Annotated in this window: 50 protein-coding genes and 1 pseudogene; 18 read left to right on the top strand and 33 right to left on the bottom strand. The window is 72.6% G+C overall.

Translation table 11 applies throughout. The annotated features are described in order from the left end of the window. A pseudogene (locus HWD93_RS10110) lies at window positions 1-207 on the top strand (ATP-dependent helicase); the annotation flags it as partial. 122 nt (window positions 208-329) lie between these two features. Continuing rightward, a complete protein-coding gene (locus HWD93_RS10105) occupies window positions 330-533 on the top strand; it encodes a CsbD family protein (protein ID WP_070417647.1) in 204 nt (67 codons plus the stop codon). An 80-nt stretch (window positions 534-613) separates the two neighbouring features. Here HWD93_RS10105 and HWD93_RS10100 read toward each other — a convergent pair whose 3' ends face one another. Next, a complete protein-coding gene (locus HWD93_RS10100) occupies window positions 614-1,156 on the bottom strand; it encodes an NUDIX hydrolase family protein (protein WP_070417646.1) in 543 nt (180 codons plus the stop codon). An 85-nt stretch (window positions 1,157-1,241) separates the two neighbouring features. Here HWD93_RS10100 and HWD93_RS10095 point away from each other — a divergent pair, with 85 nt between their 5' ends. Then, the gene (locus HWD93_RS10095) at window positions 1,242-1,859 is read left to right on the top strand and encodes an alpha/beta hydrolase (protein ID WP_261646747.1); all 618 of its coding nucleotides are present in this window, start codon (window positions 1,242-1,244) and stop codon (window positions 1,857-1,859) included. Window positions 1,860-2,003: 144 nt separating this feature from the next. Here HWD93_RS10095 and HWD93_RS10090 read toward each other — a convergent pair whose 3' ends face one another. Continuing rightward, window positions 2,004-2,642, bottom strand: a complete 639-nt coding sequence (locus HWD93_RS10090) for a PadR family transcriptional regulator (protein ID WP_374115157.1) — start codon at window positions 2,640-2,642, stop codon at window positions 2,004-2,006. A 170-nt stretch (window positions 2,643-2,812) separates the two neighbouring features. Between HWD93_RS10090 and HWD93_RS10085 the strand changes: the two genes are divergently transcribed. Together HWD93_RS10085 and HWD93_RS10080 are read left to right on the top strand one after the other, a co-directional pair. Beyond that, a complete protein-coding gene (locus tag HWD93_RS10085; RefSeq protein ID WP_261646745.1) occupies window positions 2,813-7,597 on the top strand; it encodes a DEAD/DEAH box helicase in 4,785 nt (1,594 codons plus the stop codon). A 20-nt stretch (window positions 7,598-7,617) separates the two neighbouring features. Beyond that, the gene (locus HWD93_RS10080) at window positions 7,618-8,421 is read left to right on the top strand and encodes a DNA-formamidopyrimidine glycosylase family protein (protein WP_261646744.1); all 804 of its coding nucleotides are present in this window, start codon (window positions 7,618-7,620) and stop codon (window positions 8,419-8,421) included. A gap of 117 nt (window positions 8,422-8,538) precedes the next feature. Here HWD93_RS10080 and HWD93_RS10075 read toward each other — a convergent pair whose 3' ends face one another. The 4 genes from HWD93_RS10075 to HWD93_RS10060 all read right to left on the bottom strand — a co-directional run bounded on the left by HWD93_RS10075 (window position 8,539) and on the right by HWD93_RS10060 (window position 14,538). Next, window positions 8,539-10,656 carry a glycosyl hydrolase gene (locus tag HWD93_RS10075; protein ID WP_261646743.1) on the bottom strand — a complete coding sequence of 706 codons (2,118 nt, stop codon included), beginning with the start codon at window positions 10,654-10,656 and terminating at the stop codon, window positions 8,539-8,541. A gap of 4 nt (window positions 10,657-10,660) precedes the next feature. After that, on the bottom strand, window positions 10,661-11,401 hold the full coding sequence (locus tag HWD93_RS10070) for an HlyD family efflux transporter periplasmic adaptor subunit (RefSeq protein WP_070417640.1): 741 nt from the start codon (window positions 11,399-11,401) through the stop codon (window positions 10,661-10,663). Next, window positions 11,398-13,158, bottom strand: a complete 1,761-nt coding sequence (locus HWD93_RS10065; RefSeq protein WP_261646742.1) for a cellulose synthase catalytic subunit — start codon at window positions 13,156-13,158, stop codon at window positions 11,398-11,400. Before HWD93_RS10065 ends, HWD93_RS10070 begins: the two co-directional genes overlap by 4 nt. A 345-nt stretch (window positions 13,159-13,503) precedes the next feature. Then, the gene (locus HWD93_RS10060) at window positions 13,504-14,538 is read right to left on the bottom strand and encodes an aldo/keto reductase (RefSeq protein WP_261646741.1); all 1,035 of its coding nucleotides are present in this window, start codon (window positions 14,536-14,538) and stop codon (window positions 13,504-13,506) included. A gap of 116 nt (window positions 14,539-14,654) precedes the next feature. On the opposite strand from HWD93_RS10060, the gene HWD93_RS10055 reads away from it, so the two are divergent. Then, window positions 14,655-15,200, top strand: coding sequence for a TetR/AcrR family transcriptional regulator (locus HWD93_RS10055; RefSeq protein ID WP_083295158.1), 546 nt, complete (start codon window positions 14,655-14,657; stop codon window positions 15,198-15,200). On the opposite strand, the gene HWD93_RS10050 is transcribed toward HWD93_RS10055, so the two are convergent. Next, a complete protein-coding gene (locus tag HWD93_RS10050) occupies window positions 15,182-16,105 on the bottom strand; it encodes a LysR family transcriptional regulator ArgP (protein ID WP_261646740.1) in 924 nt (307 codons plus the stop codon). The genes HWD93_RS10055 and HWD93_RS10050 overlap by 19 nt on opposite strands. A 69-nt stretch (window positions 16,106-16,174) precedes the next feature. On the opposite strand from HWD93_RS10050, the gene HWD93_RS10045 reads away from it, so the two are divergent. Further along, on the top strand, window positions 16,175-16,909 hold the full coding sequence (locus tag HWD93_RS10045; RefSeq protein WP_261646739.1) for a LysE family transporter: 735 nt from the start codon (window positions 16,175-16,177) through the stop codon (window positions 16,907-16,909). Window positions 16,910-17,036: 127 nt separating this feature from the next. On the opposite strand, the gene HWD93_RS10040 is transcribed toward HWD93_RS10045, so the two are convergent. From HWD93_RS10040 to HWD93_RS10020, 5 genes are all read right to left on the bottom strand, one after another. After that, window positions 17,037-18,512 (bottom strand): amino acid permease, encoded by a 1,476-nt coding sequence (locus HWD93_RS10040; protein WP_261646738.1) that lies wholly within the window; start codon window positions 18,510-18,512, stop codon window positions 17,037-17,039. Between the two features lie 144 nt (window positions 18,513-18,656). Further along, the gene (locus tag HWD93_RS10035) at window positions 18,657-19,538 is read right to left on the bottom strand and encodes a hypothetical protein (protein WP_374115156.1); all 882 of its coding nucleotides are present in this window, start codon (window positions 19,536-19,538) and stop codon (window positions 18,657-18,659) included. A 17-nt stretch (window positions 19,539-19,555) separates the two neighbouring features. Then, window positions 19,556-20,374, bottom strand: coding sequence for an alpha/beta fold hydrolase (locus tag HWD93_RS10030; RefSeq protein WP_261646736.1), 819 nt, complete (start codon window positions 20,372-20,374; stop codon window positions 19,556-19,558). Between the two features lie 159 nt (window positions 20,375-20,533). Next, window positions 20,534-21,046 carry a methylated-DNA--[protein]-cysteine S-methyltransferase gene (locus tag HWD93_RS10025; protein ID WP_070417632.1) on the bottom strand — a complete coding sequence of 171 codons (513 nt, stop codon included), beginning with the start codon at window positions 21,044-21,046 and terminating at the stop codon, window positions 20,534-20,536. Then, window positions 21,043-22,602 (bottom strand): AlkA N-terminal domain-containing protein, encoded by a 1,560-nt coding sequence (locus HWD93_RS10020; RefSeq protein WP_261646735.1) that lies wholly within the window; start codon window positions 22,600-22,602, stop codon window positions 21,043-21,045. Before HWD93_RS10020 ends, HWD93_RS10025 begins: the two co-directional genes overlap by 4 nt. Window positions 22,603-22,712: 110 nt before the next feature. Between HWD93_RS10020 and HWD93_RS10015 the strand changes: the two genes are divergently transcribed. Then, complete coding sequence (locus HWD93_RS10015) at window positions 22,713-23,282, top strand: molybdenum cofactor biosysynthesis protein (RefSeq protein ID WP_261646734.1); 570 nt, start codon at window positions 22,713-22,715, stop codon at window positions 23,280-23,282. Between the two features lie 19 nt (window positions 23,283-23,301). Here the strand turns inward: HWD93_RS10015 and HWD93_RS10010 are convergent, their stop codons facing one another. The 5 genes from HWD93_RS10010 to folE all read right to left on the bottom strand — a co-directional run bounded on the left by HWD93_RS10010 (window position 23,302) and on the right by folE (window position 26,973). Beyond that, window positions 23,302-23,844, bottom strand: a complete 543-nt coding sequence (locus HWD93_RS10010; RefSeq protein WP_261646733.1) for a type 1 glutamine amidotransferase domain-containing protein — start codon at window positions 23,842-23,844, stop codon at window positions 23,302-23,304. 100 nt (window positions 23,845-23,944) lie between these two features. Further along, window positions 23,945-24,598: an HAD-IA family hydrolase gene (locus HWD93_RS10005; RefSeq protein ID WP_261646732.1), complete on the bottom strand. Its 654-nt coding sequence runs from the start codon at window positions 24,596-24,598 to the stop codon at window positions 23,945-23,947. Between the two features lie 58 nt (window positions 24,599-24,656). Further along, the gene (locus HWD93_RS10000; RefSeq protein ID WP_261646731.1) at window positions 24,657-25,424 is read right to left on the bottom strand and encodes a pyrimidine reductase family protein; all 768 of its coding nucleotides are present in this window, start codon (window positions 25,422-25,424) and stop codon (window positions 24,657-24,659) included. Next, window positions 25,421-26,359 carry a dihydropteroate synthase gene (folP, locus tag HWD93_RS09995; RefSeq protein ID WP_261646730.1) on the bottom strand — a complete coding sequence of 313 codons (939 nt, stop codon included), beginning with the start codon at window positions 26,357-26,359 and terminating at the stop codon, window positions 25,421-25,423. Before folP ends, HWD93_RS10000 begins: the two co-directional genes overlap by 4 nt. Beyond that, entirely contained in the window at window positions 26,356-26,973 is a 618-nt protein-coding gene (gene folE, locus HWD93_RS09990) for a GTP cyclohydrolase I (protein ID WP_229085577.1), read from the bottom strand. The genes folP and folE overlap by 4 nt, the downstream gene beginning before the upstream one ends. A 145-nt stretch (window positions 26,974-27,118) precedes the next feature. On the opposite strand from folE, the gene HWD93_RS09985 reads away from it, so the two are divergent. After that, window positions 27,119-28,591 (top strand): NCS2 family permease, encoded by a 1,473-nt coding sequence (locus HWD93_RS09985; RefSeq protein WP_071295179.1) that lies wholly within the window; start codon window positions 27,119-27,121, stop codon window positions 28,589-28,591. Window positions 28,592-28,724: 133 nt separating this feature from the next. Here the strand turns inward: HWD93_RS09985 and HWD93_RS09980 are convergent, their stop codons facing one another. Further along, window positions 28,725-29,192, bottom strand: a complete 468-nt coding sequence (locus HWD93_RS09980; protein WP_261646729.1) for a hypothetical protein — start codon at window positions 29,190-29,192, stop codon at window positions 28,725-28,727. Between the two features lie 75 nt (window positions 29,193-29,267). On the opposite strand from HWD93_RS09980, the gene HWD93_RS09975 reads away from it, so the two are divergent. Further along, on the top strand, window positions 29,268-29,783 hold the full coding sequence (locus HWD93_RS09975) for a DUF1697 domain-containing protein (RefSeq protein ID WP_261646728.1): 516 nt from the start codon (window positions 29,268-29,270) through the stop codon (window positions 29,781-29,783). Continuing rightward, the gene (locus HWD93_RS09970; RefSeq protein WP_261646727.1) at window positions 29,780-30,166 is read left to right on the top strand and encodes a VOC family protein; all 387 of its coding nucleotides are present in this window, start codon (window positions 29,780-29,782) and stop codon (window positions 30,164-30,166) included. Before HWD93_RS09975 ends, HWD93_RS09970 begins: the two co-directional genes overlap by 4 nt. 30 nt (window positions 30,167-30,196) lie before the next feature. Here HWD93_RS09970 and HWD93_RS09965 read toward each other — a convergent pair whose 3' ends face one another. The 7 genes from HWD93_RS09965 to hxlB form a co-directional block, all read right to left on the bottom strand. Further along, window positions 30,197-30,964, bottom strand: coding sequence for an SDR family NAD(P)-dependent oxidoreductase (locus tag HWD93_RS09965; protein ID WP_070417621.1), 768 nt, complete (start codon window positions 30,962-30,964; stop codon window positions 30,197-30,199). A 105-nt stretch (window positions 30,965-31,069) separates the two neighbouring features. Then, a complete protein-coding gene (locus tag HWD93_RS09960; protein ID WP_070417620.1) occupies window positions 31,070-33,580 on the bottom strand; it encodes a glycoside hydrolase family 65 protein in 2,511 nt (836 codons plus the stop codon). 78 nt (window positions 33,581-33,658) lie between these two features. Further along, window positions 33,659-34,426, bottom strand: a complete 768-nt coding sequence (locus HWD93_RS09955) for an HAD family phosphatase (RefSeq protein ID WP_261646726.1) — start codon at window positions 34,424-34,426, stop codon at window positions 33,659-33,661. 130 nt (window positions 34,427-34,556) lie between these two features. Continuing rightward, window positions 34,557-35,297, bottom strand: coding sequence for an alpha/beta hydrolase (locus HWD93_RS09950; RefSeq protein ID WP_261646725.1), 741 nt, complete (start codon window positions 35,295-35,297; stop codon window positions 34,557-34,559). After that, window positions 35,294-36,382, bottom strand: coding sequence for a bifunctional GNAT family N-acetyltransferase/class I SAM-dependent methyltransferase (locus HWD93_RS09945; RefSeq protein WP_261646724.1), 1,089 nt, complete (start codon window positions 36,380-36,382; stop codon window positions 35,294-35,296). The genes HWD93_RS09950 and HWD93_RS09945 overlap by 4 nt, the downstream gene beginning before the upstream one ends. A gap of 67 nt (window positions 36,383-36,449) precedes the next feature. Continuing rightward, complete coding sequence (gene hxlA, locus HWD93_RS09940; RefSeq protein ID WP_070417617.1) at window positions 36,450-37,088, bottom strand: 3-hexulose-6-phosphate synthase; 639 nt, start codon at window positions 37,086-37,088, stop codon at window positions 36,450-36,452. Window positions 37,089-37,099: 11 nt separating this feature from the next. Further along, a complete protein-coding gene (gene hxlB, locus HWD93_RS09935; protein ID WP_070417616.1) occupies window positions 37,100-37,660 on the bottom strand; it encodes a 6-phospho-3-hexuloisomerase in 561 nt (186 codons plus the stop codon). Window positions 37,661-37,770: 110 nt separating this feature from the next. Between hxlB and HWD93_RS19480 the strand changes: the two genes are divergently transcribed. Next, window positions 37,771-38,643 (top strand): LuxR C-terminal-related transcriptional regulator, encoded by an 873-nt coding sequence (locus HWD93_RS19480; RefSeq protein ID WP_261646723.1) that lies wholly within the window; start codon window positions 37,771-37,773, stop codon window positions 38,641-38,643. On the opposite strand, the gene HWD93_RS09925 is transcribed toward HWD93_RS19480, so the two are convergent. The 7 genes from HWD93_RS09925 to HWD93_RS09895 form a co-directional block, all read right to left on the bottom strand. After that, window positions 38,627-39,334, bottom strand: a complete 708-nt coding sequence (locus tag HWD93_RS09925; RefSeq protein ID WP_092385376.1) for a response regulator — start codon at window positions 39,332-39,334, stop codon at window positions 38,627-38,629. The genes HWD93_RS19480 and HWD93_RS09925 overlap by 17 nt on opposite strands. 13 nt (window positions 39,335-39,347) lie before the next feature. Continuing rightward, complete coding sequence (locus HWD93_RS09920; protein ID WP_071295171.1) at window positions 39,348-41,840, bottom strand: ATP-binding protein; 2,493 nt, start codon at window positions 41,838-41,840, stop codon at window positions 39,348-39,350. Between the two features lie 121 nt (window positions 41,841-41,961). Continuing rightward, window positions 41,962-42,570, bottom strand: coding sequence for a potassium-transporting ATPase subunit KdpC (gene kdpC / locus HWD93_RS09915; RefSeq protein ID WP_071295170.1), 609 nt, complete (start codon window positions 42,568-42,570; stop codon window positions 41,962-41,964). After that, window positions 42,567-44,681, bottom strand: a complete 2,115-nt coding sequence (kdpB, locus tag HWD93_RS09910; RefSeq protein ID WP_139201897.1) for a potassium-transporting ATPase subunit KdpB — start codon at window positions 44,679-44,681, stop codon at window positions 42,567-42,569. The genes kdpC and kdpB overlap by 4 nt, the downstream gene beginning before the upstream one ends. Window positions 44,682-44,692: 11 nt before the next feature. Further along, window positions 44,693-46,378, bottom strand: coding sequence for a potassium-transporting ATPase subunit KdpA (kdpA, locus tag HWD93_RS09905; protein ID WP_261646722.1), 1,686 nt, complete (start codon window positions 46,376-46,378; stop codon window positions 44,693-44,695). Further along, window positions 46,378-46,467 carry a K(+)-transporting ATPase subunit F gene (kdpF, locus tag HWD93_RS19475; protein ID WP_070417610.1) on the bottom strand — a complete coding sequence of 30 codons (90 nt, stop codon included), beginning with the start codon at window positions 46,465-46,467 and terminating at the stop codon, window positions 46,378-46,380. The genes kdpA and kdpF overlap by 1 nt, the downstream gene beginning before the upstream one ends. 227 nt (window positions 46,468-46,694) lie before the next feature. Beyond that, window positions 46,695-47,639, bottom strand: a complete 945-nt coding sequence (locus tag HWD93_RS09895; RefSeq protein ID WP_261646721.1) for a YafY family protein — start codon at window positions 47,637-47,639, stop codon at window positions 46,695-46,697. A gap of 61 nt (window positions 47,640-47,700) precedes the next feature. Here HWD93_RS09895 and HWD93_RS09890 point away from each other — a divergent pair, with 61 nt between their 5' ends. Together HWD93_RS09890 and HWD93_RS09885 are read left to right on the top strand one after the other, a co-directional pair. Further along, a complete protein-coding gene (locus HWD93_RS09890) occupies window positions 47,701-48,108 on the top strand; it encodes a VOC family protein (protein ID WP_092385390.1) in 408 nt (135 codons plus the stop codon). 50 nt (window positions 48,109-48,158) lie between these two features. After that, window positions 48,159-48,662, top strand: coding sequence for a hypothetical protein (locus HWD93_RS09885; protein ID WP_261646720.1), 504 nt, complete (start codon window positions 48,159-48,161; stop codon window positions 48,660-48,662). Window positions 48,663-48,669: 7 nt separating this feature from the next. Here the strand turns inward: HWD93_RS09885 and HWD93_RS09880 are convergent, their stop codons facing one another. After that, window positions 48,670-49,479, bottom strand: coding sequence for a putative RNA methyltransferase (locus tag HWD93_RS09880; protein WP_261646719.1), 810 nt, complete (start codon window positions 49,477-49,479; stop codon window positions 48,670-48,672). A 35-nt stretch (window positions 49,480-49,514) separates the two neighbouring features. On the opposite strand from HWD93_RS09880, the gene HWD93_RS09875 reads away from it, so the two are divergent. The 4 genes from HWD93_RS09875 to HWD93_RS09860 all read left to right on the top strand — a co-directional run bounded on the left by HWD93_RS09875 (window position 49,515) and on the right by HWD93_RS09860 (window position 52,519). Continuing rightward, window positions 49,515-50,270, top strand: coding sequence for an SDR family NAD(P)-dependent oxidoreductase (locus HWD93_RS09875; protein WP_261646718.1), 756 nt, complete (start codon window positions 49,515-49,517; stop codon window positions 50,268-50,270). Window positions 50,271-50,288: 18 nt separating this feature from the next. Continuing rightward, window positions 50,289-50,900, top strand: a complete 612-nt coding sequence (locus HWD93_RS09870) for a hypothetical protein (RefSeq protein ID WP_261646717.1) — start codon at window positions 50,289-50,291, stop codon at window positions 50,898-50,900. 126 nt (window positions 50,901-51,026) lie between these two features. Further along, complete coding sequence (locus tag HWD93_RS09865; protein ID WP_261646716.1) at window positions 51,027-51,965, top strand: aldo/keto reductase; 939 nt, start codon at window positions 51,027-51,029, stop codon at window positions 51,963-51,965. A 23-nt stretch (window positions 51,966-51,988) separates the two neighbouring features. After that, window positions 51,989-52,519: a GNAT family N-acetyltransferase gene (locus HWD93_RS09860; protein ID WP_261646715.1), complete on the top strand. Its 531-nt coding sequence runs from the start codon at window positions 51,989-51,991 to the stop codon at window positions 52,517-52,519. The last annotated feature ends 116 nt before the right edge of the window (window positions 52,520-52,635 follow it).

The raw sequence follows: 52,635 nt of genomic DNA, 5'->3' as shown, positions 1-52,635 counted from the left end.
GGTGGGCAGCGCTCGGGTGCCGCGTCCGGCGGTCGCCGCAGTGGTGGCAGCCGTCGCGCGTCGAGCGACACCGTCCGCGGCGGGTCCGCTCCGGTCTGGTCCTCGGAGGGCGGCTACGCCGCCGGTCGTGGGTCCGGCACCGAGTCGGGCGGCAACCGTCGTGGTGGCTCGCGCCGCGCCTCCCGTCCCGCCGGATCCGCGCGCTGATCCTTCAGGGGACAACCTCCACGCCGCCTGAGCACGGACGCACTCCACGGGCGTAGGTTCTCCTTCACCGGATGCCGCGCGAGCGGCTGACGGGGAACTGTCCGCTGTCGGAAGGAGAGCCTATGGCTGGGATCGAAGACGTCAAGAACGCCGCTGCGAAGGCAGCTGGCAAGGCCAAGGAAGCCGTCGGGAACGTGACGGACAACGACCGCCTCAAGGCTGAAGGCAAGACCGATCAGGTCAAGGCCGACACCAAGCAGGCAGGTACGAACGTCAAGGACGCCGCTTCAGGCGTGGCCGACAGCCTCAAGAACGACAACAAGTAAGCCGGTCCAGTACCGCGCTGCGAAGCCCCCGGGTCCGATTCGGATCCGGGGGCTTCGTCGTGTGCGGGTGGCGGCGGCTGCTACATGAGGGCGCCGACCGATGCGAGTCCGGCGCGGAGGAGCGCTCCGCGACCGCCCTCCATCTCGTCGGCGACGGCGTCGGAAGCTGCCTCCATCGGGCTCATCCAGGTCAGCTCGAGGGCGTCCTGCCGGGGCTCGCACGTGCCGGTCACGGGGACGACGTACGCGAGGGAGATCGCGTGCTGCCGTTCGTCCGTGTAGACGGACGCGCCGGGCAGCGGGAAGTACTCGGCCACGGTGAACGGGGTGGGGCTCGACGGCAGCTGCGGGAACGCCATCGGCCCGAGGTCCTTCTCGAGGTGCCGGAACAATGCGGTCCGGATCGACTCGCCGAACATCACGCGCCCGGACACGAGCGTGCGGGCGATGGAACCGCTCGGGGCGACGCGCAGCAGCACGCCCACCTCGGTGACGACGCCGAGGCCGTCGGTGCGGACGGGCACCGCCTCGACGTAGCAGATCGGCAGTCGACGGCGGACGTTCGCGAGCTCCTCGTCGGACAGCCAGCCGGAGTCGGGGTCGGGGGTGCGCAGCGAGGCCATGCACCGTGTCTACCAGTCACCGCGGCGAGTTCGGCGGAAGGCGCGGGGGTTGGGGATGGTTGATGCGTCAACTACTGTCGTCCGCATGATCGATCGCGATGCCGTGCAGTGGACCCGGAGCCCCTCCGAGCGTGCGGGGACCCCGCTGCTCGTGACGATGCACGGGGTGGGGTCGAACGAACGCGACCTGCTCGGACTCGCCCCGGCGCTGCCGTCGTCGTGGACCATGGCGTCGCTGCGTGCGCCGATGCCGTTCGGGCAGGGGTACAGCTGGTACCCGCTCGGGACGCCGGGCTCCCCGGCACTCGGGCCCGTCGACGAGTCCGTCGCCGGAGTCCTCGAGTGGATCGACTCGGTCGCGGCCGAGCACCCGCGGATCGGGCTGCTCGGGTTCTCGCAGGGTGGATCGATGGCGCTGCAACTGCTCCGGGCACGGCCCGCTGCGTTCGCGTTCGCGGTGTCGCTGTCCGGCTTCGTCGTGCCGGGCGTGACGGACTCCCGTGACGAGGCCGTCGCCGCCGTCCGGCCCCGGGTGTTCCTCGGGCACGGCGACCTCGACCCGGTGATCCCCGGCGAGGCCACCGCCCGGACGCAGGCGTGGGCGGCGACGAACACCACCGTGACGGATCGCACGTACGAGGGCCTGCCCCACGCGGTGTCCGCAGCGGAGCTGGCGGACGTGGCCGCGTTCATCGGCGCGTAGGCGCGCTCGGCGGGCTCGCCCCGCGGCGCGCTTGGTGAGCAGAAATGGTCGGGTCCGACGTGCGGACTCGACCATTGCTGCTCACGATGCGGACGGGAGGCGCGGTGCCAGCTGGCACCGCGCCTCCCGTCACGGGTTCCGACGTCAGTCGGCGAGGATCTGCAGGAGGTCCTTGCGGAGCTGGTCGATCTTGGCGGTCGCCGCCTTCGCCTGCTCCTCCGTCGCGCTGGTGCGGTACATGTGCAGGACGCCCATGGTCTTCCGGAGCGCCTCGATGAACTCGCGGGACGAGTCCGGGAGGCCCGGCGCGTCGAAGGCCGCGGCGATCTCGTCCGCCTTCGCCTCTGCCTCGGCCTTGCCGGCGCCGGTGAGCTCGAAGAGCGTCTTCCGGCCGTCACCCGTGGAGACGACGAGGTCCTCGTCCACGAGCTGCTGGAGCGTCGGGTAGACCGAACCGGGGCTCGGCTTCCAGGCGCCGCCGGTGCGTTCGGCGATGGTCTTGATGACGGCGTAGCCGTTCTGCGGGCCCTCGGCCAGCAGGCCGAGGATCGCGAGGCGGACGTCGCCGCGGCGACGGCGTTCGCGGCCGAAGCCGGGACCGCCGAACCCCGGACCGCCGAAGCCGGGTCCGAAGCCGCGACCGAAGCCGGGGCCGAAACCGCCGCGTCCGCCGTGGTCGTGGTCACCGCGGTCGCGGCCGGGGAAGCCGGCGCCGTGGTGCTGCCGCGCGCCGCCGAAGCGGGGGCCGCGCGCGTGCTGGGTGGTGTCGAAGTCGTTGTGCATGGGTCGCATGATGCGTCCTTCCGTCGTGCTGAGTCGGCTCGCGAACGGTCTGACCGGAATCGTCTTCGTCGTATCGCGATGTGTTAACGATAGATCGGTAACTATCGCTCTGTCAAGGGGTACGTCCGCACGGGCCGCTGTCGGTGGTGGCGGGCAGGATGGGACGGACCATGACGGACGTCCTCGAGCGCTTCTCCCCCGCCACCGCGGAGTGGTTCCGCGGCGCCTTCGCCGCACCGACCCCGGCGCAGGCCGGTGCGTGGGACGCCGTCTCCACCGGGAAGCACGCGCTCGTGATCGCCCCGACGGGGTCCGGCAAGACGCTGGCATCGTTCCTGTGGTCGATCGACCGACTCATCAGCTCGACCGACCGTCCGCCCGCGAAGCAGCGCACCCGGGTGCTCTACGTGTCCCCGCTGAAGGCCCTCGGCGTCGACGTCGAACGGAACCTGCGCAGCCCGCTCGTCGGCATCACCCAGACCGCACGGCGCCTCGGGCTCGAACCACCCGACGTCACGGTCGGGGTCCGCAGCGGTGACACCCCGTCGTCCGATCGGCAGAAGCTGCTGCGGCAGCCGCCGGACATCCTCATCACGACGCCGGAGTCGCTGTACCTCATGCTCACCTCGCAGGCGCGCGAGACCCTGGTGAACGTCGACACCGTCATCGTGGACGAGGTGCACGCCGTCGCGTCCACCAAGCGCGGCGCCCACCTGGCGGTCTCGCTCGAACGGCTCGACGACCTGCTCGAGAAGCCCGTGCAGCGGATCGGGCTGTCGGCGACGGTGCGCCCCCCGGAAGAGGTGGCGCGGTTCCTCGGCGGACGCGCACCGGTGTCGATCATCGCCCCGCCGGCGCAGAAGACGTTCGACCTGCGGGTCGTCGTGCCGGTCGACGACATGGCCGAGCTCGGTGCACCGCCCGTCGGTGCGGACGCGACCGAGTCACCGACGAACGGGTCGATCTGGCCCCACGTCGAGGAACGCGTGGTCGACCTGGTCGAGGAACACCGGTCGACCATCGTGTTCGCGAACTCCCGCCGCCTGGCCGAGCGGTTGACGGCACGGCTGAACGAGATCCACGAAGAACGCGTGCTCGCGGCGGCGGGCTCGGTCGGTGACGGGGCGCTGGTTCCGGCCGGTGCCTCCCCCGCCGACGACGGCCTGCCGGTCGCGCGCGGGCGTCCGCAGTCGCCGGCACGGACCTCGGCGCACGCCGTCGCCCCGCAGGGCACGAAGCGGCCCCCGGCGCAGGTGATCGGCGCGTCCGGGCAGACCGGTGGCGGGGGCTCCGACGCCGCCGTGCCGGTGCTCGCCCGCGCCCACCACGGTTCCGTCTCGAAGGACCAGCGCGCCATCATCGAGGACGACCTGAAGTCCGGTCGACTGCGCTGCGTCGTCGCGACGAGTTCGCTCGAGCTCGGCATCGACATGGGCGAGGTCGACCTCGTCGTGCAGGTCGAGGCGCCACCCTCGGTCGCGAGCGGTCTCCAGCGCGTCGGTCGCGCCGGGCACCAGGTCGGCGAGATCTCGCGCGGTGTGCTGTTCCCGAAGCACCGCGCCGACCTGGTGAACAGTGCCGTGACGGTCGAGCGGATGGTGGCCGGGCAGATCGAGTCGATCTCGGTGCCGGCGAACCCGCTCGATGTCCTCGCGCAGCACACCGTGGCAGCGGGGGCGATCGACACGGTCGACGTCGAGCACTGGTTCGAGCTCGTGCGGCGGAGCGCCCCGTTCAGCGGTCTGCCCCGCTCCGCGTTCGAGGCAACGCTCGACCTCGTGACCGGGCGCTACCCGAGCGACGAGTTCGCCGAGCTCCGCCCGCGCCTGGTGTGGGACCGTGTGCACGGCACCCTGACCGGGCGTCCGGGTGCCCAGCGGCTCGCGGTCACCAGCGGCGGGACGATCCCCGACCGCGGCATGTTCGGCGTGTTCATGGTCGGCGAGAAGGCCTCGCGCGTCGGCGAGCTCGACGAAGAGATGGTCTACGAGTCCCGCGTCGGTGACGTCTTCGCGCTGGGTGCGACGAGCTGGCGCATCGAGGAGATCACCCACGACCGGGTGATCGTCAGCCCCGCGTTCGGGCAGCCGGGCCGCGTGCCGTTCTGGAAGGGCGACGGCATCGGTCGCCCCGCGGAACTCGGCCGTGCCACCGGGGCCTTCGTGCGCGAGGTCGAGGGGGCTTCCGACGACGACGCACGCGCCCGGGTGGCCGCCGGCGGGCTCGACGAACGGGCCGTGACGAACCTGCTCACCTTCCTCCGCGACCAGCGCGCCGCGACCGGACACGTGCCGAACGACACGACCCTCGTGATCGAGCGCTTCCGTGACGAGCTCGGCGACTGGCGGCTCATCCTGCACTCGCCGTACGGCATGCAGGTGCACGCGCCGTGGGCCCTGGCGGTCGCCGCACGACTCCGTGAGCGCCACGGGATCGACGGCGACGCCATGGCCGCCGACGACGGGATCGTCGTGCGCATCCCCGAGACCGATGCCGAGCCTCCCGGCGCCGACCTGTTCGTGTTCGAGCGGGACGACCTCGAAGCGCTCGTGACGGACGAGGTCGGGGCGTCGGCGCTGTTCGCCGCGCGCTTCCGTGAGTGCGCCGCGCGGGCGCTCCTGCTGCCCCGCCGGAACCCCGGGCAGCGGTCCCCGCTCTGGCAGCAGCGGCAGCGGGCCTCGCAGCTGCTCGAGGTCGCCCAGAAGTACCCGTCCTTCCCGATCGTGCTCGAGACCGTGCGCGAGGTCCTCCAGGACGTGTACGACGTGCCCGCCCTGCTGGGGATCGCCGACGACATTGCGGGCCGGCGCATCCGGTTGGTCGAGACCGAGACGGAGACGCCGTCGCCGTTCGCGCGCTCGCTGCTCTTCGGGTACGTCGCCGCGTTCATGTACGAGGGGGACTCCCCGCTCGCCGAGCGTCGGGCGGCCGCACTGTCCCTCGACTCGACGCTGCTCGGCGAGCTGCTCGGTCGTGCCGAGCTCCGCGAGCTGCTCGACCCGGCGGTGATCGCCTCGGTCGAGCGTGACCTGCAGCGGCTCTCGCCGGACCGCCGGGCGCGCGACGCCGAGGGGATCGTCGACGTCCTGCGGCTCGTGGGCGCGCTCGACCTCGACGAGATCGTGGACCGGAGCTGGCTGGCGGAGGCGGACGACCGCGCCGCAGCGACGACCGAGGTGCAGACCGTGCTCGCCGCGCTCGAGCGGGACCGCCGCGTGCTCGCGTTCTCGCACGCCGGCGCGACCCGCTGGGCCGTGATCGAGGACGCCTCCCGACTGCGCGACGCCCTCGGGGTGCCCCTGCCGATCGGCGTGCCGACGGCGTTCGTCGAACCGGTGGCCGACCCGCTCGGCGACCTGGTCGGCCGGTACGCCCGGTCGCACGGGCCGTTCTCCGCGCAGGACGCCGCCGGACGGCTGGGGCTCGGGATCGCCGTCGTGCAGGACACCCTGCGCCGCCTCGTCGCCGACCGTCGCGTGGTCGAGGGCGAGTTCCGTCCCGATCGCCAGGGTGCGGAGTGGTGCGACGCCGAGGTGCTCCGCCGCATCCGCACGAAGTCGCTCGCGGCGCTCCGGCACGAAGTCGAGCCCGTCGCGCCGGACGCCCTCGCGCGGTTCCTGCCCGCGTGGCAGCACGTCCGGACCGCCGGCACCCGCGGTGGGCTGCGCGGCGTCGACGGGGTGCTCCAGGTCGTCGACCAGCTCGCCGGGGTGGCACTGCCCGCGAGCGCGTGGGAGACCCTCGTGCTGCCGGCACGCGTCGGCGACTACGCGCCGAGCATGCTCGACGAGCTCACCGCCACGGGCGAGGTCCTCTGGTCCGGCGGCGGCACCCTGCCGGGCAACGACGGCTGGATCCGCCTGCACCTCGCCGACACCGCGGCCACGACCCTGGCGGAGCCCTCCGGTGACGAGACGACCGAGCTCCAGCGGGACGTGCTCGGTGCGCTCGCGGGCGGCGGCGCGTACTTCTTCCGGCAGCTCGGGCAGGCCGTCGGCAGCACCGACGACACCGCCCTGTCGACCGCGCTGTGGGACCTGGTGTGGGCCGGGCAGATCACGAACGACACCTTCGCGCCGTTGCGCGCGATGCTCGGCGGGAAGGCGAAGAGCTCGAGCGCACCCCGCGCACGGGCGTACCGCGGCCGTCGTCGGCCGACGATGCCGACCCAGTCCGGTCCGCCGTCCGTCGGCGGCCGGTGGTCCCTGCTCCCCCTCGCCGAGTCCGACGCGACCGTCCGGGCCGCCGCGACCGCCGAACAGCTGCTCGAGCGGTACGGCGTCGTCACCCGCGGCGCGGTGCAGGTCGAGGGCGTCCGGGGCGGGTTCGCCGGCGTGTACCGGGTGCTCTCCCGCTTCGAGGAGTCCGGCCGGGCCCGCCGGGGCTACTTCGTCGAGGGCCTCGGCGCCGCGCAGTTCGCGACGGGGCCCACCGTCGACCGGCTCCGCACGTACGCGCGCGACATCGACGACGACGAACGGGCCGATCCGGACCGGTCGCGTGATGCCCTGACCCTCGCGGCGACCGACCCGGCGAACGCGTACGGGGCATCGCTGCCGTGGCCGTCCGACACCGCCGCCGGGCCTGACGACGACGGTGCGGGCAGCGCCGACGGTACCGCTGGTCGTCCCAGTGGGGCCGCCGACTCCGCTCCCGTGAAGACGACGGGCCGCGGGCACCGGCCCGGGCGCAAGGCGGGTGCGCTCGTCACGACGGTCGACGGGCACCTCGCGGTGTACGTCGAACGCGGTGGCAAGTCGGTGCTGACCTTCACCGACGACCCGGCGGACCTCGCCGTGGCTGCGGCGTCGATCGCCGCGACCGTGCGGAGCGGCCTGCGGAAGCTCTCGGTCGAGCGAGTGGACGGCGACTTCGTCCTCGAGACCCCGCTCGGTTCGGCGCTGCGCGAAGCCGGGTTCACCGCCACGCCGCAGGGGCTGCGTCTCCGTGTCTGAGCGCACGACGGGGGTGCCCGGTGCCTGAGGGCGACACCGTCTTCCGCGCCGCCCGTCGGCTCCACGCCGCACTGGCGGGGAAGGTCCTCACCCGCAGCGACTTCCGGGTGCCGGCGTTCGCCACGCTCGACCTCGTCGGCCGCACGGTGGACGAGGTCGTCCCGCGTGGCAAGCACCTGCTGCACCGGATCGGCGACCTGACCGTGCACTCGCACCTCAAGATGGAGGGGCGGTGGGACGTCTACGCGCCCGGGGACCGCTGGCGTCGCCCGGCGCACCAGGCGCGGGTGGTGCTCGACGCGACCGGCGGCGGACCCGGCAGCGCCGCCGACGTCTCGACGGTCGGCTTCGCGCTCGGGGTGCTCGAGGTCGTCCCCCGCGACCAGGAGTCCGAGATCGTCGGGTACCTCGGCCCCGACCTGCTCGGTCCCGACTGGGACGCCGACCTCGCGCTGGCGAACCTGACGCGGGACCCTGATCGTCCGGTCGGCCTCGCGCTGCTCGACCAGCGGGTACTCGCCGGCCTCGGGAACGTCTACCGCAACGAGCTGTGTTTCCTGCGCGGTGTCCTGCCGACCCGTCCGGTGCGCGAGGTGCACCACCCAGCGCGGATGATCGCCCTGGCGAGCCGGCTCATCCTCGCCAACCGTGACCGCAGCGCCCGTGTGACCACCGGGGTCGATCGGCCCGGTCGGCGCTTCTGGGTGTACGGCCGAGCGGGGAAGCCGTGCCTGCGCTGCGGGACGCCGATCCGGTACGGGGAGCTCGGTGAGTCGGAGCTGACCCTGCGGGACACGTACTGGTGTCCGCGCTGCCAGACCTGACGGGGCGCGGCCGCGGCCACCGCGCCGGCGCTCTGTGCGAGGTTCCGACCACTGTGGGACGCGAGCAGGGCCGCACGGTGCGCGGAACCTCGCACGCTGTCGTGGAACGCGCCGGCGCTACGCGCGCGACATGATCCACGCCAGCATGTACGACCGCGAGTTCGCCGAGTCGACCACCGCGTCCGGCAACGCCCGCGCCTCCCGCAGCGCCGTGGCCGCATCGGCCCGTGACGCCAGCGCCCGGTACATGAGCAGGTAGTCGCCGAACTGGACGTCGTACCTGCCGTCCGGCACGGCCTCGGCCAGCACCCGGCGGATCTGCGCCGCCCCGCCGGCATCGACGTACGAGGCGGCCACGGCCGGCATCGGGATGAGCTCGATCCCCGCGGGCGCGGCCGCCGCGGCGCTGAACCAGGTCGCGTGGTCGCGCTTGCCGCCCCAGGTCAGCGAGACCACCCGGTGCCGGAACTCCGGGAACGCGGAGAGGTCCGGGTCGAGCACGTCCCGCGCGGCCGAGGCCGCCTCGTTCGAGAGCAGCCACGTCCCGACGGACCGGAGCGACGACGACCCCGACGACGACCCCGACGACGAGCCGGACACCGCTCCCCACAGCGCGACGCCGTTCCACGCCGAGACGGCCTCGGACGACGACTCCTGGTTGTTGCCGTCGGCGAACGGCGAGAACCCGGACGCCCACGAGTGCTGCGCGTACGGGTCGTAGACGCGGAGCGCCGGGAACGAGGCGGTGGCCTCCGGCGAGGCGATGTCCGCGGCGACGAGGTCGGCCACGGTCCGCCACCGGCTCACGAGCGCCGGGTCGTCGGCGGCGAGGACGGCGGCTGCGGACAGCACGTAGCCGTAGTGGAAGTGGTGGTCGTTGAACTCGTCGGAGCCGAACGAGGCCTCCTGCCCGACGAGCCCGTGCAGCGTGGGGTCGTAGGCGAAGCACCGCGCCGTGCGGGTCCCGCACCCGGCGGGGTCGAACCACTGGTCGAGCTCGTCGACGACCGAGGTCTTCAGCGCGTCCGCCACCGACGAGAGGTCGAGCTGCGTCGCGAGCCGGTACAGGTTCGCGACGCGGTACAGGTCCTTCCCGCCGCCGTAGCTGTCCGCGGCGTACGACGAGGCATCCACCGTGGACGCGTCGGCGCGGACCTGCGTGACGAGCGCCGCTCGCTCCGCGGACGACAGCCCCGACAGGTCGAGGGTGTCCGAGGGCCGGACCGTGTCGACCGCGAACCGCAGGGCGGTGCCGGTGCAGACCGGGGCCGGTCCCTGGACGGTCTCGTAGTGCAGGCCGGTGCACTCCAGGCCGGTCGTGCCCTGCCCCGGCTGCGGGACGAGCACGCCCCGGTCGCCGGAGCCGAAGTCGTACGTGAGCGTCGTGCGCTGCTTCCCTCGCGAGGCGCTGCGGTCGAGCGCGACCCCCGTGAGCGGACGGGCGGCGGCGACGAGCCGGGTCGTCTGCGCCGCGGTCGCGCCGTCCGGGACCGGCAGGAGCACGACACTGCCGCCCGATCGCAGGTCGATCGCGTCGCCGTCGATCGTCCCGTCGCGGACGACGAGCTGCCAGGTCCGGCCGCCGCTGGTGACGGTCCCGGTACCGTCCCCGGTGCCGTCGATCGGCGAGGTCGCGGTGACGGTGCCGGCTCGCGCGGCGGTGTACGTCACGAGCGGCGAGCCCTCGGCGACCACCGTGTGCCCGAGGACGGTGGAGCCGTCACGGTGCTCGACGGTCACGGACACCGAGTCGTAGTCGGACACCAGGGTCGAGGTCGCACCGAGGTCGAGTCCGACCTGCTGCGTCGCACCGCCGGCGATGGTCTTCTCGGTGGCCGTGACGGTGGGGAGCCCGGCCGCGAAGCCGTCGTCGGTCACCTGCCACGAGATCGGGCTGGGGAACACCGGCTGCGGTGCCGCGCCGAAGACGAGTCCGGAGAACCAGCGGTTCGTCGGCGGCAGCAGGCCGTCGGCGAGGCGCATCGCGCCCGCCTTCGACGACGCGACGTCGCCGAGAGGGGCGACCGCGCGCGCCTGTGCCGCACCGTTCGTGGTGGGCGAGGTGGTCTCGCCGGGGTGATCCGTGCCTCCAGGACCGGTGCACGCGGTCACGAGCATCGCGACGGCCGTCACGACGGTGACGCTGGTGGACAGCCTGGAGGCACGGCGCACGCCGACCCGACGGCGCGCGTCCGGCGCCTGGTCGCGACGGGCAGACCGAGGCAGCCGGAGCATGGGGCTACAGTCCGATCTGCCGCGCGAAGTCACGGACGAGGTCCGTGACGCCCGCGAGCCGGCCGTCGTCCCGCAGGTGCAGGGTGGCGTCCACCGGCGTCCCGGGGCTCGTGATGCCGCTCGACGGCGACGCGGAGAGCTCGGGGCTCTCGACGTCGACCGTGGTCTTCGCCTGTCCCTGGTCGTTGGTCTCGACGCTGACGCTCTTCACGGTGCCCCGGATCGTCGTGTCGTTCGGGAGCACGAGGTCGACCGCGGCGCCGTTCCGGATCCGCCCGTAGTCCCGGGCCGTCACGATGAAGCTCGAGGTGACGAAGAGGCTGTCCTCCTTGTGGATCGTGCCGAGCTCGGAGCCGGCCTGCACGTATCCGCCGGTCTTCACGTCGACCTTGGCGACGGTGCCGGAGACCTCGGCCTTGAACGTGATGAAGCCGTCGGCGCCGATGTCGTACGCGCTCGTCTGCGTGTTCGCGCCCACGACGCCCTTCCGGATGTCCTGCGCGAGCTGGAGGCTCTGCACCTGGAGGAGCTGGTCGCCCTTCCGGACGGTGTCGCCCTCCTCGACGTACTCCTCGGTGACGGTCCCGCCGTAGTCGGTACCGACGGCGTACTCCTGCGCGGCGATCGCCGCGGAGGTGCTCGCCACGGCGCTCTGCCGCTGGTTGAAGACGAGCGTGAACGCCGCCACGACGACGAGCACCACGATGAGCCCCGCGAACAGCCGGAGTCGGTTCGTCCAGGTCATGCCGTCACCCCGTCCAGCATCGCGGTCAGCCGGTCCGTCACGCGGTTCCGGGCCTGTTCGCGGAACGCGGCGATGATGAACGCGAGGAACACGAGGGTGTTCGTGGTGTTCCAGGCCGTCGCGAGCGTCAGCTGCCCGTTGTCGAGGTCACGCCAGACCGCCACGACGCTCGTCAACGCCAGGAACACGAACACGAGCACCTGCGGGACGATGAAGTTGAACGGTGAGGGCGTCCGACCACGGGAGGCGCCGGTGACGTGCCACGCCTGCTCCTTGCCGCAGACGACGTTCCAGAGCGCGCTCGCGTAGATCGGGAACGAGACCGCGGCGAGCAGGAGCGTCTCGTACCGGAACGACCCGAGGGCGTAGAACGCGAGGAGCACCTGCGCACCGTAGAAGCCGAGGTAGAACAGCACCCACTCGCCGGCCCCGATCGTCAGGTTCATCGGGCGCAGGTCGAAGTAGATCTCGAGCGGCGGCACGAGCAGGAGGAGGCCGGGGACGATGCCCGTCAGGTAGAAGCTCGCGGTGACGAGGTACTGCAGTCGCTGGTCCATCGTCAGGCGGTGCTTCGGGCGGAACGGGAAGTGCGTGAGCAGGATCTCGAAGCCGCCCGTAGCCCACCGGAGCTGCTGCTTGGTGAAGCCCTCGATGGTCTCCGGGGCGTCGCCGACGGCGAGGGTCATCGGGATGAAGACGGTCTTCCAGCCGCGCTCGTGGAGCATCAGGCTCGTCCAGACGTCCTCGGACTTCGAGTCGGTGTACATGCCGCCGATCTCGTCGATGGCCTCGCGGCGGAAGATGACGTTCGTCCCGACGCAGAACGCCGCGTTGAACCGGTTCCGGCCGGGCTGGATGAACCGGTAGAACACCGTCTGCATGTACCCGGCACCCCGCGAGACGAGGTTGTGGAGGTTGCCGTACGACTGCGGGGTCTGCACGAAGGCGATCCCGTCGTCGGCGAAGAACGGCACGGTCTCGAACAGGAAGTCCGGCTTCGGCACGAAGTCCGCGTCGAAGACCGCGAAGTAGTCGCCCTTGGCGAGCGTCAGCGCGTGGTTGATGTTGCCCGCCTTCGCGCCGTGCGAGGAGAGCCGACGGACGTACCGGGCGCCGAGCTCCTCGGCGAGCGCCCGCACCTCGTCGCTCCGCCCGTCGTCGAGCACCCACGTGCGGTGCTCACCGCGCATGGCCACCGCGGCCTGCACGGTCGCGGCCACCTTGGTGAGCTCCTCGCCGTAGACGGTGATGAAGACGTCGACGTCCACCCGGCGTCCGCGCACGTGCATCGGCCAGCGGTGGGGCTGGTCGGCGGCGCCGCTCCGGGCGATGGTGTCGCGGTCGAACAGGGTGTCCTGGGTGTGGTGGAACGCGAAGTCCCGGGGGTCGGAGCCGCCGGACAGGATCGTCCACATGGACAGGAGCGCCTGCCCCACGAGCACGCTCTCGGCGACGATCACGAGTCCGTACGGCAGGAAGTCGCCCCGGTTCGCCGGGTCGAGGAGGAACACCGCGTACGCCATCACGCCGAGCGTGGCGACGAGCACGATGAGGACCATCACGGGGCTGTGCGGCCGGCTCTCGGCACGCGGTCGGACGTAGGGCACCGGCTCGGTCTGCCGGCGGCGTCGGGCGCGCTCGCGGTCGCGCGGCGTGAGCGGGGCCGGGAGCTGGAAGTCGAAGGACTGCAGCTCGTCGGTCGCCTCTGGTGCTCGGAGTGGCGTCGGGGTACGACGGACGTCGGGTGGTGCGGACATGGCGTGGTCTCCTGTCGGGTTCGGAGAGGACTCACGCGTGGTCGAGCGCAGGCGCCGACGCATCGTGAGACGGGCGTCGGCGGCTGCGGCGACATGGATGCGGACCCTCGGGAGGTCCGGCCGGCGAGGGACTAGGGATCCTGCGCCGGCGGTACTCGCGACCGTGGGTGCGGTCGCGGTGTTCGGTGTTTCGTGTCGTGGTGCGGTCGTGCTGTCGACGGCCCGTCGCCGTCGGTGCTGCGATCGTAGGTCCGACGGTGGTGCTGGTTCGTGACGAACGTGTGAACACGGCCCCGGGGGCGGCGATCGTGCGGTTTCCCGCAAGCGGCCGCCCCCGACGCGACGTCAGGCCGCGGAGCGTCCGGCGGCGGGGCGTCGGCGCAGGGTGGCGTCGAGCACGGCCGGCGGCTGGTACTGCTGGTCGAGCCGTCCGACGTCGGTGCCCGGCGGGACGATCGCGTCGATGCGGTCGAGGACCTCGTCGGAGAGCACCACGTCGGCGCCGGCGAGCAGGTCGTCGAGTTGTTCCACGGAACGCGGGCCGATCAGGGCGCTCGTGACGCCGGGGTGCGCGATCGCGAAGGCCATCGCGAGGTGGGTCATCCGGATGCCGGTCTCCTCGGACAGTGCGACCACCTGTTCGACGGCGTCGATCCGTCGCTCGTCGCGGTTGTGCCGGAACATCGTCGCGCGGGCGAGGTCGGTGTCCTGCCCCTTCCGGAAGCGGCCGGTCAGCATGCCGCCGGCGAGGGGACTCCACACGAGGGACCCCATGCCGTACCGCTGGACGACCGGGAGGACCTCGCGCTCGATGCCGCGGTTGAGGATCGAGTACGTGGGCTGCTCCGTCCGGAAGCGCTCGAGCCCGCGACGCTCCGACGTCCACTGCGCCTCGACCTGCATCGACGCGGGGAAGTCCGAGCTGCCGATCGCCCGGACCTTGCCGCTGCGGATCAGGTCGGTCAGGGCGGACAGGGTCTCCTCGAGGTCGACCGTGTCGTCGGGTCGGTGCGCCTGGTACAGGTCGATGTGGTCGGTCCGGAGGCGGCGCAGCGACCCCTCGACGGCCTGCGTGATCCACCGCCGGGAGTTGCCGCGCCGGTTCGGGTCGTCGCCCATCGGGCCGTTGAACTTGGTGGCGATGACGACGTCGTCCCGGCGGCCGGCGAGCGCCTTGCCGAGCAGTTCCTCCGAGCCGCCCTGCGAGTAGCGGTCGGCGGTGTCGATGAAGTTGATGCCCGCGTCGAGTGCGCGGCGGACGATGCGGATCGAGTCCTGCTCGTCGCCGTTGCCGATGCTGCCGTCGGTGCCGAGCATCATGGCGCCGAGGGCGAAGGGGCTGACCTGGATGCCGGTGCGGCCGAGGGTGCGGTACTGCATGTGCGGTTCCTCCTGTCGATGGCGTTCCGGGTGTCGGTGCCGTATCGTGGCCCGAAGTGGAACGCTCTTCCGGAACTATACGGAACGGCTTTCCGTTTACGCAAGAGGAGGATTCCGTGCGCGCCGACGCCCGACGCAATGCCGACGCCCTGACCGACGCCGCCAAGGCCGTCTTCGCGACCGACGGGGTGGACGCCCCCGCGAAGCTGATCGCGGACCGGGCCGGGGTCGGCGTCGGCACGCTGTACCGGCGGTTCCCGCAGCGCTCGGACCTCGTCGTCGCGGTGTTCCAGCGGGCGGTCGAGTCGACGGCGGCTGCCGCGGACGAGCTCGCCGCCGCGCACGCTCCCGACGAGGCGCTCGCCCTGTGGCTGCAGCGGTTCACCGAGTTCGTCGCGACGAAGCGCGGGCTCGCCGCCGCCCTGCACTCGGGCGACCCGGCGTTCGAGGCGCTGCCGGACTACTTCCTCGCGCGGCTCGGTGGCGCCCTCGGTGGACTCCTCGACGCCGCGGCGGCCGCGGGGACGATCCGCCCCGACGTCGACGCGCAGCAGCTCCTGCACGCGGTGGCCGACCTGTGCCACGGTGCTCCGACGATCGAGCAGAGCCAGCTGCTCGTCGGGCTGCTCGTGGACGGGCTCCGCTACCGGGCGACGGCCTGACCGGCGGGGTGGAGCCGCTCGGCCGCGGTCGCCCGGACGGCCTCGGTCACGCGCTCGAGCAGCGGTGAGGCCAGGTTCCAGCGCTGCCACCAGAGCGCCACGTCCGCCCGACGCCCGGGAGTGAGCTCGACGAGGTCACCCCGGTCGAGGGCATCGAGGCACTGGGCCTCCGGCAGCATCCCCCAGCCGAAGCCGAGCGACACCGCACGGGCGAAGTCCGCCGAGGTCGGGACGAAGTGCCACGGCCCGGACGGCGCGTGGCCGAGCACCCGCCGCAGGTACCCCTGCTGCAGGTCGTCGTCGCGGTCGTAGTCCACGAGGGGCACCCGGTCGAGGAGCCGTGTCATCCGCTGCTCGCTGTCGACACCCGGCAGGTACCGGGCGACGAACGACGGGGAGGCGACGGCCCGGTACCGGTCGATCCCCAGCGGCACCGAGGAGCACCCCTGCACCGGCTCGGCCTCGGCCGTGACCGCCGCCATCACCGTGCCCGCGCGGAGGAGTTCGGCGGTGCGGTCCTGGTCCTCGCGGTGGAGGTCGAACACGACCTCGGTGTCGGCACGCACGAGGGCGAGCGCGTCCAGGAACCAGGTGCCCAGCGAGTCGGCGTTCACCGCGAGCGGGATCGACGGGACGACCGTCTCGCCGCCGCCGAGCGCCCGGGTGGTCTCCTCGTCGAGCAGCCGGGCCTGTCGTGCGTGACGGAGGACGACCTCGCCGTCGGGGGTCGGGCGGACGGGCGTCGTCCGCTGCAGGAGCACCCGGCCCACCTGCTGCTCCATCGACTTGATGCGCTGCGACACCGCCGAGGGCGTGATCGACAGCGCTCTGGCCGCGGCGTCGAGCGTCCCGTGGTCGACCGCGGCGAGCAGGGTCTCGAGGTGTTCGCGCTGCAGTCGTGGCATGCAGCTGAGCTTACGCAGCATCAGGAACGTGAGCTGTCCTGCACGTGGCCGCGGCCGTACGGTCGGACCGTGACCACACTCCTCCCCCTGCTCGCCGGCCTCGGTACCGGGCTCGCGCTCATCGTGGCGATCGGTGTGCAGAACACGTACCTGCTCCGGCTCGCGGTGACCTCGTCGGTACGGGTCGTCGCAGCGGCGGTGGTGGTCTGCGCGCTCTCGGATGCCGTGCTGATCCTCGCGGGGGTGCTCGGCGTCGGGGTCGTGGTCGAGCGGTTCCCGGTGGCGCTCGTGGTGATCCGCTTCGTCGGTGCGGCGTTCCTGGTGACCTACGGGGTGCTCGCGGCTCGTCGGGCGCTGTGGCCGTCCGGCGCGGCGATGCGGGTGGAGTCGGCGGCGGCGGACGACGGCGTGCCGGTGGCGACCGCGGCGGTGGGACCGGCCACCTCGGCGACGGTGGGTGCGGGGCGGACGCGCACCGCGCCTCCTGGACCCCGACGGACCGACCGCGCCGTCAGCCTGCGGACGGCCGTCGTGACGATGCTCCTGTTCACGTGGGCCAACCCGCACGTCTACCTGGACACCCTCGTGTTCCTCGGGTCCGTCGCGAACCAGCAGGGGCCGGCGGAGCGGTGGTGGTGGACGGTGGGGGCGGTCCTCGCGAGTTGCCTGTGGTTCGGCGCGCTCGGGTTCGGCGGACGGCTGCTGCGGCCGTTGTTCGCGAAGCCGCTGACGTGGCGCGTGTTCGACGGGCTCGTCGCGCTCGTCATGCTCGGGTTCGGCGCGGCGCTCGCACTGGGCGCCTGACGCGGCGCGCGGCGGGGGGCCGCGCCCACGCCCGCGTGGAACCACGTTTCCGACACCGAACCAGCCCCCGCGCGTGGTTCGGTGTCGGAAACGTGGTTCGACCCGCCCGCCAGCGCCAGCGCGCGCCCTACTGCAGCCCCTTGCCCACCCGGCTGTTGCGACGGCTGTACCCGAAGTAGATCGCGAACCCGACCACGAGCCAGATGACGAACCGGAGCCACGTCTCGACCTCGAGGTTCAGCATCAACCAGAAGCACAGCACCGCCGAGACGATCGGCAGCACCGGCGACCACGGCACTCGGAAGGCACGCGGCGCGTCGGGACGCGAACGACGGAGCACGATGATCCCGATCGACACGAGCACGAACGCGGACAGGGTGCCGATGTTGATCATGCCCTCGAGCTTGTCGACCGCGGTGAAGCCGGCGAGCAGCGCGACGACGACACCCGCGACGACCTGCACGCGCACCGGCGTCTGCGTCTTCTCGTTCGTCTTCGAGAACCAGCGCGGCAGCAGGCCGTCACGGCTCATCGCGAAGACGATGCGGGACAGGCCGAGCAGCAGCACCATGACGACCGTGGTCAGACCGATCAGGGAGCCGATCGCGATGATGCCGGCGGCCCACGGCAGTCCGACGATGTCGAAGGCCGATGCCAGCGACGGCGTCTTCTCCTCGGCCAGGCGCTGGTACGACACCATGCCCGTGATGACGACGCTGACGCCGACGTAGAGCAGCGTCACGATGCCGAGGCCGATGAAGATGCCGCGCGGCAGGGTCTTCTGCGGGTTCTCGGTCTCCTCGGCGCTGGTCGCGACGACGTCGAAGCCGATGAACGCGAAGAACACGAGGGAGGCCGCGGCGAGCAGGCCGAAGACGCCGTACTGGGCGGGCTCCGAGCCGGTGAACCAGGACACGAGCGACTGGGTCCAGACACTCCCCTCCGAACCGCGGGCGGGCGACGCCGGCGGGATGAAGGGGGTGAAGTTCGCGGCCTTGACGAAGAACGCACCGGCGACGATGACGAACACGACGATGGCGACCTTGATGACCGTGATGACGGCCGAGACCCGCGACGACAGGCGGGTGCCGAACGCGAGCAGCACCGTGAAGATGCCGACGATCAGGACCGGGCCCCAGGTGAACGGGATCGGGCCGAGCTGGATCGTGCTCGGAAGCTCGACGCCGAACACCTCGAACGCGGTGCTGAGGTAGATGCCCCAGTACTTCGCGATGACGGCGCTGGCGGTGAGGGTCTCGAGGATGAGGTCCCACCCGACGATCCAGGCGAGCAGCTCGCCCATCGTGGCGTAGGTGAACGTGTACGCGGAGCCGGCGACGGGGATCGTCGAGGCGAACTCGGCGTAGCACATGATCGCGAGGCCGCAGGTGACGGCGGCGAGCAGGAACGAGATGATGACGCCGGGCCCGGCGAAGTTCGCGGCGGCGTTCGCACCGACCGAGAAGATGCCGGCGCCGACGGCGACCGCGATCCCCATCGCGGCGATGTCGAACGTCTTCAGGGAGCGTTTCAGGGACCGGCCCTGCTCCTCGGAGTCGGCCAGTGAGGCCTCGATCGACTTGATGCGGAGCTTCTGTGCCATGGGGTGGATCCCGTCATCGGCTGGCGGCGGACCCCGCGACATTACTGGTGTACCACCCCGACACGCAAACACCGCGGACGGGCGTGGCCCGGCAGCGCGGCCTGCGACAGCGCATGGTCCGGGGCCCGGGAGGCGCGGCTCGGCTCAGACGGACCGGCGCCAGTCCGACAGGAACCGCGCTCCGGCGTCGTCGTGGATCACGCCGTCGGGTGCCGTGAGCACCGGGTAGGGCGTCGCCGGGACCCCGTCGGACGGGCGGACGTCGACGTGCGCCACCTCGTGGCCGTTCGCGTGCAGCCAGTCCGCCATCGCGTAGTCGCTCCGGGAGTCGCCCATCGTCCGCCACGCCAGGGGCAGGTCGCCGTCCTGCGCGAGGAGCTCGAGCGACCGCTCGGCGCCCATGTCCTTGCCGCTGCGGTCGGACTCGACGTCGGTCGAGATGATCGTCGGGTCGATCCGCCACTGCACGGCACCGTCGGCGTCGGGGCGGACGTCGTCGAGCCGGCGGACCCCGAGCCCGCGGCGCTGGAGCGCGGCCATGGCCTTCGCGTCGAACTCCGGCTGGCGGGCGAGGTACGTCGCGTTCGGCACCTCGACGCGCTGCTCGATCGAGACCATCGCGCGCTTCGTCTCGTCGAAGAAGACCAGGTCGGCGTACTCGTCGCGGACGAGCTCGCGCATCTCGTCGGCGTAGTCCCGCGGCAGCGCCAGGTCCTCGGCGACGGTCAGCTCGCCCATGCCGCCCTCGTACTGCGGGCCGATCGAGCACCAGACGGCGCCCTTCTCGCACACGGCGTGCACGCGGCCGCCCGCCGCGAGACCGCCGGCGAGCAGCGGTCCGACGACCTCCTGCCGGATGAAGGCGTCGCTCCGCCCCGTGTTGAACACGACGGGGATGCCCTCGGCCGCGAGCGCGACGAGGTCCTCGATGATGCTCGGGATCGCGATGGTGCGCGAGACGGGGCTGGCGATGGGCCCGTCGACGTCGAGCAGGAGTCCGAGGCGAGGTGCGTTCACGACGACCATCCTTGCAGCCCCGGTGGTCAGCGCCGTGCGGCCGACCGCGCGGTGAAGCGGTCGAGCAGCTGGCCGAGGGCCTCGGGTGCGGGCACGTGTCCCTGCCCCGGCACCTCGGCGTACTCCGAACCCGGGACGGCCTCGACGACCGCCCGGGCCGCCTGCCGCATCCACTCGAGGCCGTCGCCGCCGGCCGCGACGAGGACGGGCACACCCACGGCTGCAGCCACCCGCTCGGGGATCGCGAGACCGTTGAGGACCCGGACGTCACGGCTCAGCACGTGCGCGTCGACGACGAGGGACCGCCACAGCGCACCCTTCAGCCGGAGTGCGGTGATCTGGCCCATGGGGACGCCGAGGACGTGCGCGAGGAACGCCCGGACGGCCTGGGCGCGACGTCCGACCGCGACGTGCTCGTCGAGGACGTCCGCGAAGACGACGTCGTCGGCGTGCGGGTCGACGGTGGCGCGGTAGGGCGGTTCCCAGAGCACGGCGGCGTCGAGTCGGACGCCGCCCGCGAGGCCGTGCAGCACCACGCCCGCACCCACGCAGAGGCCGACCGCCGTGACGGGACCCTCGACGTCGGCGACGACGGCCGCGAGGTCCTCGACCTCGCGCTCGATCGCCCACGGGTCGGTGTCGCCGCTCGCGCCGCGGCCGCGTCGGTCGTAGGTGATGACCCGGTAGCGGTCCTGCAGGGCCGCGGTCAGGCCGGTGACGAACGGGGTGCCGTGGTGGTCGAACGCCCCGCCGACGACGACGAGCGCGGGGCCGGTCCCGGCGTCGGACACGGCGAGCACCGTGCCGTCCGCGGAGACGACCGTGCGGTCGACGTGCTGGTCCATGGGGTCCTCGAAGGTGGGTCGACCGCGGTGCGCCGCTGGCGCGCGTGGGGTCCTTCGGGTCTGGTCCTTGGCGGGTCGGTTGTGTCGAGCATGACAGCCCCGTGCCCCCGCGTCGACACCCGCAACCAGGGGGAGAACACCGGTCCGGCCGCTCTCGACTCAGACCAGGGCCGTCGTGCCCACCGACTCCCGCTCGAGCAGGGACCGCTTCACGTCGAGCCCCCACGCGAAGCCGCCGAGCGTGCCGTCGGTCCGCAGCACGCGGTGGCACGGCACGAACAGCGCCGGGGCATTCCGCGCACACACGCTCGCCGCGGCCCGGACGGCGTCGGGTCGCCCCATCGCGGCGGCGAACCCGGTGTAGGTCAACGTCCCACCGGCGGGGATCAACCGGAGCTGCCGCCACCCCTCGGCGAAGAGCTCGGTGCCGAACTGACGCACCGGCACCTGCATCGCGTGCTCGACCTCGCCCGCGTAGAACGCGTCGACGGCGTCCGCCGAGGCCACCCGCCCGTCGACCACGCGTTCCGGCCGGTGCCGGTCGGCGAGGCGCGCGAGGATGCGCTCCGCGTCGTCCGTCCAGCCCGAGGCGAGGACACGGCCCTCGGTGTCCTCGAGCACGGTGAAGGGGCCGTCGGGGGTGTCCAGCGTCTGGATCGTCGCATCGGTCATCGTTCGTCCTTCCGGGCGGCCGGAGCCGCGGTCGTGTGGGTCGCACCGGTCGTCGCCGTCGCGCGGTCGATGATCGGTCGCCAGCAGTGCATCGTGAGGTAGCTCCGCCACGGCGCCACCTGCTCCGACCATAGGGAGAGCTCGCGCGCCGAACCGGGCAGACCGAGTTCCTGTGCACCGTTGCGCACCGCGAGGTCGCTGTGGAGGAAGACGTCCGGGTGGTGGCGGACCCGGAGCGCCACGTAGTCGGCGGTCCAGGGCCCGATGCCCTTCACCGCGAGGAGTCCGGCGCGCAGCTCGTCGAGCGACTGCCCGCCGTCGACCACGAGCGACCCGTCGGCGAGCGCGGCGGCCACCCGGAGGATCGTGTCGACGCGGGCAGCCGGGCCACGGAGCACCTCGTGCCCGCGGGCCGCGATGACGGCGGCGGACGGGAACAGCAGGCCGTCCGGCGCGATCGCGGACGGCACGGGCGCACCGAGCGCCGCGACCAACCGTGTCTGCGCCGTCCGGGCCGCCGCGACGGACACCTGCTGGCCGATGAGGGTCCGGAACACGATCTCGTGCGGGTCCACGGCGCCGGGCAGCCGGATGCCGGGGACCCGGGCGACGGCGTCGGCCAGCTGGGGCACCGCGCCGAGCACGGCGTCGACGGCTTCCGGATCGGCGTCGAGGTCGAAGTACGAGCGCACCCGCGCCACGAGCGTCGGGAGGTCGGAGAGGTCCGTGACCCGCACGCGCAGGTCGATCCCGGTCCCCCGCCCGGCCACCCCGGGGACGGAAGCCGAGGCGCTGAACCAGGCCGCGCCTCCTGGCAGGTCGAGCACCCGTCCGTACGACGTGACCCGCCCGGCGTCGTCGACCTCCACCTGCTCCGTGCCCGCCAGGGCGTGCAGCGCGTGCCAGTCGAGGAGCCCCTGCGCGTCGAACGGCGCGCGCGCCGGCAGGTGCACGTGCAGCGCCCCGTCCGCGACCGGTTCGAGCGCGCGGCGTGCGCGGAGCTCGGTCGGCGTGACCGCGAAGACCTCGCGCACGGTCTCGTTGAACTGGCGGACGCTCGCGAACCCGGCGGCGAACGCGACGTCCGCGACGGGCAGGTCGGACGAGGTGAGCAGCGTCCGCGCGGTCTGCGCGCGGTGCGCCCGGCTGAGCGCCTTGGGCCCGGCACCGAGCTCGGCGGTCATGATGCGGTTGAGCTGCCGCTCGGAGTACCCGACGCGGGCGGCGAGGCCGGGCACGCCGTCGCGTTCGACGACGCCGTCGAGGACGAGGCGCATGGCGCGTCCGGCAACGTCCTCGCGGAGGTCCCACTCGGGGCTGCCCGGTGTCGCCTCGGGCAGGCAGCGCTTGCAGGCGCGGAAGCCGGCGAGGTGCGCGGCGGCACTGGTGCGGTAGAAGGTGACGCCGGACTCCCGGGGCGTCCGGGCCGGGCACGACGGGCGGCAGTAGATGCCGGTGGAGTGCACGGCGGTGACGAACTGCCCGTCGAACCGGGCATCGCGGGAGGCGACGACCCGGTAGCGCTCGGCGTGCAGTGCGTCTGGTGCGGTGGACATGCCCACAGCCTGACACGGCTCACCGACATCGACTGGCGGAAATCAGACAGGGCAGCGGACGTCCGTCGGCGCGGGGACGGCGGCCTGGAGGCGCGGCTAGCGTGGGGTGCGTGACCGACGTGGACGACGTGGCCGGCTCCGGCGACCTGCCCTTCCGGACCGACGTCGAGATCGCGCTGCTGCTGGTGTCCCGGCGGCACCGCTACGAGGGGCGACCGGCGGACGGGGCGCTGCCCGCCGTGGACGGCGAGCCGGACGACCTGCGCGAGCGCGTCGAGCTGCGCGCGGGACTCGGGATCGTCGGCGACCGGTACTTCGCGTCGCGGGCGCACGTGCACGCCTCGGTGACCGTGATCGGACTCGAGGGGCTCGACGCCGTCGCCGCCGAACTCGGTGCGGCCGTCGACCCGGTCCCGACCCGGCGGAACGTGTTCCTCCGCGGGGTGGACGTCGAGGCGCTCCGAGGCCAGCCGTTCGCGCTCGACTCCGGGCAGGGGGTGGTCCGCTTCCGCGGGTACCGGCCGGCGAACCCGTGCGCCTGGATGGACCACGAGGTGGCCCCGGGGGCGTTCCGGGCGATGCGCGGGCGGGGCGGGGTGCGGTGCGACCCGGAGTCCGACGGCGTCCTCGCCCTCGGTCCCGCGGTGCTCCGCACGGCCCGCCCCGTCGCGCTCCCCTGACGCGCCAGCGCAGTGCCGGCTACGCGGTCAGTGCGGACTCGATGGCGTCGACGAACGCCGGCAGGTCGTCCGGGTTCCGCGAGGTGATGAGCCCGCCGTCGACCTGGACCTCCTGGTCGACCCACTCGGCCCCGGCGTTCCGCACGTCGGTCTGCAGCGACGGGAACGACGTGATCGTCTTCCCCGCCACGACACCGGCCTCGATGAGGGTCCACGGCCCGTGGCAGATCGCGGCGACGGGCTTGCCGGCCTCCGCGAATGCCTGCACGAGGGAGACCGCCTGCTGGTCGGTGCGGAGGGTGTCGGCGTTGATCGTGCCCCCGGGGACGACGAGCGCGTCGAACGAGCCGGCGTTGACACCGGCGATGGTGGTGTCCGGGTCGACGTGCTGGCCCGGGTCCTTGTCGCCGACGAGGGTCGCGATCGCCCCGGTCTCCTGCGCCGCCACCGTCACCGTCGCGCCGCGCTCGCGGAGCTGGTCGATCGGGACGACGATCTCGTCCTGCTCCACGCCGTAGTTCGTCGCGATGACGAGGATCTTCTTGCCGTCGAGTGCTGCCATGGTCGTTCCTTCCGCGGCCCGGTCGTTCCGGCCGCACGACCAGCGTCGTCGGGGAGCGCTGGAAGCGTCCGCAGGTGGACAGCCGTGGGCGGCGGTCAGGTCAGCCGCGGATGCGGAAGGCCGTTCCCTCGCGCTCCACGGAGATTCCGTCGTAGCCGCCCATCCGGTACAACCCCGCGGTGACGTCGGCCTCGAGCGTCCCCACGACGACCGTGGTCGCCCCGGAGGCGATCGCGGCCTCGAGCCCGGCGGGTGCGTCCTCGAAGGCCACGCAGTCGGCGGCGTCGACACCGAGCAGTGCCGCACCGCGCAGGTACCCGTCCGGGTGTGGCTTGCCGTGCTCGACGTCCTCGGAGGCGACGAGCGCCTCGGGCACGTGCACCCCGGCGGCCTGCATCCGCTCCACCGCGAGGTCGCGGGGCGCACTCGTGACGATCGCGACCGGCACCCCGGCGTCGACCAGGCGGGACACGAACGCCCCGGCGCCCGGGACCTCCGAGATGCCCTCGGTGCTCTCGCGCTCCTCGGCGACGAGCCCGGCAGCGATCCGCAGCTGCTCGTCGTGGTCGAGGTCGGGCAGGAAGCGCTGGATCGTGCTGATCGCCTGACGACCGTGCGAGAAGGCGAGGATCGCCGCGGGGTCGATGCCGTGCTCGACGCCGAACCGGGTCCAGGTCGCCTCGACCACCGCGGTCGAGTCGACGAGCGTCCCGTCCATGTCGAAGAGGACCCCGGACGCCACGATGTCGATCACGCGCCCGACCCTAGCGTGCCGCCCCGGTCACTCGCCGGGGTCGGGCGCGCGGTGCCGGTCACTCGCCGGGGTCGGGTGCCCGCACGTACCGGGTGAGCAGCACACCGTCACGCCCGAGGAGTACGTGGGCCGGCCGGAAGCGCCGGAGGTCGGGCGAGCCGCCGTGGGTGATGCGCGGGCCGGCACCACCCTCGAGCGACGGGTCGACCGTCAGCGTGAGTTCGTCCACGAGGTCCGCGGCCACGAGCGCCCCGAAGAACGTCGGTCCGCCCTCGCAGTGCACCGTGCCGAGGCCGCGCGACACCAGGGCGTCCCGGAGGGCGACGGGGTCGACCGTGTCCGGGTCGTCGTCGGAGCTGCACGGCACGACGTCCGCGACCGCCGCGAGCGCCCCGGCCCGGGGCGACGACGCTGCGGTCGTCGAGGTGAGGACGATCGGACGCACCGGCGCCTCGGTGAACACCCGGGACGCCGGGTCGAGGGACAGCGAGCCCGAGACGATCGCGAACACCGGGTGGTCGGACAGCCCGTGTGCCCGCCGCCACGCCACGTCGGCGTCGTGCAGCACCATCGGCCCGTAGCCCTCGTCACGGACGGTCCCCGCGGCGACCAGCACCGTGTCGGCCACCCGGCGCAGCAGGTCGAACACGCGCAGGTCGTCCGGCCCGCCGAGCGAACCCGAGACCCCGTCACCCGCGGCCGTCGCCGAACCGTCGAGCGTCGTCACGAAGTTCACGCGCAGCCAGGGTGCGACCGCCCCCGCCGTGTACAGCTCGAGCAGCTCGTCGTCGGACAGGTCGGCGATCGACGGCGGGAGGACGATCACGTGTTGTGCCGCGCTTCCACCGGTGCCCGCCAGCCGAGCGTCGCCTCGACCATGCGCATCGCGTCCACGCTCTCGGCGACGTCGTGCATCCGGACGATCCGCGCGCCGAGCATCGCGCTCACGGTCGCGACCGCCAACGACCCGGCCAGTCGCTCACCGCGGGGACGCCCGAGGGACTCCCCCACGAAGTCCTTGTTCGAGACCGCCGCGAGCACCGGGTAGCCGAGCGCGACAACCTCGGGCAGGCGTCGGGTGAGCTCGAGCGTGTGCACCGTGTTCTTGTTGAGGTCGTGCCCCGGGTCGACGATGATCCGCGACTCCGGGATGCCGGCCGCGAGGGCTCGGTCGACCCGCTCGCGCAGGAACCCGACGACCTCGGTCGTCACGTCGCCGTAGTGCGGCGGGGCCGGCAGCGGACGACGGGGCTCCGCCAGCGAGTGCGTGATCACGATCGTCGCGTCGGAGTCCGCCACGACGGCCGCCATCCGGGGGTCGGACAGCCCGGTCGTGTCGTTGACGACGCTCGCACCGGCCTCGATCGCCGCCGCGGCGACCTCGGGCCGGAAGGTGTCGACGCTGATCGTCACGTCGGACTCCTGCGCGAGCTGCCGGACGACGGGCACGACGCGGTCGATCTCGTCGGCGGCGGGCAGCTCCGGCCCCGGCGCGAACTTCACGCCGCCGATGTCGACCCAGTCCGCGCCCTGCTCGGCCGCGTGCACGGCGGCCTCGACGGCACGGTCGAGTGCGAAGGTCGCGCCGCGGTCGTGGAACGAGTCGGGCGTGCGGTTCACGATCGCCATGACGGCGATGCGGTGGTCGAAGTCGAAGGTCCGGCGGCCGATGGTGCGCACGGGCTCGCGCAGGTCGGGGACGACCCACCCGGGTGCGGTGGCAGCAGGGCCCTGGCGCGCCCCGCCTCGCTCGGTCGTCACGCGTCCGCCCCGCGGCCGGCTCCGACGTCCGCGCCTGCACCGGCACCGATCAGGGCGATCGCCTCGGCCCGTCCGGCGGCCTCCGCCAGGGTGCCGGTCGCCGCCACGGTCACGGTCGTCGACCCGGTCTGCCGCTCCCCACGGGTCGTCACGCACTGGTGCTGCGCGTCGAGGACCACGAGGACGCCGGCGGCCCCGAGCCCCTCGGCGATGGTCGCCGCGACCTGCTCGCCGAGCCGCTCCTGCAGCTGCGGACGGGAGGCCACCGCGTCGAGCACGCGCGACAGCGTGCCGAGGCCGATGAGCCGGTCCCCCGGCGCGTACGCGAGGTGCGCCACACCGAGGAACGGGAGCAGGTGGTGCTCGCACACGGACCGGAACTTCACGTCGCGCACGATCACGAGCTGCCCGCGGTCGCCCGGTTCGGCGTGGACCGTGCCGTCGCGGGCGATCGCCACCGCGTCCGTCCCGATGCCGGAGAAGAACTCGGCGTACGACTCGGCCACACGAGCGGGCGTGCGGGCGAGTTCCGCGCGGTCGGGATCCTCGCCGATCGCGAGCAGGAGCTCCCGCACGGCGGACTCGATGCGCGCACGGTCCAGACGTTGGTTCACCCGTCCATCCAACACCAGCCCTGGCCGCAGAACGCGACCGGCCACCGGGGGTGACGTACCCCGTCGAGGCGAGCCGCGCCTCCAGGAAATCCCCTGGAAGGAAGCTGTGACGTGCCGGAAACCCAGCGCCCTTTAAGCTTGTTCGGTGAGCGCCCCGCAGACCGACACCACGCCCCGGAACCGCTTCGCGACCGGCCTCGACCGCTTCTTCTCCATCACGCACCGCGGATCGACGATCCCCCGCGAGATCCGGGGCGGCCTCGTCTCCTTCGTGACGATGGCCTACATCGTCATCCTCAACCCGCTCATCCTCGGCGGGTTCAGCCAGGACCAGGCGCCGCAGGACGTCCTCGGCGGCTGGCTGCAGAACGCCCAGGTCGCCGCGGCCACCGGACTCGTCGCCGGGCTCATGACGATCGCGATGGGCCTCATCGCGAACCTGCCGTTCGGCATCGCCGCGGGGCTCGGGATCAACTCGTTCCTCGCCGTCAGCGTGGTGCACCAGGTCACCTGGGCCGAGGCGATGGGCCTCGTCGTCATCAACGGCGTCGTGATCGTGATCCTGGCGTTGACGGGCATCCGGACGATGATCTTCACGGCCGTGCCGGCGCAGCTCAAGGCGGCCATCACCGTCGGCATCGGCCTGTTCATCGCGTTCATCGGCCTGGTCGACTCCGGGTTCGTCCGCACCACGAAGAACGCCTCGCCGCCGCTGCAGCTCGGCGAGGACGGCTCCATCGCAGCACTGCCGACCATCGTCTTCCTGATCGGCCTCGTCATCATCGGCACGCTGATGGCCCGCAAGGTCCGGGGTGCCCTGCTCATCGGCATCGTGGCGACCACGGTCATCGCGATCATCCTGCAGGCGATCTTCAAGGTACCGACCTCGGTCGACTCGCCCACCGGCTGGAACCTCAACGCGCCGGGGCTGCCCTCCGCGCTGTTCGCGGTGCCCGACCTGTCGCTCGTCGGTCACGCGGACGTCTTCGGCGCCTTCACCCGCATCGGCCCCATCGCCGCGTCGATGCTCGTCTTCACCCTCGTCTTCACGAACTTCTTCGACGCCATGGGCACGATGACCGGCCTCGCGAAGGCCGCCGGTGTCGCGAACCCCGACGGCACCTTCCCGCGCCTGAAGTCGGCGCTCGTCGTCGAGGGTGCCGGCGCGATCGCGGGTGGTGGCGCCTCGGTGTCGTCGAACACCGTGTTCATCGACTCCGCCGCCGGCATCGGCGAGGGCGCCCGGACCGGCATGGCCTCCGTCGTCACCGGTCTGCTGTTCCTGGCGTCGATGTTCCTCACGCCGCTCACGCAGGTCGTCCCGCTCGAGGTCGCCGCCGCCGGGCTCGTGGTCGTCGGTGCGCTCATGGTGGCGCAGGTGAAGGACATCGACTGGACCGACTTCGGGGCGGCGCTGCCGGCGTTCCTGACGATCGTGATCATGCCGCTGACCTACTCGATCGCGAACGGCATCGGTGCGGGGTTCATCAGCTGGGTGCTCATCAAGCTGCTGTCCGGTCGTGGCCGTCAGGTGTCGTGGCTGCTGTACGTCGTGGCGGCGGGCTTCCTGCTGTACTTCGCGCGGGGGCCGCTCGAGGTGCTGCTCGGCGTCGGCTGAGGCGCGGCGCGGACGCGCTGCGCGCGTTCGCTGCGTTCGCGTTTCGCACAACGAAAGTCGCCCCGAACCACGGACAGTCGTGGTTCGGGGCGACTTGCGTTGTGCGCGGGCACCGGGTCCGGGAGGCGCGGCCTCAGTCCGCCAGGTCGGCCGGCGTCGCCTCGTGGTGGCGTCGGCCCCGGGAGCGCCGGTCCTCCTTCATGCCCGCCTCGAACAGGTGCTTCCGGCCCTGCACGAGCTCGTCCCGCGCGGTCCGTTCGAGCTCCTTCGCGAGGGCGTAGTACCCGTCGTCGTAGTCCTCGACGACCTGGAACGTCCACCGGCCGGCGATGACGTTGCGTCCGACGAGCTCCGAGTCGATGCGGTCCGCCAGCTCGGTGTGGCCGGCGTCCCGGAGCTGCTCGACGGCCTCGCCGAGGTTCAGGTCCGCCTTCCCGGTCAGCCGGTGGAAGCCGTAGAGCAGTCCGCGGGCGTGCTCGATCACCTCGACCGCTGCCGACAGGGTGCCGAGCGCCTCGACCGTGGCGTCCGAGACCCCCTCGGGCACGCGGTGCTGCTCGTCGGGGCCCTGTGCGTCGTCGTGCGGTGCGTCGTTCGTCATGGGTCCCGTCTACCGGACCGCTGCTCCCACCGCTCCGAGGTGCCGGGGGTCGGCCGGGGGCGGTACGGTTCGGGCATGACCAGGTGGGTCGCGCTGCTGCGCGGGGTGAACGTCAACGGGATCACGATCAGGAGCGCCGAACTCGCGGCGCTGTTCCGGGAACGCGGCTACCAGGACGTCCGGACCGTCCTCGCCTCGGGGAACGTGGTGTTCGGCTCGGACGGCACGGCCGCGGCGCTGAAGACCGACATCGAGCAGTCGCTCCGGGACCGCTTCGGCTACGACGCCTGGATCGTGCTCGTCCCCCACGACGACCTCGCCGCCGTCGTGGACGGCTTCCCGTTCCCCGCCGCCGAGGACCGCCACGACTACGTCGTGTTCGGCTCCGACGAGGACGCCCTCGACGACCTGCTGGCCGACCTCGAGGTCGACGAGTCCGTCGAGCGCGTTGCCCGGGGTGCGGGAGTCGTCTACTGGTCGTGCCCGAAGGGGTCGAGCACGGACACGGTGTTCGCCAAGCGGGCCGGTGCCGCACGCTTCAAGCGGACGACGACGACCCGCAACGCGAACACGCTCCGGAAGCTCCTGTGAGCCGGGGTGGTCTGCACCACGTCGAACTGCGCACCGCCGACCTCGACGCGTCCGGTCCCGCGTGGGACTGGCTCCTGACCGAGCTCGGCCACGGGCCCTTCCAGCGGTGGCCCGACGGGCGGAGCTGGCGGCTCGGCGACCTGTACGTCGTGCTCGAGACCGCCCCGCTGCCGGGCGAGCACGATCGACGACGCCCGGGCCTGAGCCACCTCGCGTTCCACGCCGGTGGCACCGACGACGTGGCCCGGATCTGGGCGGCCGCGCCCGCGCACGGATGGCGACGCCTCTACGAGGACCGCCATCCGCACGCCGGCGGGCCGGACCACCACGCGGCGTTCCTCGAGGACGCCGAACGGTTCAAGGTCGAACTCGTCGCCGACTGAGCGGCGACGACCGGCCGCGGACAGCCACGGTCAGGACTGCGGCGGCTGCCCGTTGCTCGCGGTGGTGCCACCGTCGACCGGCAGGATCGCCCCGGTGATGAACGACGCCGCGTCACTCGCCAGGAACAGCACGGCCGCCGCGACCTCGTGCGCACGACCCGCGCGGCCGAGGGCGATCCGCTCCTCGAACTTCTCCTGCAGCTCCTCGTCCTCCGCCTGGTCCTGCGTGAGGTCCGTCCACACGAGCCCCGGCGCCACGGCGTTCACGCGGACGCCGAACTGCCCGTTGTCGAGCGCGGCGGCCTTGGTGAAGTTCGAGACCCCGCCCTTCGCCGCGTTGTAGGGGCTCATCCGCCAGTCCGCGTCCTCGCCGGACACCGACGAGGTGTTCACGATCGACCCCTTCGTGGCACGGAGGAACGGCAGCGCCGCACGGGTGCCGTAGAACACGCTGGAGAGGTCGGTCTCGATCACGCGGTGCCACTCGTCCGGCGTGATGTCCGTGATGTCGCCGGAGCTGAAGGTGCCGGCGTTGTTCACGAGCACGTCGATGCGGTCGAACCGCTCGATGGCCGTGTCGACGACCCGCTGCCAGTCGGCCGGGCTCGCGACGTCCGCGTGGAGCGCCACGACCCGGTCGCTCGGCAGGCTGTCGCCGACCGCTCGCACCTTCTCGTCGACGCTGTCGGTCAGGACGACGGACGCGCCCTCGTCGACGAACGCCCGCGCGGTCGCCTCGCCGATGCCGGACCCGGCACCCGTGACGATCGCCACCCTGCCCTCGAACCGGTTGCCCATGGTGTCTCCTCTCGTTGCACGATCCGTGCCCGGGGAGACGCCATCGGCCCAGCGGGGCACGGCGAGCCATGGTGCCCGCACCCGCCTGGGCGCGTTCGGAGGGTGTCAGGCGGTCGTGTCGTCCGGCTCCAGGTCGCGGTCGAGCGAGATCGTCGGGATCGACGCGGTGACGACCGATCCGTCGGCACGCAGGGTGCCCTGGATGTCGGCCGTCGTCGGCGCGCGCCCGGACATCCGCGGGCCCTGGTGCGGCAGCGGCACGACGGTCGGCTCGCCGGCGGTGACGTCCCACTGCTGGTTGTGCACCCACGCGGTGAACCCGGAGCCCGTCTCGACCGTGAAGGTCATGGCGTCCTGCTCGAGGTCGACGCGCACACGCGATCCGCGCACCGTCAGGCGGTAGGTGATCCGCTCCCAGTCCTTCGGCAGCCGCGGGTTGAAGGTCATCCGGCCGCCGTGGTCCCGCATGCCGCCGAACCCGTTCACGACCGCGCCCCAGATGCCGCCCGTCGAGGCGATGTGCACCCCGTCGGTCGTGTTGCCGTGCAGGTCGGCGAGGTCGACGTACAGCGCCGTCTGGAAGTACTGCAACGCGAGGTCGTGGTAGCCGACCTCGGCCGCCATGATCGACTGCACGACCGCCGACAGCGTGGAGTCGCCCGTCGTGAGGGCGTCGTAGTAGTCGAAGTCGCGACGCTTCTCGGCAGCGGTGAACTCGTGCCCCTGCAGGAACAGCGCGAGCACGACGTCGGCCTGCTTGAGGACCTGGAACCGGTAGATCACCAGCGGGTGGTAGTGGAGCAGCAGCGGGCGCTTGCTCTCGGGGGTGTTGTCGAGGTCCCAGAGTTCCTTGTCGAGGAACTGGGCGTCCTGCGGGTGGATGCCACGGTGCGGGTCGAACGGGATCTCCATCGACTCGGCCGCGTGCTCCCAGTCGGTGACCTCTTGCGCCTGCAGCCCGGTCCGCCGCACCATGCGCTCGTACTCTTCCGGGTCGTCGGCTGCGAGCTCGCGGCAGGCGTTCACGGCGAACCACAGGTTCGCCCGGGCCATCACGTTCGTGTAGAGGTTGTCGTCGACGACCGTCGTGTACTCGTCGGGACCGGTGACGCCGTCGATGTGGAACTTCTTGTCGCCGTTCGACCGCCAGAACCCGAGGTCCTCCCACAGGCGGGCGGTCTCGACGAGGATGTCGATCGCTCCGCGCTTGAGGAACTCGCGGTCGTCCGAGGCGCGGACGTACTGCATGAGCGCATGCGCGATGTCCGCGTCGATGTGGTACTGCGCGGTGCCGGCGGCGTAGTAGGCGCTGGACTCCTCGCCGTTGATCGTCCGCCACGGGAACAGCGCGCCGTGCTGGTTCAGCTCGCGGGCGCGGGACCGAGCCGCGTCGAGCATGTTGTAGCGGAACCGCAGGGCGTTCCGGGCGACGATCGGCGCCGTGTACGACAGGAACGGCAGGACGTAGATCTCCATGTCCCAGAAGTAGTGGCCGCCGTACCCGGACCCCGTGACGCCCTTCGCCGCGATGCCGTGCCCGTCGGTCCGGGCCGTGGCCTGCGCGAGCATGAACAGGTTCCACCGGACGGCCTGCTGGAGCGCGGGCTGCCCGACGATCTCGACGTCGCTCCGCGCCCAGAAGTCGTCCATCCACTCGGCCTGCCGCGCGAACGCGGCGTCGACGGACTCGGCACGCGAGCGATCGAGGGTCCGCTCGCAGCGGTCGGCGAGTTCGCGCGCCGGGACCCCGCGGGACGTGTGGTAGACCACGTGCTTCGTCAGGCGGATCGGCTGCCCGGCGCGCGCCTGCACGCGGTAGACGTGCTTCGCCAGGTCGTCCTCGATCGACGAGGACTCGTCCCAGCTGTTCTCGGTCTCGAGGTGGTGCTCGACGCCGACGCAGATCGTCATGCCCGAGCTCGCCGCCTGGTACCCGAGCAGCGAACGGCCGCCGGTGCTGCGCTTGAGCTTCGGCTCGAGCACCCGCTCGGTGAACGCCTCGGCCTTGCGCGGGTCGAACGCGTTCGCCGCCGCACGCATCCCCGCGTGGTACTCGTCCTGCACGTCCTGCCGGTTGAGGATCTGGCTCGACAGCAGGATCGAGGCGTCCGCGTCGAGCACGGTCACCTCGTAGTCGATGACCGCCAGGTGTCGGTCGGTGAACGACACCAGCCGCCGCGACCGGATGAGCACGCGCTTGCCCGAGGGCGTCGACCACTCGGTCTCGCGGAACAGGTACCCGCCCCGGAAGTCGAGCCGCCGGGTGTGCCGGAGGATGTCCGCCTCGGCCAGGACGAGCGGTTCGTCGTCGACGTACAGGCGGATCACCTTGGCGTCGGGCGCGTTGATGATCGTCTGCCCGGTCTTCGCGAAGCCGAAGGCGTCCTCGGCGTGGCGGATCGGCCAGGTCTCGTGGAAACCGTTGATGTACGTGCCGTACTGCACGCCGCCACGACCCTCGTCGAGGTTGCCGCGCAGGCCCAGGTACCCGTTGCCGACGGCGAAGTTCGTCTCGGCGACGCCCTGCTCGTCGGGCGCGTACTCGGTCTCGACGAGGGCCCACTCGTCGATCGGGTAGCGGACGCGGTCCAGCGGGTCGGAGGTGATGGGGTTCATGGTGCTCCGTGGGGAAGGAGGGTGTTCGTGGGGAGGGTCGGGAGGGCCTGGAGGCGCGGATCGCCCCGGCCGCTTCGCCTACGTCGTGCTCGTGGCCGGTTCCGGCAGCTCGTCGACGAGTTCGTCGAGGTCGCCGACCACGACGTCGGCGCCGTGCGCCCGGAGCGCGTCGGCCCCGGCTCCGCGATCGACGCCGATGACGAGCCCGAAGGCACCGTTCCGTCCCGCCTCGACCCCGCTCGTGGCGTCCTCGACCACGACGCACTGGGCAGCGGTCAGGCCGAACCGGCTCGCGGCGTCGAGGTAGGTGTCGGGCGCGGGCTTGCCGGCCAGACCGTCTTCGCGGGCGACGAGGCCGTCGACCACCACGGGGAAGCGCTCGAGGATGCCGGCCGTGCGGAGCACCTGCACGGCGTTGGCGGAGCTCGACACGACGGCGACGGACAACCCGGCGTCGATGGCGGCGATGAGGAACCGGAGCGAACCGGGGTAGGGCTCCACCCCGTGCTCGGTCAGCTCGGCCGTGAACTCGGCGTTCTTCCGGTTGCCGAGCCCGCACACCGTGTCGGCGTCCGGCGGGTCGTCCGGGGTGCCCTGCGGCAGGTCGATGCCGCGGGACTCGAGCAGGGAACGCACCCCGTCGTACCGGGGCTTGCCGTCGACGTACGCGAAGTAGTCCTGTTCCGTGTACGGAGCGACGCCGTGCTGGGCGAGGTAGGGCGTGAACAGCCGGCTCCACGCACGCATGTGGACGTCGGCGGTGGGGGTGAGGACACCGTCCAGGTCGAACAGGAGCGCTCGCTGGTCAGCGAGTCGCGCGGGTGTGCGCCGGTCCGGCGTCGTCATGTGCTGCCCTCCGGGGGACGGGGTCGTCGACGTTGCTTCCGGACGAGTCTAGGACCGCTCCAGGACCGGCGTTCAGGCGCGCCGGGCCCCTGTGGAAAGAGTTCACACACTCGTTCGCTGTGCAGGAGGTTCAGCGCAGCGCAGCGCCCGACGGCAGCGTCCGCACCCACTCCTCGATCGCCGAACCGATCTGCTGCCGGGCGTCGGTCCGCGAGATCGTCGCGGTGTCGTCGCCGGGCTGCGCACCGTACGCACCGAAGTCGGAGTGGTTCGCGCCCTGCACCTCGACCGTCATCGCGTTCGACGGCAGCAGGTGCCGCGCGGCGTCGACCTTCTCGGGGGTGGAGAGCCCGTCACGCGACCCCGAGACGCTGAGCACGCTGATGTACGACTTGCTGATGTCGTTCGCGCAGTAGCTGCCGAGCAGGAGCAGCCCGTCGGCGTCCGGCGCGAGCTGGCACGCGCGCACGCCACCGAGCGAGTGACCGCCGACCGCCCAGGACCGGACGTCGGGGGCGTGGGACTCGAACGTCGACAGCGGGCGGGTGTCGAAGAAGGCGAGGTGCAGCGTCGGCTTCGTGATGACGACGGTCGTCCCGCTGGCGACCACCTGCCGGAACGTCGCCATGTACGCGTACGGATCGACCTTCGCGCCCGGGATGAACACGATGCCCGCGCCGTTCGCCGTGCCGGTCGGCGTCATCACCACGGCGTCCCCGGCGTCCCGGACGGCCACACGGTCGTCACGCCAGACCTGCAGCGCCGCGCTCCGGGTGCCCTGCATGACGATGTTCGCCCAGACGAGGAACACCACCGCGATCAGCACGATCACGGCGACGACCCAGGCGGTCCAGCGGAGTGCTCGGTTCATGGTCTCCCTGCTTCCTGCGGGCGTCGGGCGGTGACGGTGAGCCAGCGCTCGTCGGCACCCGGGCGCGTGGTCTCACGGACGTCGACGTCGGTCCAGCCGGAACGGCTGACGACCTCGGCCAGGGGTCCCGGCGTCCAGTAGGTGAAGTGTCGCGCGAGGTCGAGCTTCCGCGTGCTCCACGCGTCGCCGTCGCCGAGCTTCACGGTGGCGGCCAGCACACCGCCGGGGTGCAGGGCGTCGCGGAGCCGCACGAGGACGCCCTCGAGCTCCGTCCGACCGACGTGCAGCAGCACGGCGTTCGCGAACACGGCGTCGTACGGGCCGCCGAACGCGTCCGAGCGCACGTCGACGAGGCGCGCCTCGTGCCCCGCGGACCGCAGCGCGTCGACGAACGACCGCGCTCCGTCGGTCCGGTCGACGACGAGTCCGGCAGCCTCGAGCGCGAGGGCGTCACGCCCCGGGCCCGACCCGAGCTCGAGCACCCGCGCCCCGACCGGGACGAGTGCGAGCAGGTCGTCGACGAGCCCGGCACGGTGGTCGTCGGTGCGCTCGGCGTAGCGGTCGGCAGCACGCTCGTAGGCGTCCAGCGTGCGCTCGGCGGCGAGGTCACGACGCATCACGACCTCGTGCCGACCGTCGGGCCGCGGGTCACCGGGCTCGTCGGCCGCGGTGAAGCCACAGCGCTCGTACGTGCGACGGGCCGTGGCGTTGTCCGGCATGACCGACAGTTCGAGGGTGTCGGCCCCGGCGCTCGCGGCCCAGGTCGCAACCGCACGGATGAGCGCGGCCGCGATCCCTCGGCAGCGGGCGGCGGGGTCGACCCACATCGAGATGAGTTCGGCGGTGCCGGGGTCCTCGCCCAGGACGCCGCTGGCCATGCCGACGACGGAGTCGTCCTCGGCGTGGGCGAGCAGGTCGAGCGCTCCGGGGATCGAGAGGCGGGTCCGCCACCGGTGCTCGGGCGCGTCGGCCCAGTCGGCGAGCGTGGACCCGAAGGCTTCGGGAGCGTCCGCGAGCGCCGCGAGCCGGACCGGACGCCAGGTCTCCCAGTCGTCCGCCGTCACCCGGCGCAGCGCGATCGTCACGCCCCGACGCTACCGCCCGCGGGTGCGAGCCGACCCTGCCGGGCCGACCCGCGCCTCCTGGGCCGGATCAGACCGCCGCAGCCTCCGTGACGGCCGCACGCAGCTCCGCCGCCGCGGCTGCGACGTCGTCCGCGCTGTAGATGGCGCTCCCGGCGACGGCGATGATCGCTCCGGACGCCTGCACGGCCGCGATCGACGACGCGTTCACGCCGCCCGCGATCGAGAAGGGGACGCCGGAGGCCTCGCCGGCCTCGAGCAGGGTGGAGAAGGTGAAGCCCTCCTCGGCCTGCTCGTCGAGCCCCGCGTGCACCTCGACGAACTGCGCGCCGAGGGCGACGACCTCACGGGCCCGGGCGGGCTTGTCCGCGACGCCGATGAGGTCGACGACGACGCCCTTGCCGTGCTTCTCGGCAGCGGCGACGGCGCCCGCGATGGTCGAGTCCCCGGCGACGCCGAGGACGGTGACCAGGTCGGCGCCCGCGGCGAACGCGATGTCCGCCTCGAGCTCGCCGGCGTCCATGGTCTTGAGGTCGGCGAACACGGTCTTGTCCGGGTGGGCCTCCTTCATCGCGGTGATGACGGAGAGCCCGGCGCTCTTGATGAGCGGCGTGCCGAGCTCGAGGACGTCGACGCTCGGGGCGGCCTTCGCGGCGAGGTCGAGCGCGGCCTCGGTGGTGAGGGTGTCGATGGCGAACTGGATCTGCATGGGTGTGCCTTTCACTCGAGGTTGGCGTGGCTGGGCCACAGGTCGTCGGCGGAGCGTCCGCTCCGGGTCCACAGGGCGTGGAAGAGTGCGTCGCCGAGCAGGACCACGGCCTGCTCGAAGCGGCTGCCCGCGTACTGCTCGGAGGCGCTGCCCGACCGGTCCGTCTTCGTCGCGGCGGGGACGACGAGGGTGACGGCGGCGAGCGCGCCGAGCGGCGAGTCGTCGGTCGTCGACACGGCGAGCACGTCAGCGCCGACGTCGACCGCGGTGCGCGCCGCCTGGACGATGCCGGTGGTCGTGCCGGAGCCGCTCGCGACGAGCAGGACGTCCCCCGTCCGGATGGCCGGGGTCGTCACCTCGCCGACGACGTGCACGTCGAGTCCGAGGTGCATGAGCCGCATGGCCGTCATCCGCAGCGCGAGGCCGGAGCGGCCGGCCCCGTGGACGAACACGCGCTCGGCACCGCTGAGGAGCTCGAGCGCGGCATCCGTGTCGCCCCGGACCGTCTCGGCGAGGTCGGCGGACTCGCGGACGATCAGGGCGAGGGCGTCGGTCACGGTGTCAGCGGGCATGCCATCGATCGTCGTCGGGACGCGGGTCCGCCGCCGCTACCCGACACGGCGGGGTCCCCGTCCGATCGGGTGGCCCCACCCGCTCGGGTGGGAGTCGTACGGTTGGTCACGTGACCGACACCGTGCGCGACGACGGGACGGCGGCTCCGTCGGCCGTCCAGGAGGCGCGGCGCGACCCCGCAGGACGCCTCGCCGCCGCCGACCACGCGCGCACCGTCGCGGAGCAGGCGGACCGGCACGCACTCACCCTGGAGTCGGTGCTCGCCGTGCTCCGGTCGCCGCGCGTGGGCGACGCGGCCGCCCGTGCCGAGGCCGTCGAGATCGCGTCGGCAGCGCTCGTCGACCTCCGGACCGTGACGGACCGGCAGCGCGGAGCCCTGCTCGAACCGGTCACGGGGGCGTTCTCGCGGCTCCGGGCCGACCTCCGTCCGCTCGTCCGGTTCGGGGACCTCGACGTGCAGTTCGTGGAACCGCCGGCGACCGGTCGAGCACTCCCCGGCGACGTCGCCCACAGCGCCCGGGCGATCGTGCGGACGGCGGTGCTCGCCCTCGTCGACGAGGGAGCTGCGCGACGCGTCCGGATCCAGTGGGACTGCGACGGCCGGAACCTGCTCATGCAGCTCCGCGACGACGGAGCCGGCACGCTCGACGTGCACGACGACACCGTCCGGCCGATCGCCGAGCGGGTCGCGACCCTCGACGGCGAACTGCACGTGGCGTCCACGGCGGGCTGGGGGTCCGTGCTCGACATCGCGATCCCGCTCGACCCGCCGGCGGGGACCCCGGTGTCGTCGGAGGCGTCCGACCTCACGCCGCGGGAGCAGGACGTGCTGCGGCTCGTCGCCACCGGGATCGGCAACCGGGAGATCGCCGACGGGCTCGGGATCAGCCCGAACACGGTGAAGTACCACGTGGCGAACCTGCTCCGGAAGCTCGGCGCGCGGACCCGGGCGGAGCTCGCCGCGGTCAGTTCCCGGGCGTGATCCCGGCGGGGCTGAAGCGGTAGCCCATGCCCGACTCGGTCACCAGGTAGCGGGGGTGTCCCGGGTCCGGCTCGAGCTTCCGCCGCAGCTGCGCCATGTACAGCCGTAGGTACCCGGAGTCGTTGCCGTGCGACGGTCCCCACACGTCGGTGAGGAGCATCTCGCGCGTCATGAGCCGGTCGGGGTTCGTCACGAGGACCTCGAGCAGCCGCCACTCGGTCGGGGTCAGTCGGATGGCCGGACCGGACGGCGGCGTGACCTGCTTCGCGACGAGGTCGACGACGAGGTCCCCGATCGACACCGAGGGCGTCGCACCCGCGGCCGACGCTGCCGCGACCTGCCGCCGTCCGAGCGCCCGGAGTCGGGCGAGCAGCTCGTCCATCTGGAAGGGCTTCGTGACGTAGTCGTCCGCGCCGGCGTCGAGTGCGTCGACCTTGTCCGACGAGTCGGTCCGACCGGAGAGCACGAGCACCGGGACCTGCGACCAGGCCCGGATGCCCTCGAGCACCCCGATGCCGTCGAGCCGGGGCATCCCGAGGTCGAGCAGCACGAGGTCGGGCCGCTCGGTGATGACCGCGTCGATCGCGGCCCGGCCGTCCCGGGCGGTGACGACGTCGTACCCGCGGGCGGCCAGCGTCACGGCGAGCGCCCGGACGAGCTGCACGTCGTCGTCGGCGATCAAGACCTTCATCGCGCACGGCCCTTCATCGGATCTCCACTCCCAGGTGTCCGGCGATCGGCAGCCGCACCACGACGGTGAGTCCGCCGCCGGGGGTGTCGTCGACCTCGATCGTGCCGCCCATGCCCTCGGTGAACCCGCGGGCGAGGGCCAGTCCGAGTCCGAGTCCGGTGTCGTTGTCGGTGTCGCCGAGGCGCTGGAACGGCTGGAACACCTCGTCGACGCGGTCCGACGGGATGCCGGGGCCGTGGTCGGCCACCCGGAGCTCGACGCCGCCGCCGAACGCGCTCGCGGCGATGCGGACCCGGGTGTCCTCCGGGGCGTACCGCACGGCGTTGGCGAGGAGGTTCACGACGACGCGCTGCAGCAGCACCGCGTCGGCGAGCACCGGCGGGAGGTCGGCGGGCAGGTCGAGGTCGACGTCGTCCGGACCGAGCTCGAGCTCGTCGAGCGCGGGGGCGACCACCGTCTCGAGGGCGAGCGGCACCGGCGTCACGGCGAGCACCCCGGCCTGCACGCGACTGACGTCCAGCAGGTCTGCCAACAGCACCGCGAGCTGACGCAGGCTCTCGTCGGCGGTGGCGAGCAGCGCCTCCTGGTCGTCCGCCGACAACTCGATGTCCGGCGCCCGCAGCGTCTGCACGGCCGCCGAGGCGGCCGCGATCGGCCGCCGCACGTCGTGGCCGACGGCCGCGAGGATCGCGCTCCGCACCCGGTCCACCGCCGCGATGCGCTCGGCGTCGACGGCCGCACGGGTGAGGTCGCGGTGCTCGACGGCGGCGTCGAGCTGCTGCTCGACGACGCGCAGCAGTCGGCGCTGGGTCGGGTCGTCGGGGGCGCCCGCGAACTCCAGGACGGCGCCGGACGGGAGGGACGTGGCGGCGTCCGGCGTCTCGCCGAACGTCCCGGACGTGGCCGGCACCTCGTCGCCCTGCCGGATCCGGACGCCGGCGAAGCCGAAGGCCTCGCGCGTCCGGTCGAGCAGCGCCTGCAGGGCGTCGTCGCCGCGGAGCACGCTGCCGGCGATCCCCATGAGGAGGCCCGACTCGGCGGCGGCGCGGCGGGCGGCTCGCGAGCGACGGGCAGAGCGGTCCACGACGAAGCTCACGAGCACGGCACTGATGACGTACATGACGAGGGCGACCAGGTGCCACGGCTGCTGCACGGTGACCCGGTGCAGGGGTTGCACGAAGAAGAAGTCGAGGCTCAGCCCGGACAGCACGGCGGCGAAGACGGCCGGCCACATCCCGCCGACGAGCGCCACCACGAGCACGAGCAGCTGGTAGGCGAGCACGTCCACGGTGATCGAGTCGGGGTCGGTGCTGAACGACAGCAGCCAGGTGAGCAGTGGACCGGCAACGAGGGAGAGCACGAACGCGGCGACGATCCGGCCGCGGGACAGGCTGCCGCCGAGCCTCGGGAGGGCGAAGCCACCGCCCGCCCGCTCGTGGGTGACGACGTGGACGTCGATGTCGCCGGACTCGCGGATGACGGTGTTGCCGATGCCCGGGCCCGTGATCGCCGCGGCGAGCCGGCTGCGGCGGCTGACCCCGATGACGATCTGCGTCGCGTCGATCGACTTCGCGAACCGCACCAGCGTCGTCGGCACGTCGTCGCCGACCACCTGGTGGTACGTCCCGCCGAGCTGTTCGAGCAGGGTGCGCTGCTTCCCGAGCGCCCCCGGGTGGCGCTCGCGGAGGCCGTCGTTCGTCGTGACGTGCACGGCGGCGAGCTCGCCGCCGGCGCTGCGGGCGGCGATCCGGGCGCCGCGGCGCAGCAGGGTCTCGCCCTCGGGGCCGCCGGTCAGGGCGACGAGGACGCGTTCCCGGGTCTCCCACCGGTGGTCGATGCCGTGCTCGGCGCGATAGGCCTTGAGTGCGTCGTCGACCTCGTCGGCGAGCCAGAGCAGGGCGATCTCGCGCAGGGCGGTGAGGTTGCCGAGCCGGAAGTAGTTCGACAGCGCCGCGTCGATCCGGGTCGCCGGGTAGACGAGCCCGTCCGACAGCCGCTCGCGGAGCGCCGCCGGGGCGAGGTCGACCACCTCGATCTGGTCCGCGGCGCGCACCACGGCGTCCGGGACGGTCTCGCGCTGGACGGTGCCGGTGATCTCGCGGACGACGTCGCCGAGGGACTGCATGTGCTGCACGTTCACGGTGGAGATGACGTCGATCCCGGCGTCCCGCATCGCCTCGACGTCCTGCCAGCGCTTCTCGTTCGTGCTGCCGGGCGCGTTGGTGTGGGCGAGCTCGTCGACGAGGGCGATGTCGGGTCGGCGGGCCAGCACGGCCTCGAGGTCGAGGTCGTCGAGCTGGACGCCGCGGTGCTCCACGATGCGACGGGGAACGACCTCGAGCCCGTCGACCAGTGTGGCCGTGGCGGCGCGGCCGTGGGTCTCGACGACGGCGACGACCACGTCGCGGCCCTCGGCGCGCAGTCGGTGCCCCTCTTCGAGCATCGTGAACGTCTTGCCGACACCGGGCGCCGCACCGAGCAGGACCCGCAGCTTCCCGCGCTTCACGTGCTCATCCTCTCGCGTCCGAGGGGTGCGGGGAGCGCCCGCACAACCAAAGTCCGTGCGAACCGCGGTTCCGCGCGGTTCGGTGTGACTTCGGTTGTGCGGGAGCGATCCGCGCCACGGGTCACGCCGACGCCTTCGCGAGCGCCAGGTTCAGCTCGAGCACGTTCACCACGGGCTCCCCGAGGAACCCGAGCTGCCGCGCCTCGGTGTGCTGCTCCACGAGCGTGCGCACCGCCGACTCCGACATCCCCCGCGCAGCGGCCACGCGGGACACCTGCTGCAGCGCGTACTCCGGGCTGATGTCCGGGTCGAGGCCGGAGCCCGACGCCGTCACCGCGTCCGCCGGCACCTCGGCGACGGGGACCCCGTCGGCCTTCGCGACCGCCGCACGCCGCTCCTGCACGCTGCGGAGCAGGTCGGGGTTCGACGGCCCGAGGTTCGACCCACTCGACGCCCCGGCGTCGTAGCCCTTCTCCCCCGCGGCGCTCGGCCGCGACTGGAACCACCGGTCGGCTCCGCGGCCGTCGAACGACTGCCCGATGAGCGACGACCCGACGACGGTGCCGTCCGACGACGTCACCATCGAGCCGTTCGCCTGGTCGTGGAACGCGGCCTGGCCGACGCCCCACACCGCGAGCGGGTAGGCGATGCCGAGCACCACGGTGCTGAGGAGGGTGAGCCGGACGGCCACCCCGAGTGAGCGGAACGAGGAACGAGATGCAGACGTCATGAGGAGAACCCCGGGATGAGACCGACCACGAGGTCGATGAGCTTGATGCCGATGAAGGGGACGACCACGCCGCCGAGCCCGTAGAGGAGCAGGTTCCGGCCGAGGATCGACGATGCCGAGGCGGCGCGGTAGGCGACGCCGCGGAGGGACAGCGGGATGAGCGCCACGATCACGAGCGCGTTGAAGATGACGGCGCTGAGGATCGCGGACGCGGGACTGTGCAGCCCCATGACGTTGAGCGCGGCGAGCCCGGGGAACGCCATCTGGAACATCGCGGGGATGATCGCGAAGTACTTGGCGATGTCGTTCGCGATCGAGAACGTCGTGAGCGCCCCGCGGGTGATGAGCAGCTGCTTGCCGATCCGGACGACGTCGATGAGCTTCGTCGGGTCCGAGTCGAGGTCGACCATGTTGCCGGCCTCCTTCGCCGCGGTCGTCCCGGTGTTCATCGCCACGCCGACGTCCGCCTGCGCCAGGGCCGGGGCGTCGTTCGTGCCGTCACCGGTCATCGCGACGAGGTTGCCGCCCTCCTGTTCCTTGCGGATCAGGGCGAGCTTGTCCTCCGGCGTGGCCTCGGCGAGGAAGTCGTCCACACCGGCCTCGGCGGCGATCGCCTTCGCGGTGCGCGGGTTGTCGCCGGTGATCATCACCGTGCGGATCCCCATCTCGCGCAGCTCGGCGAACCGTGCCGCCATGCCGTCCTTGACGACGTCCTTGAGGTGGACGACCCCGAGCAGCGTGACCGCACCGGAGGGTGCGCGGCGTCCGACGACGAGCGGGGTACCGCCCTGGTCCGAGACCTCGACCACCGTGGCGTCGATGGCCTGCGCGACCGCTTCGGGGACACCCGCTGAGCCGGTTGCAGCCCAGGCGAGCACTGCCGAAGCGGCACCCTTGCGCACGGAGCTGCCATCGGGCAGGTCGACGCCGGACATGCGCGTCTGTGCGGTGAAGGGCACCTCGACGGCACCGGCGGGGAGGTCCGGGGCGACGCCCGCTCCCGCGGCGAGGTCGACGATGGACCGCCCCTCGGGGGTCCCGTCCGCGGCAGACGACAGGGCAGCCGCCTCCATCAGGGCCGGCTCCGTGACACCGGGGACCGGCACCACGCGCGACGCCCGACGGTTGCCGTACGTGATCGTCCCGGTCTTGTCGAGCAGCAGGGTCGTGATGTCCCCGGCGGCCTCGACCGCACGGCCGGACATCGCCAGGACGTTGTGCTGCACGAGTCGGTCCATGCCCGCGATGCCGATCGCGGAGAGCAGGGCACCGATCGTCGTCGGGATGAGGCAGACGAGCAGGGCGATGAGCACCGGCACGCTGACGGTCGCCCCGACGAGCCCGGCGATCGGCTGCATCGTCAGGCAGACGATCACGAACACGATCGACAGCGAGGCGAGCAGGATGTTCAGCGCGATCTCGTTCGGCGTCTTCTGCCGGGCGGCACCCTCGACGAGCCGGATCATCCGGTCGATGAAGGTCTCACCAGGGGTCGACGTGATGCGCACGACGATGCGGTCCGAGAGCACCCGGGTGCCGCCGGTGACGGCACTCCGGTCGCCGCCGGACTCGCGGATGACCGGGGCGGACTCACCGGTCACGGCCGACTCGTCGACGGACGCGATGCCGTCCACGACGTCGCCGTCGCCCGGGATCACCTCGCCCGCGACGACGACCACGACGTCGCCCTTGGCGAGGTCGACGGACGCGACCTCCTCGGTCTCGTTGCCGGTCGCCGCCGCGTCGGACCGGTCGTACCGGAGCACCCGACGGGCACTCGTGGTCGAGCGGGTCTTCCGCAGCGTGTCGGCCTGCGCCTTGCCCCGGCCCTCGGCCACCGACTCCGCGAGGTTCGCGAAGACGACGGTGAGCCAGAGCCACACGGCGATGGCGATGGTGAACGCGGACGGCTCGACGACGGCTGCTGCCGTCGTCAGCGCGGCGCCGACCTCGACGATGAACATGACGGGGTTCCGCCACATCAGTCGCGGGTCGAGTTTGCGCAGGGCACCCGGGAGGCCCGCCACGAGTTGACGGGGTCCGAAGGCGGACGAGCGTGTGGCCGGCCTGGAGGCGCTGGTCGCCTCGTGCTCGGAGGTCGCGGTGGTCATGGTCTCGGCTTTCATCGGGCGAGGGCTTCTGCGAGCGGTCCCAGTGCGAGCACCGGGAAGTAGGTGAGTGCGGTCACGACGACGGCGACGCCGCCGAGCAGGACGATGAACAGCGGCCGGTGCGTGGGCAGCGTGCCGACGGTCTCCGGCACCCGGTCCTGGGTCGCGAGGGACCCGGCGAGCGCCAGCACGAACACCATCGGGACGAACCGGCCGAGCAGCATCACGACGCCGAGCGCGGAGTTCATCCACGTCGTGTTCGCCGTCAGGCCGCCGAACGCCGAGCCGTTGTTGTTCGCGCCCGAGGTGAAGGCGTAGAGGAGCTCGGACAGGCCGTGGTTGCCCGGGTTGAAGATCGACGTGCCGACGACCTGCTCACGGACGCCCGGGAGCACCAGGGACAGGCCGGTGCCGAGGAGCACCAGGGTCGGGGTGACGAGGATGTAGAGCGACGCGAAGGTCATCTCGCGGGCCCGGATCTTCTTGCCGAGGTACTCGGGGGTCCGACCGACGAGCAGCCCGCCGATGAACACCGTGATGACCGCGAGCACGAGCATCCCGTACAGCCCGGAGCCGACGCCGCCGGGGGTGACCTCGCCGAGCATCATGTTGACGAGCGCCATCATCCCGCCGATCGGCGTGAAGCTGTCGAACATGCCGTTCACGGCGCCGGTCGACGTCGCGGTCGACGTCGTCCCGAAGAGCGTCGTGCCGAGGATGCCGAACCGCACCTCCTTGCCCTCCATGGCGGCCCCGGCGGCGTGGGTCGCGCTGCCGCCGCCACCGAGCTCGGCGATCGACATCACCGAGAGCGAGACGAGGAAGATCGCGCCCATCACGGCGAGGATCGCGTAGCCCTGACGGTCGTCGTCCACCATGCGGCCGAACGTGCGCGGCAGCGAGAACGGGATGACGAGCATGAGGAAGACCTCGACGAGGTTCGTCCACGCCTGGGGGTTCTCGAACGGGTGCGCCGAGTTCGCGTTGAAGTAGCCGCCACCGTTCGTGCCGAGTTCCTTGATGGCCTCCTGCGAGGCGACGAACCCGTCCGGGATGTGCTGCGTCCCGCCGATCAGGGTCGTGACGTCGGTGCCGCTCCCCCACGACTGGATGACACCACCGGCGACGAGCACGATCGCGAACACGAACGCTCCCGGCAGCAGGAGCCGGCCGGTCCCGCGGACGACGTCCACCCAGACGTTGCCGAGCGTGCCGGAGCGTCGACGGGCGAAGCCGCGGACGAGCGCCACGGCGACGGCGAGCCCGACCGCCGCGGAGAGGAAGTTCTGCACCGCGAGGCCGGCCATCTGCACCGTGTACCCGACGGTGACCTCGGGCGAGTACGACTGCCAGTTCGTGTTCGCGACGAACGAGGCCGCCGTGTTGAACGCGAGCGACGGACCGACGTTCGGCAGCCCGAGGTCGCCGGGCAGCACGACCTGGATGCGCTGCAGGAGGTACACGAGCAGCAGCCCGACGGCGCTGAAGAGCAGCACGCCGCGCAGGTACGCGGGCCACGACTGCTCGGCATCGGGGTCGACGCCGATCACCCGGTAGACCCCGCGCTCGATCCGGCTGTGCCGCGTCGGCGTGAACACCCGCGCCATCCAGTCGCCGAGCGGCCGGTAGGCGACGACGAGCAGCAGCACGAGGGTGGCGACCTGGACGATCCCGGCCCACGTGTCCGCGGTGCTCATCAGAACTTCTCCGGGCGCACGAGGGCCCAGACGAGGTACACGAGCGAGGCGACGCCGAGGACGGCGGCGGCGATGGTGATGACGATCACAGCCGTTCCACCGCCTTGGCGATGAGTGCCACCACGCCGAACACGGCGAGGACACCGGCGACGACGAAGACGTCGAACACGAGGGACTCCAGAGGTTCACGGGGTCCGCGCCGGGCGACGCGGACGGCACCACGTGTGGTGCCGAACCGATGCTGGATCCGGCACCGCCCCTCCGGACCCGTCCCTAACGGTTTCCTGACGCGCTCCTGACACACGCATGCGCGTCACTAACGCCCGCTCGCTCGCCCCAGCCGCTCGGCGAGCACGGCCGTCGCCGCACGGAGTTCGTCGGGCCCCTCGACGGTGAAGTCCGCGGTGGCACCGGCGAACGCCGCCGCGAGGCCCTCCCACGACCAGGAGCCGCGCGTGAGACGGCACCGGTCCGGGCCGAGCGGCTCGAGCACGGCGTCGTCGGGGAGGTACGGCGCGACGGTCTCGGCCGGCACCTCGAGGACGGCGGTGCCGGTACACGGCCAGACGTCCTCGCGGTCGGACCCCTTGAACCGCGCGGCCACGAACGCTGCCGGATCGCCACCGGGCACGGGCCGTGTCGTGAACGGCACGCGCGTCCGCATCCGCGGGGTGATGCGGTCGACGCGGTGGGTACGCCAGTCGTCGCGGTCGAGGTCCCAGTCGAGCAGGTACCAGCGGCCGTTCCGGGCGACCACCGCGTGCGGCTCGACCCGGTGGGGCGTCTCGTCGGGGCCGTACCCGAAGCGGAGGACCTCGCCGAGGTGGACGGCCTCGCTCACCGCGACGAGGACCTCCGGGTCGACGGGGGTGCGGCCGGCCGACGTGACCGCGTCGATCGCGTCCACCCGTGTGCGCAGACGCGCGGGCATCACCTGCCGCACCGTCGCGAGCGCCCGGGCGGCCGATTCGGCGATGTCCGCACCGGACGCGGGTGCCACGGCGAGCGCGATGGCGATCGCGACCGCCTGGTCGTCGTCGAACAGGAGCGGGGGCAGGTCCGCACCCGCTGCCAGCCGGTACCCGCCGGCCGGGCCGCGCAGTGCCTCCACTCGGTAGCCGAGGCCGCGGAGCCGGTCGACGTCGCGGCGGAGCGTGCGCGGGCTGACCTCGAGCCGCCCGGCGAGCTCGTCGCCGGGCCAGTCCCGGTGCACCTGCAGCAGCGAGAGCAGCGCGAGCATGCGCGAGGACGGTCCGGACATGCCTCCAGTATCGGTGGAGAAGCGGACAGGATTTGACCGCAATGCCCGGGATGCTGGTCCCATGAGCATCGAAACGACAACCCACCTCAACTTCGACGGACAGGCCCGCGCGGCCCTCGACTTCTACGCCTCGGTCTTCGGCGGCGAGGTCGCGTCCATGACCTACGGTGCGATGGGCGCCTCGGACGAGCCGGACTGGGCCGACCGCATCGTCTGGGGTCAGGTCGCCACCGACGCCGGGCTGCGGGTGATGGCCTTCGACGTCTGGCCGGGGCAGCCGTACGACCAGGGCACGAACGCCTTCTACGTGTACGTGCACGGTGACGACGCGGCCGAGCTCGAGCGGTACTGGGCGGCGCTGTCCGAGGGGGCCGAGATCCGGCAGCCGCTCGGTCCGTCGGCCTGGGCGCCGCTGGCCGGGCAGCTCCGCGACCGCTTCGGCGTGATCTGGGCGCTCGACGTCGCGTGACGTTTCCGAGCCACTTCCCCACGAAATCCGACCGCCGGTAGCGTGCCGGCATGCCCGAGTTCCGTCCGATGCCCGGCTACGAGCTCGGCGACGGGTGGGTGGCCGCGCGTCGACGCCGCTCCCGGTTCGGCCGGGTGTGGCGATGGGCCGGGCCGCCGGTGGCGCTCCTCGCCCTCGTCGCGGCCGTGCTGCTGTTCCGCTGGTACGCGGGCGTGGCCGACCAGGTCCGGTGGGAGTGCGCCGTGTCCACCTGCGGGACGAACGACCCGCGGTCCTTCGCGCCGGAGGGGTGCTGGGCGCTCCTGGTGCTGGCCACGCTCGGCGTCGGACGGCTGCCGGGGCGCTGGTGGTGGCGAGCCGGACTGCTGCTGGCGTTCGCGGTCGTCGCCGCGTGGTCGATCGACTGGTGGCGGCTGCCGGGGACGGACCTCGGCCTGTTCGTGACCCCGATCGGCGCGGGTGGTGTCGGCGCCGTGCTCCTGCTCGCCCGGACCGGGATCGCGGTCGATCGTGCACGTGGGCGAGCCCACACCGCCCGGCGACGGGCGCGGTGACGGGCGGTCAGCGCGCGGGACTCCACGTGCTGACCGTCACGGCAGCGGTGACGCTCGTCGGCGCGAACACCTGCTCCGGGTCGACGTGGTGGTGGCTCGGCCCCATGTGCACCACGTCGTGGACGTCCTCGGCGGACAGCTCCATCGTCCACGTGAGGTCCTCGGCCGAACGCTGCTCGAACGCGGGCGTGAGGGAGTCGTGCAGCCGCCGTTCCTTCTCGGGGTCCACCGTGATCGTCGCCTCGGCCAGCTCCGCCAGGTGTCCGGTGCGCGGGGTCACCACCACGAGGAGGCCCTCGGGGTGCAGCACACGGGCGTACTCCGTCTGGTTGCGTGGCGCGAAGACGTCCAGCACGACCGCGGCTGCGCCGTCGACGACCGGGAGGCGCTCGGTCACGTCCCCGACGACGGCCCCCGCACGCTCGTGGATGCGAGCGGCCCGTCGGATCGCGACCGCGGACAGGTCGAGCGCGACCCCGAGCCGCGGGACGGCCTCGAGCGCGTGCGCGAGGTACGTGCCCGGCCCGGACCCGACGTCGAGGACGACACCGGGCACGTCCACGGACGCGACCGCCCGGGCCACGGCCCGTTCGACCGGCGCGTAGTGCCCGCGCCCCAGGAAGCGGAGTCGGGCGTCGACCATCTCCGGGGTGTCCGCCGTCAGCGCACGACGCTTCGCGGGCAGCAGCGTGAGGTGCCCCTGCTTGGCCTCGTCGAACCGGTGGCCCGTGGCGCAGCCGACCTGGCCACCGTCGACACGGCCGAGGGGCTCGGCGCAGACAGGGCAGGCGAGCATCGGCAGCAGGTCGTCACGCACCGGCCCAGCGTACGGGGCCTCGCTAACCTGGCCGGATGTCGCTGCAGCAGCTCTTCGGCCTCGACGGACGCACCGCCCTGGTGACGGGAGGCAGTTCCGGCATCGGGCGAGCGATCGCCACCGCCCTCGCGGACGCCGGCGCACACGTGCTCGTCGCTGCCCGGACAGCGGCGACCATCGACGCCACCGTCGCTGCGATCCGGCAGGCGGGTGGCTCGGCCGACGGCATCGTCGCAGACCTGTCCACGCGCGCCGGAGCCCACGCCCTCGCCGACACTGCGGGCGATGTCGACGTGCTCGTCAACTCCGCGGGGATCAACCTGCGGCCGCCCATGGCCGACCTCGACGAGGACACCTGGGACGCCACGATGGCCGTGAACCTCGACGCGCCGTTCGTGCTCGGGCAGCGGCTCGCGCCCGGCATGGCCGCTCGCGGGTACGGCCGGATCATCGGCATCAGCTCCCAGCAGGCGCACCGCCCCTTCGCCGCCAGCGGCGCGTACGGGGTCTCGAAGGCGGGCCTGGAGGCGCTGGCCCGGTCCCAGGCAGAGGCCTGGTCCGGGCACGGGGTCACCTCCAACGTCCTCGTCCCCGGTTTCGTCCGGACCCCGCTCAACGAACGGCTCGGTGCCGACCCCGCGACCGTCGCCGCCCTCGCGGCACGGACCCTGGTCGGGCGGAACGGGCTCGCCTCGGACTTCGCCGCCGCCGCGGTGTTCCTCGCCGGCCCCGGTTCGGCGTACGTCACGGGGCAGTCGATCGCGATCGACGGCGGGTTCTCCGTGCACTGACCCCGGTACGGTCGGGGCATGGCCGTCATCCACCGTGCAGAACTCCGCCCGTCGAAGCTCGAGGCGCTCGCCGCCTGGCTGCCGGACCAGCCCTGGAGCGAGGTGTCCGCCGGCGACGACCTCGCGATCGCGGGGAAGTTCCGGTTCGACGACCCCGCGGGCGAGGTCGGCGTCGAGACGGTGCTCGTGCGCACCACGGACGGTCGGGTGCTCCAGGCACCGCTGACCTACCGCGGCGCACCGCTCGTCGGCGCCGAGGCCTTCCTCGTGACCGAGATGGACCACTCCGTGCTCGGACGACGCTGGGTCTACGACGCCGTGGGCGACCCGGTGTACGCCGACGTCCTGCGCCGGGCGATCGCCACGGGCGGGCACGAGGCCACCCTCGAGCGCGCCGACGGATCCGGGGCGTGGGACGCCGAGGGGACGGCCTCGGGCAGCGGGTCCGACGCCGACTCCCCCACCGTGACGACCGTGGACGCGCAGACCTCCGGCGCCCTGACCTCCGTCGCGACCGACCACGGGACGCTCGTCGTCGCCCGTGCCGTCGGGGCGGAGCTGCCCGCTGGTCGCACGCTCACCGGCGGCTGGGCCGACGGGACCGGTGTGCTCGCGGTCCTGGTGCCCTGAACCGGACCGCCTGACGGCCGCGACGGCCGTGGCGGGACCGAGCCGCGCCTCCCGTCCGTCGCTCGCACCGATGCCGGTACGGACAGGGCCTGCCTGGCCGGGCACGCCGATGGCAGGATCGAGGGCGTGAAGACACTGGAGTTGCCACAGACGGACCTCACCGCCTCCGACGTCGTCGTCGGCCTGATGCGGATCAACGACATGAGCGACGAGGACATCCGTGCGCTCTACCGCGCCTCGCGCGACGCGGGCGTGACCATGTTCGACCACGCCGCGGTGTACGGCGGGTGGCACGGCTGCGAGGAGCGGTTCGGCGCGGCCGTCACGCTCTCCCCCGCCGAGCGCGCCGAGATCGTGCTGCAGACCAAGGTCGGCATCCGCCCGACCCCGAACGGCGCGTACTTCGACTTCTCGTACGAGCACATCATCGAGTCCGTGCACGAGTCCCTCACGGCACTGCAGACCGACCACATCGACGTCCTCCTGCTGCACCGTCCCGACGCCCTCGTCGAGCCGGAAGAGGTCGCGAAGGCCTTCGACGAGCTGCACGCCGTCGGCAAGGTCCACCACTTCGGCGTCTCGAACCACACGCCGGGGCAGGTCGACCTGCTGCGCCGCTCGGTGCAGCAGCCGCTCGCGTTCAACCAGGTGCAGCTGAGCATCACGCACGCGAACGTCATCGCGCAGGGCGTCACGGCGAACATGGGCGGCCTCGACCAGTCGATCGACCGCGACAACGACATCCTCAACCACTCGCGCAGCAACGACATCACGCTGCAGGCCTGGTCACCGTTCCAGAAGGGCTTCTTCGACGGCGTCTTCCTCGGCGACCGCGAGCACTACGCCGAGCTGAACGACGTGCTCGAGGAGCTCGCGGCCGCGCACGGGGTCACCCCGACGGGCATCGCCGTGGCGTGGATCACCCGCCACCCGGCGCACTTCCAGGTCGTCCTCGGCACGACGAACCCGCAGCGCGTCCGGGACTCTGCCGCCGGGTCGGACGTCGTGCTCTCGCGCGAGGAGTGGTACCGCGTGTTCACCGCAGCGGGGCACACCGTCCCCTGAGCGGATCGGGCAGGGTGGGACCCGTGCTCCACGACCTCACCCTGCCCGTCACCCTCGTCGCCCGCTCCGGCCCGGTCACCGTCCGGGACGCCTCGCCCGACGACCTCGACGCCCTGATGGCGCTGCTGTCGGACGACCCGATCAGTGCCGCACGCGGGGACGTCGCCGCGCCGGAGGACGAGCCGCTGTACGCCGCCGCGCTCCGGGCGATCGTCGAGGACCCGGCGAACGCGCTCCTCGTCGTGACGGACGAGCGGGACGTCGTCGTCGGCACGCTGCAGCTCACGCGGATCCCCGGGATGGCCCGGCGTGGATCCGCCCGGCTGCTCGTCGAGGCGGTCCGGGTGAGCAGTGGCGTGCGCTCGGGCGGGATCGGCAGCGCGGTGATGCGGTGGGTGGTCGACGTCGCCGCCCGGGAACTCGGGACGCCGCTCGTGCAGTTGACCTCGGACGCGGACCGGACGGACGCGCACCGGTTCTACGAGCGGCTGGGGTTCACGGGCTCGCACGTCGGGTTCAAGTACCGCGTGCCCGGCGGGCGCGCCGGGCGCTGACGCGGCGCGGGGCCCGCGGTCGCGGCCCGCGGCGTCGCTTGCCGTCGCACAACCGAACGCGCGTCGAACCGCGGTTCCGCGCGGTTCGTGGTGCGTTTGGTTGTGCGCAGCACGAG

Origin of the sequence: Curtobacterium sp. C2H10 (assembly GCF_025407985.1) — a bacterium.
GTDB lineage: Bacteria > Actinomycetota > Actinomycetes > Actinomycetales > Microbacteriaceae > Curtobacterium.
This window is presented reverse-complemented; position numbering and strand designations above follow the sequence as displayed.

Excerpts from the sequence above, each read along its gene's own strand:
- HWD93_RS09955 (WP_261646726.1), bottom strand. The coding sequence starts at position 34,426 with ATGACGACGCCGGACCGGCGCACACCCGCGCGACTCGCTGACCAGCGA.
- HWD93_RS10060 (WP_261646741.1), bottom strand. The coding sequence starts at position 14,538 with ATGCAGTACCGCACCCTCGGCCGCACCGGCATCCAGGTCAGCCCCTTC.
- HWD93_RS10030 (WP_261646736.1), bottom strand. The coding sequence starts at position 20,374 with ATGGACCAGCACGTCGACCGCACGGTCGTCTCCGCGGACGGCACGGTG.
- HWD93_RS10075 (WP_261646743.1), bottom strand. The coding sequence starts at position 10,656 with ATGCTCCGGCTGCCTCGGTCTGCCCGTCGCGACCAGGCGCCGGACGCG.
- HWD93_RS09895 (WP_261646721.1), bottom strand. The coding sequence starts at position 47,639 with ATGTCCGGACCGTCCTCGCGCATGCTCGCGCTGCTCTCGCTGCTGCAG.
- hxlA (WP_070417617.1), bottom strand. The coding sequence starts at position 37,088 with ATGCAGATCCAGTTCGCCATCGACACCCTCACCACCGAGGCCGCGCTC.
- HWD93_RS10035 (WP_374115156.1), bottom strand. The coding sequence starts at position 19,538 with ATGGTCGTCGTGAACGCACCTCGCCTCGGACTCCTGCTCGACGTCGAC.
- HWD93_RS10090 (WP_374115157.1), bottom strand. The coding sequence starts at position 2,642 with ATGCACAACGACTTCGACACCACCCAGCACGCGCGCGGCCCCCGCTTC.
- HWD93_RS10020 (WP_261646735.1), bottom strand. The coding sequence starts at position 22,602 with ATGTCCACCGCACCAGACGCACTGCACGCCGAGCGCTACCGGGTCGTC.
- HWD93_RS10040 (WP_261646738.1), bottom strand. The coding sequence starts at position 18,512 with ATGGCACAGAAGCTCCGCATCAAGTCGATCGAGGCCTCACTGGCCGAC.
- HWD93_RS10025 (WP_070417632.1), bottom strand. The coding sequence starts at position 21,046 with ATGACCGATGCGACGATCCAGACGCTGGACACCCCCGACGGCCCCTTC.
- HWD93_RS09980 (WP_261646729.1), bottom strand. The coding sequence starts at position 29,192 with ATGACGAACGACGCACCGCACGACGACGCACAGGGCCCCGACGAGCAG.
- kdpA (WP_261646722.1), bottom strand. The coding sequence starts at position 46,378 with ATGAGCACCGCGGACACGTGGGCCGGGATCGTCCAGGTCGCCACCCTC.
- HWD93_RS10100 (WP_070417646.1), bottom strand. The coding sequence starts at position 1,156 with ATGGCCTCGCTGCGCACCCCCGACCCCGACTCCGGCTGGCTGTCCGAC.
- kdpB (WP_139201897.1), bottom strand. The coding sequence starts at position 44,681 with ATGACCACCGCGACCTCCGAGCACGAGGCGACCAGCGCCTCCAGGCCG.
- HWD93_RS10050 (WP_261646740.1), bottom strand. The coding sequence starts at position 16,105 with ATGCCACGACTGCAGCGCGAACACCTCGAGACCCTGCTCGCCGCGGTC.
- HWD93_RS10070 (WP_070417640.1), bottom strand. The coding sequence starts at position 11,401 with ATGACCTGGACGAACCGACTCCGGCTGTTCGCGGGGCTCATCGTGGTG.
- HWD93_RS09875 (WP_261646718.1), top strand. The coding sequence starts at position 49,515 with ATGTCGCTGCAGCAGCTCTTCGGCCTCGACGGACGCACCGCCCTGGTG.
- HWD93_RS10065 (WP_261646742.1), bottom strand. The coding sequence starts at position 13,158 with ATGTCCGCACCACCCGACGTCCGTCGTACCCCGACGCCACTCCGAGCA.
- HWD93_RS09960 (WP_070417620.1), bottom strand. The coding sequence starts at position 33,580 with ATGAACCCCATCACCTCCGACCCGCTGGACCGCGTCCGCTACCCGATC.
- HWD93_RS09950 (WP_261646725.1), bottom strand. The coding sequence starts at position 35,297 with ATGAACCGAGCACTCCGCTGGACCGCCTGGGTCGTCGCCGTGATCGTG.
- HWD93_RS09885 (WP_261646720.1), top strand. The coding sequence starts at position 48,159 with ATGCCCGAGTTCCGTCCGATGCCCGGCTACGAGCTCGGCGACGGGTGG.
- HWD93_RS10085 (WP_261646745.1), top strand. The coding sequence starts at position 2,813 with ATGACGGACGTCCTCGAGCGCTTCTCCCCCGCCACCGCGGAGTGGTTC.
- HWD93_RS10105 (WP_070417647.1), top strand. The coding sequence starts at position 330 with ATGGCTGGGATCGAAGACGTCAAGAACGCCGCTGCGAAGGCAGCTGGC.
- HWD93_RS09925 (WP_092385376.1), bottom strand. The coding sequence starts at position 39,334 with ATGAAGGTCTTGATCGCCGACGACGACGTGCAGCTCGTCCGGGCGCTC.
- kdpC (WP_071295170.1), bottom strand. The coding sequence starts at position 42,570 with ATGACGTCTGCATCTCGTTCCTCGTTCCGCTCACTCGGGGTGGCCGTC.
- HWD93_RS09890 (WP_092385390.1), top strand. The coding sequence starts at position 47,701 with ATGAGCATCGAAACGACAACCCACCTCAACTTCGACGGACAGGCCCGC.
- HWD93_RS09870 (WP_261646717.1), top strand. The coding sequence starts at position 50,289 with ATGGCCGTCATCCACCGTGCAGAACTCCGCCCGTCGAAGCTCGAGGCG.
- HWD93_RS10095 (WP_261646747.1), top strand. The coding sequence starts at position 1,242 with ATGATCGATCGCGATGCCGTGCAGTGGACCCGGAGCCCCTCCGAGCGT.
- HWD93_RS09975 (WP_261646728.1), top strand. The coding sequence starts at position 29,268 with ATGACCAGGTGGGTCGCGCTGCTGCGCGGGGTGAACGTCAACGGGATC.
- hxlB (WP_070417616.1), bottom strand. The coding sequence starts at position 37,660 with ATGCCCGCTGACACCGTGACCGACGCCCTCGCCCTGATCGTCCGCGAG.
- HWD93_RS10010 (WP_261646733.1), bottom strand. The coding sequence starts at position 23,844 with ATGGCAGCACTCGACGGCAAGAAGATCCTCGTCATCGCGACGAACTAC.
- HWD93_RS09965 (WP_070417621.1), bottom strand. The coding sequence starts at position 30,964 with ATGGGCAACCGGTTCGAGGGCAGGGTGGCGATCGTCACGGGTGCCGGG.